The 57,671-nt window shown below is 38.3% G+C and carries 37 protein-coding genes (1 of these 37 running past the window's edge); 31 read left to right on the top strand and 6 right to left on the bottom strand.

Annotated elements, in window-relative coordinates; translation table 11 throughout:
• The 11 genes from ABN763_RS04360 to ABN763_RS04310 all read left to right on the top strand — a co-directional run.
• Window positions 1–80 carry the final stretch of a hypothetical protein gene (locus ABN763_RS04360; RefSeq protein ID WP_410484209.1) on the top strand. Its footprint begins 415 nt before the window's first position, so only the last 80 of its 495 coding nucleotides appear in the window; the start codon falls outside the window, past its left edge; its stop codon occupies window positions 78–80.
• A gap of 199 nt (window positions 81–279) precedes the next feature.
• The gene (locus tag ABN763_RS04355; RefSeq protein WP_410484208.1) at window positions 280–495 is read left to right on the top strand and encodes a hypothetical protein; all 216 of its coding nucleotides are present in this window, start codon (window positions 280–282) and stop codon (window positions 493–495) included.
• The gene (locus ABN763_RS04350) at window positions 495–752 is read left to right on the top strand and encodes a hypothetical protein (protein WP_410484207.1); all 258 of its coding nucleotides are present in this window, start codon (window positions 495–497) and stop codon (window positions 750–752) included. Before ABN763_RS04355 ends, ABN763_RS04350 begins: the two co-directional genes overlap by 1 nt.
• 157 nt (window positions 753–909) lie before the next feature.
• Complete coding sequence (locus ABN763_RS04345) at window positions 910–2,757, top strand: hypothetical protein (RefSeq protein ID WP_410484206.1); 1,848 nt, start codon at window positions 910–912, stop codon at window positions 2,755–2,757.
• A gap of 217 nt (window positions 2,758–2,974) precedes the next feature.
• Window positions 2,975–3,295, top strand: coding sequence for a hypothetical protein (locus tag ABN763_RS04340; protein WP_410484205.1), 321 nt, complete (start codon window positions 2,975–2,977; stop codon window positions 3,293–3,295).
• A gap of 10 nt (window positions 3,296–3,305) precedes the next feature.
• Window positions 3,306–4,448 carry a hypothetical protein gene (locus tag ABN763_RS04335; RefSeq protein ID WP_410484204.1) on the top strand — a complete coding sequence of 381 codons (1,143 nt, stop codon included), beginning with the start codon at window positions 3,306–3,308 and terminating at the stop codon, window positions 4,446–4,448.
• Between the two features lie 106 nt (window positions 4,449–4,554).
• A complete protein-coding gene (locus ABN763_RS04330; RefSeq protein ID WP_410484203.1) occupies window positions 4,555–5,373 on the top strand; it encodes a hypothetical protein in 819 nt (272 codons plus the stop codon).
• Window positions 5,374–5,548: 175 nt separating this feature from the next.
• A complete protein-coding gene (locus tag ABN763_RS04325) occupies window positions 5,549–7,036 on the top strand; it encodes an ArnT family glycosyltransferase (RefSeq protein ID WP_410484202.1) in 1,488 nt (495 codons plus the stop codon).
• Between the two features lie 98 nt (window positions 7,037–7,134).
• A complete protein-coding gene (locus ABN763_RS04320) occupies window positions 7,135–7,620 on the top strand; it encodes a GyrI-like domain-containing protein (protein ID WP_410484201.1) in 486 nt (161 codons plus the stop codon).
• 20 nt (window positions 7,621–7,640) lie between these two features.
• A complete protein-coding gene (locus tag ABN763_RS04315) occupies window positions 7,641–8,105 on the top strand; it encodes a hypothetical protein (protein WP_410484200.1) in 465 nt (154 codons plus the stop codon).
• 127 nt (window positions 8,106–8,232) lie between these two features.
• Window positions 8,233–8,673 carry a hypothetical protein gene (locus ABN763_RS04310; protein WP_410484199.1) on the top strand — a complete coding sequence of 147 codons (441 nt, stop codon included), beginning with the start codon at window positions 8,233–8,235 and terminating at the stop codon, window positions 8,671–8,673.
• An 87-nt stretch (window positions 8,674–8,760) separates the two neighbouring features.
• Here the strand turns inward: ABN763_RS04310 and ABN763_RS04305 are convergent, their stop codons facing one another.
• Window positions 8,761–9,498 (bottom strand): slipin family protein, encoded by a 738-nt coding sequence (locus ABN763_RS04305; protein WP_410484198.1) that lies wholly within the window; start codon window positions 9,496–9,498, stop codon window positions 8,761–8,763.
• 146 nt (window positions 9,499–9,644) lie between these two features.
• A complete protein-coding gene (locus tag ABN763_RS04300; RefSeq protein WP_410484197.1) occupies window positions 9,645–10,676 on the bottom strand; it encodes an alpha/beta fold hydrolase in 1,032 nt (343 codons plus the stop codon).
• A gap of 208 nt (window positions 10,677–10,884) precedes the next feature.
• On the opposite strand from ABN763_RS04300, the gene ABN763_RS04295 reads away from it, so the two are divergent.
• Both ABN763_RS04295 and ABN763_RS04290 read left to right on the top strand, forming a co-directional pair.
• Window positions 10,885–12,003, top strand: coding sequence for a sensor histidine kinase (locus tag ABN763_RS04295; protein WP_410484196.1), 1,119 nt, complete (start codon window positions 10,885–10,887; stop codon window positions 12,001–12,003).
• Complete coding sequence (locus ABN763_RS04290; RefSeq protein ID WP_410484195.1) at window positions 12,000–12,692, top strand: LytR/AlgR family response regulator transcription factor; 693 nt, start codon at window positions 12,000–12,002, stop codon at window positions 12,690–12,692. Before ABN763_RS04295 ends, ABN763_RS04290 begins: the two co-directional genes overlap by 4 nt.
• An 89-nt stretch (window positions 12,693–12,781) precedes the next feature.
• On the opposite strand, the gene ABN763_RS04285 is transcribed toward ABN763_RS04290, so the two are convergent.
• Together ABN763_RS04285 and ABN763_RS04280 are read right to left on the bottom strand one after the other, a co-directional pair.
• Entirely contained in the window at window positions 12,782–13,501 is a 720-nt protein-coding gene (locus ABN763_RS04285) for a LytR/AlgR family response regulator transcription factor (protein ID WP_410484194.1), read from the bottom strand.
• 3 nt (window positions 13,502–13,504) lie between these two features.
• On the bottom strand, window positions 13,505–14,584 hold the full coding sequence (locus ABN763_RS04280) for a sensor histidine kinase (protein WP_410484193.1): 1,080 nt from the start codon (window positions 14,582–14,584) through the stop codon (window positions 13,505–13,507).
• 221 nt (window positions 14,585–14,805) lie between these two features.
• Here ABN763_RS04280 and ABN763_RS04275 point away from each other — a divergent pair, with 221 nt between their 5' ends.
• Entirely contained in the window at window positions 14,806–15,786 is a 981-nt protein-coding gene (locus ABN763_RS04275) for a hypothetical protein (RefSeq protein WP_410484192.1), read from the top strand.
• Window positions 15,776–17,563, top strand: a complete 1,788-nt coding sequence (locus tag ABN763_RS04270) for a DUF4440 domain-containing protein (RefSeq protein ID WP_410484191.1) — start codon at window positions 15,776–15,778, stop codon at window positions 17,561–17,563. The genes ABN763_RS04275 and ABN763_RS04270 overlap by 11 nt, the downstream gene beginning before the upstream one ends.
• Window positions 17,564–17,690: 127 nt before the next feature.
• Here ABN763_RS04270 and ABN763_RS04265 read toward each other — a convergent pair whose 3' ends face one another.
• Window positions 17,691–18,572, bottom strand: coding sequence for a winged helix-turn-helix domain-containing protein (locus ABN763_RS04265; protein WP_410484190.1), 882 nt, complete (start codon window positions 18,570–18,572; stop codon window positions 17,691–17,693).
• Between the two features lie 222 nt (window positions 18,573–18,794).
• Here ABN763_RS04265 and ABN763_RS04260 point away from each other — a divergent pair, with 222 nt between their 5' ends.
• From ABN763_RS04260 to ABN763_RS04210, 11 genes are all read left to right on the top strand, one after another.
• Window positions 18,795–19,355 carry a YceI family protein gene (locus ABN763_RS04260; RefSeq protein ID WP_410484189.1) on the top strand — a complete coding sequence of 187 codons (561 nt, stop codon included), beginning with the start codon at window positions 18,795–18,797 and terminating at the stop codon, window positions 19,353–19,355.
• A 181-nt stretch (window positions 19,356–19,536) separates the two neighbouring features.
• Window positions 19,537–20,370, top strand: coding sequence for a VOC family protein (locus ABN763_RS04255; protein ID WP_410484188.1), 834 nt, complete (start codon window positions 19,537–19,539; stop codon window positions 20,368–20,370).
• A 91-nt stretch (window positions 20,371–20,461) separates the two neighbouring features.
• On the top strand, window positions 20,462–21,001 hold the full coding sequence (locus tag ABN763_RS04250) for an RNA polymerase sigma factor (RefSeq protein ID WP_410484187.1): 540 nt from the start codon (window positions 20,462–20,464) through the stop codon (window positions 20,999–21,001).
• Window positions 21,002–21,012: 11 nt separating this feature from the next.
• Window positions 21,013–22,824: an energy transducer TonB gene (locus tag ABN763_RS04245; RefSeq protein ID WP_410484186.1), complete on the top strand. Its 1,812-nt coding sequence runs from the start codon at window positions 21,013–21,015 to the stop codon at window positions 22,822–22,824.
• 25 nt (window positions 22,825–22,849) lie between these two features.
• Complete coding sequence (locus ABN763_RS04240) at window positions 22,850–23,446, top strand: hypothetical protein (protein WP_410484185.1); 597 nt, start codon at window positions 22,850–22,852, stop codon at window positions 23,444–23,446.
• 119 nt (window positions 23,447–23,565) lie between these two features.
• Complete coding sequence (locus ABN763_RS04235; protein WP_410484184.1) at window positions 23,566–24,123, top strand: hypothetical protein; 558 nt, start codon at window positions 23,566–23,568, stop codon at window positions 24,121–24,123.
• A gap of 207 nt (window positions 24,124–24,330) precedes the next feature.
• Window positions 24,331–24,936, top strand: a complete 606-nt coding sequence (locus tag ABN763_RS04230; protein WP_410484183.1) for a DinB family protein — start codon at window positions 24,331–24,333, stop codon at window positions 24,934–24,936.
• A gap of 261 nt (window positions 24,937–25,197) precedes the next feature.
• Window positions 25,198–26,712 (top strand): glutamate--tRNA ligase, encoded by a 1,515-nt coding sequence (gltX, locus tag ABN763_RS04225; protein WP_410484182.1) that lies wholly within the window; start codon window positions 25,198–25,200, stop codon window positions 26,710–26,712.
• Window positions 26,713–26,725: 13 nt separating this feature from the next.
• Window positions 26,726–27,298: a cysteine hydrolase family protein gene (locus ABN763_RS04220; RefSeq protein WP_410484181.1), complete on the top strand. Its 573-nt coding sequence runs from the start codon at window positions 26,726–26,728 to the stop codon at window positions 27,296–27,298.
• 82 nt (window positions 27,299–27,380) lie between these two features.
• Complete coding sequence (locus ABN763_RS04215) at window positions 27,381–28,316, top strand: SPFH domain-containing protein (RefSeq protein ID WP_410484180.1); 936 nt, start codon at window positions 27,381–27,383, stop codon at window positions 28,314–28,316.
• Between the two features lie 125 nt (window positions 28,317–28,441).
• On the top strand, window positions 28,442–28,960 hold the full coding sequence (locus tag ABN763_RS04210; RefSeq protein WP_410484179.1) for a hypothetical protein: 519 nt from the start codon (window positions 28,442–28,444) through the stop codon (window positions 28,958–28,960).
• A 302-nt stretch (window positions 28,961–29,262) separates the two neighbouring features.
• Here ABN763_RS04210 and ABN763_RS04205 read toward each other — a convergent pair whose 3' ends face one another.
• Window positions 29,263–30,939: a glutamine--tRNA ligase/YqeY domain fusion protein gene (locus tag ABN763_RS04205; RefSeq protein WP_410484178.1), complete on the bottom strand. Its 1,677-nt coding sequence runs from the start codon at window positions 30,937–30,939 to the stop codon at window positions 29,263–29,265.
• A gap of 231 nt (window positions 30,940–31,170) precedes the next feature.
• Between ABN763_RS04205 and ABN763_RS04200 the strand changes: the two genes are divergently transcribed.
• The 5 genes from ABN763_RS04200 to ABN763_RS04180 all read left to right on the top strand — a co-directional run.
• A complete protein-coding gene (locus ABN763_RS04200) occupies window positions 31,171–33,417 on the top strand; it encodes a gliding motility-associated C-terminal domain-containing protein (RefSeq protein ID WP_410484177.1) in 2,247 nt (748 codons plus the stop codon).
• 601 nt (window positions 33,418–34,018) lie between these two features.
• A complete protein-coding gene (locus ABN763_RS04195) occupies window positions 34,019–36,268 on the top strand; it encodes a gliding motility-associated C-terminal domain-containing protein (RefSeq protein WP_410484176.1) in 2,250 nt (749 codons plus the stop codon).
• A 47-nt stretch (window positions 36,269–36,315) separates the two neighbouring features.
• The gene (locus tag ABN763_RS04190) at window positions 36,316–38,421 is read left to right on the top strand and encodes a PorP/SprF family type IX secretion system membrane protein (protein ID WP_410484175.1); all 2,106 of its coding nucleotides are present in this window, start codon (window positions 36,316–36,318) and stop codon (window positions 38,419–38,421) included.
• 113 nt (window positions 38,422–38,534) lie between these two features.
• A complete protein-coding gene (locus ABN763_RS04185; protein WP_410484174.1) occupies window positions 38,535–56,828 on the top strand; it encodes a T9SS type B sorting domain-containing protein in 18,294 nt (6,097 codons plus the stop codon).
• Between the two features lie 20 nt (window positions 56,829–56,848).
• Window positions 56,849–57,671 (top strand): type IX secretion system membrane protein PorP/SprF (locus ABN763_RS04180; RefSeq protein ID WP_410484173.1); only part of this gene is annotated, 823 nt, incomplete at its 3' end.

The following is a 57,671-nucleotide window of genomic DNA, read 5'->3' as shown; positions in this document are numbered from 1 at the left end:
TAAGCTCTTTGGTAGCTTCATTAATATTTATTTGGATAGGTAGAAAGAGGAAAGTAAAGAATGAAAAAGATTCTGAATAAAATGAAAAAAAATAACAGTGCACAACAATGGCTATAAGTAATTGCTTGTTCTCGCCTTCAACTGAAAATCCGTGAGGATTTTCAGTTTGGTGTGTACTTGCAAGGTTTAGTGCTAAACCACGCAACTACTTATAGCCGAGATCACTTGCATGCACTTAAGCAAAACATAAACCAAATAAAAAACAGAATAAAATAGTAAATGGAAGGAACTTGGACTTTAATAACAATAATCGCTTCTACTGTAGTTGCAACCGGTACAGTTCTTGGAATTTACTACACGCACAAACGTAAAGCTGAAGAAAGAATTAAAGACCTTGAAACAAAAATCAGTCATCACGAAAAGTTTATTGAAATTTTAGAAAAGAAAGCTCTGAAAGCACTTGATGACGAATTTAGTAAGGAAAATAAAGCGTAATGGAACAGAATACTCTACAGACGGACAGAAGAATTAAGTTCTTGCTTTACAAAATCAAGAATGATACAGCGACTAAAGAGGAACGAAATGAATATTTGGATTTACTTTTTCAAGGTGGGTATATTAACAAATTGGAATTTGATAAATATAAAAAGGAACTGAACGGAGAAAAGTCTGCCATTGGAGAAGCATTAGTTGGAATTGGACTTGCAGTATTGGTAGGAACTCTAATCGCAAAATTATTTGAAAAGGAATAAAAACGACACGCCAACAATGTATAACCGCAATTACGGCAGATTCGAATACGTCCGAATCCACTCGGAATTGCTAATGTCAGTATTAAACCGAAAATTAAAGCATGTAAATCCGTAACTGGACTTTAGCCGCAAGCAAAACTAACGAAACGAAAACAATATGAAGTTAGAAAAGATATTAGACAAATTAGGCTCACTTGAAAAGAACTCATTCATAAAAGTTATTGATAATATCATTTCCAAAAATCCTGAAAACAACAAGGAAATTGAGAAAATTTTAAGTTCAGCAGATAAAGGACTAAAATCTGTAGACAGCCAAAATATATCAAAGATTTTTTCGCTAACTCAAAACGAATTTTACAATTACTTAAAATCTGAATTTCAAGATACTTCTTCTCAATTAGACATTCTAATTGACATTATTATTCGTGATGGAAACTGCATAATGAAACAGGACTGGTTTTCGAGATTGTACGACAATGAAATCAAGCATTTAGAAAGTAGATTAAAACAGCTAAAATCTGATTTAGACAATGACAAATCGGAACTTTCGGAATCGAGAAAACGAGATTACAAAATCTATAATTATTGTTTAAAAACTGCTTATAACAACGACTTAGTAAACAATAGAGAAGCCAAAATAACTTTTGACGAATTATCAATACTTCTAACACTTTCAAAATCGTTAGGACTTTCTCAGGAAGAGGTCAAATTGATTAATTACACAATTGTTCCAATCAAAAAAGGTGAAATACTCGAAATAATAAATAGTCTTAAAAACATTGGTGTAATCTTCTATTCTAAAAAAGAAAACATTGTTTATGTGGCAGACGAAATGGTTAGACTTTTAAGAAAGCTAAGAGAAAAAGAAGTTGGCGACAAGTTCCTAAGAAGAACTTTAAAAATAATGCGTCAACCAACCATAAACCAAATTTCTAAAATTCACAACATTGACAGAAAATTAAGTCAAGCAGATAAAATTAAGGAAATAATAAAAGAGGGCGTTAGAATTAGAGGGATTTTAGAAAATGACATATACAAAGAGGGAACAACTCTAACAGAAAAGAAAAAACAACTTTCAGAACTTTGCGAAAACGGTCTAGGTATAAAACCTTTAAAAGGCAGTACGTTAGACGACAAAATTGATAGTCTGATTTCTCATTTTGAGAATATCGAAAAAGACGAAAAAGTTGGTATTTCAATTGACGGTTACGAAAAAATGCTAATCGAATTAAATAACTCTTTACCAAAATTAAACAAGCAACTTAAAGACCAATTTGAGTTGCAAGACGAGTTTGTTTTGAAGGCTAATTTTCTCTTAGACTACAACATTAAACCAAGAGATATTTTGGACTTAATTGTTAAAGAAGACTTAACTAAATTCATAAAAGAAAACGGAATTAAGCAACGTGGAGACGATATTTTAAACGTTTTAGAAAACTACAAAGATGCTGAAAATCTTTACCTTGAAAATTATGAAAATGTTGCTTATCGAAACTTAAACGAATTAAAAGAAAATGGAATTTCAATAAAGGAAAGTGAATTAGGGCTAAAATTTGAGGAATTAACTAAAACGATTTTCTCAAAATTAGGATTTAACGTGAACGAAAAGCTAAAAAAGTCTACTAACACAAGTAAAGACCAAATTGATATTTTGCTCAACATTGACAATAACGAAGTTATAATTGTTGAATGTAAGACAAGTAAAGAAAGAGGATATAACAAGTTTAGTTCTGTATCAAGACAAATTAAATCGTACAGGAAATTAGCCGAAAGTAGTAACCTTAGAGTAATTAAAACACTTCTGGTCGCACCTGAATTTAGTGATGATTTTATAACCGATTGTGAAATGGATATGGAAATGAACTTATCATTAATTACAGCTTCTTCTCTAATGAAAATATTTGAGGAGTTTAAAATATCAAAACACACAAGTTTACCTCACGTACTGTTTAGAGATATTGTAATTAACGAACAAAGAATAATTAAAGCCTTGAAGAAAAAATAGCCAGTGGCTAACAAGGTGTATGATTAATAGCGGTTTAAGTAATAAAACGAGAGTATAAACGTAAAGCAAAGGTAAGTGGAAAACCGAAAGGTTCGTGAGTAGAAACCTGCTACTACTCATACACAAGCCCGTTAACTATCATAAAAGAATTCAAAAACACATTTTTTGGTATTTCTGATATTAAATAAGTGTATAATTAAAAACCATATAATAAACCATGGACAAAATAAAGATATATGTAGAAGCTGAAGAAAGCGAGGATATAAAAGCTGCGCTACCACTACCAAATTTTAAGAAAAAAATTGGTAGAATGCTGGAATTAGAGAATGATTTGATAGGGAAGCAAATGGAATCACAAATTTCTAGTCTGGCAAAAACGATTTCAGACGTGAAAATAAGTTCCAACAAAATAAAAATCAAAGATGTCAAGCTTTCCCTCGGGATTACGGCTTCTGGTGAGGTAGGCTTATATACGATAGCAAAGGGAGGGCTTTCTGGGACTTCAAAAGTCGAAATAACGCTTGAGTTCAAGGAGTAAGCGCTATTAAATGAGCAAGGAAAAAGCAATAGAAATACTTGAAAGCCTTCAGTATAATTACAAACAAAATGAATCCTTCGATGGAGACGGAGGGTATATCCATAAGGACATATCTTACAACCTATTTAACTCCTTAAAACAAAAAGGAATCATTCCTACAGCTGTATCATTTGAAGTATTTCAATCTCAAATTATAGATACCCTACCTATAACCCACCCATTAATAGCAAAGAGTAAATACCTGAATCCTTTTTGGGCAAAGGTTTTAGAGTCAAGAATTCTTGATATTGAAAAATCAATTAATTATCGATATAGGACGCAACTTTCTGGAAACTATTTGCTCGGGTCTTTGCCTTTTGGACAAGTCAATGGGTTTGCATATAATATTCCCAATAATGATTATATTCTAATACTGTTATCAGATGGGACTTTTGGCTTTTTAAATCAAATATCCAAGGCAATTGCGCAATGCTTTCCGCTGAGTAAAGAAGGTGATTCCATTATAATTTCTAAAGATGAGGTGTTAGCCTATGTCACTGAAACACCGGAAATAATTAATAGATTTTTTGATCTTATTTGGAACTATCTGTTACACCAAAGCCCATTTAATTCAGAACAGTATTCACCTAAATCAGAGACCTATTTTATATATGATAATTTAAGAACGGCACTTGAGACGTTTATTTTAGGTCATGAATTCGGCCACATTATTAGAGGGCATTTTGATACTTCTAAGTATAAAAATAATGAAAGAACTAAACTCGTTTTGAATAACCTAAAAGAATTAGAGGCCGATAATGTAGGGCTAAATATCTGTCTAGATGTTTTGATTGATAAGAATGTTGGCACCGCAATTGGTTTTGCAGGAGCCGATTTTTTCTTTACTTCTATGATGTTAGTTGAACGATCACTTTCTTTACTAAAAAATGGTTACGTCGACAACACCTTAAATATTGGTGAAACGCACCCTCCTTTTTTATTAAGAAGACAACATTTACGAAACCTATTTCGTATTGCAGATTTAAATGAAATAGAAGAAAGCCTTGATTTCTCCTATACCCTAGAAGCAATAATAGAAATTGTTTGGGATAAAATTCAACCTTCATTGTTGAAAGCTTATAACGAAGGAGTAAGGCCGAGCTCACATTGGTAAAAAAGCAATGGCTAACAGCGTCATCAGTAATAAAGGGTTGAACTTAAAAACTACCTAATACTGATTAGCAGGACAATTAGCCGTAATTTTAACCAAAACAGCACCTATGAAATTAGCATTCATCCTTTTTTGTTTAGCATTTACCCTAGTAGGGTTTTCCCAACAGTATGATTCCGTTATCACCGAAGAAGAACATATTGATGCCAACAACGCGATTTACAAAACAGGGAATGTTTTTGTGTACGATTATGAAATCATCCTAAAAGGCAAAAAATATAAACTGAAAACAAACAATGGGATGTTCGCCAGTACTGATTTTGAGCTTACCGCAAAAGAATCAGATAGTATTGCTGTCAATCGCATTCATTTAATTGTAACGCCTGTTGCTGATAATGAACGAAGCAATGAAAACCAAACACAAATTTCCTATTTACAAGAACCGGTGTATGCATCACTATCGTCTACCGGAGCTGTTGAAAATGACAAGAATGTTTGGATCCACCCGATTAGAAAAGGCTTTTTCAACGCTTTAGAAACAGCACCTTTTCCTTTTGTTAAAAAACCTTTGATGATAGGTTCCAAATGGACAGACCAAATGAAAATTGGACAAGGCTGGGCAAATGACATGTGGGGAACATGGGAAGGGCAACTACTGTTAGACTACACTTACGAAATAGTGGACAAAAAAAAGATGAAGACAGCTATTGGAGCCATTGATTGTTATGTCGTGGAGAGTACTGCTACATCCAATATTGGTACAACCAAACTCACCAGTTATTTTTCTAAACAATACGGATTTGTGCGATTGGAGTATGAATTATTAAATGACCTAACAATAAACATGTGGCTGATTGATTTTCAAACGGAAAAACAATTCAACGATCCCTTGACTTTTTTTAAGACGAAAAAATACATCAAGCAATAAAAACAGCATAGATGTATGCTTGTTGCTAACCAGCTCAGTTACATTTTCTAAAAGTTATCTTGTTCTTACTACGTATTCGGTATCCTAGGCGAATATCGTTGAATGGATTCATTTTTGAAGTTGCATTTAATAACTATCTTTCCCATAGGGATTACTCAAAACAACCAAAAAACGGATGAAAAAATACTGGCCAATTATTGTTATTCTGTCCATTGTTAAACTGTCTATTCAATGGCTGGGAAATAGGAATTATGGCTTTCATCGTGATGAGTTATTGCATTTATCAGCCAGTGAACATTTGGATTGGGGCTTTATGGAATTTCCACCACTTATTGCCTTTTTCGGGAAACTGTCGTACTGGCTTTTTGACTATTCGTTGTTAGGCGTACGCCTTTTCCCAACCCTGGCGGGTGTTGCCATTTTAATACTCTGTTGTTTAATGGCTAAAGAATTGAAAGGCTCATGGCCCGCAATACTGCTTTCCGGACTGTGTATTCTGGCATTCTTACCGTTTTACAGAAACCATACCTTGTTTCAGCCGGTAGCATTCGACCAATTATTCTGGACCCTTGGGTTTTATTTCCTCATTAAATACATGAACTCCAAGCACACAAAATTCCTGCTGCTGCTGGGAGTCACTCTTGGTTTAGGGGTACTCAATAAATACACTATGTTGGTGTGGGCCTTTGGCGTATTGGTAAGTCTGTTTTTTTATGAAAAAGGCCGTCTTTTTAAAAATAAGTGGCTGTATATTTCAGGACTAATTGCGTTACTCATTTTCTTGCCCAATATTATTTGGCAACTACAACACGATATTCCCTTGCTGAGGCATTTAGCAGCCTTAAATGACAATCAGCTTGACGAAATAGGATATGCACCATTTATCTTGGATCAGCTGGAAATGATACCAACCTTTATCATGTTTTGCTGCGGCTTCATTGGCTTGTTATTTAGTAAGTATTTAAAGGCCTACAAAAGTGTAGGAATTGCAGCAATCGTTATATTTTTAACTATGTGGATACTCAAGGCAAAAACCTATTATGTATTTGCGTTGTATCCGGTTGTATTTGCTGCAGGCGCTGTTTTTGTGAGCAATCTTTTCAAGAAAAGACCGGTTTTTACCTATCTAACGGCAGCCTCTGTTTTTATTCCAATGGCATTTTTTATACCGGACCTTACACCCATTTTGCCCATTGAAAAATATGTGGCCTATGCAGGCATCGAAGAAAAAGATGGCCGATTTGAATTAACAGGGGACTATGCCGATATGTTTGGTTGGGAAGAACAAGTTCGGCTCGTAGACAGTGTGTACAACTCGTTAAGTCCGACGGAGCAAAAAAACTGTGTTTTATGGGCAGAGAATTATGGGGAGGCGGGTGCCCTTAAAATATTGGGTAAAAAATATAATTTACCGAACCCAATAAGCAGACACGGCAGTTTCTGGACCTGGGGGTATGGAAATAAAGATGCTGAGGTTTGGATAAGCCTAGGAAATGAAACACCTTCGGTAGCATACGTTTTTGAAGAGGTTGAGCTGGTAAAAATAATCACCCATCAATATGCCATTGGAGAAGAAAATGGCATTCCGCTATATATATGCCGAAAACCTAAAATAGATATCGAGAAGTGGTGGGATGATTATGAAGCTCATATTTTTGATTAGTCCATACCCATTTATCCCACTTGACCAAGATCATTGCCTCTTGACACGAACTGTCATTTCTTTAAGGGAAATTCATAAAACTTTTAAAGAAAGAAATCATGGCAGTACTCACATCAAACATTATACAAACAACACTCCCAAAACGCACAGTAGCCTACATAAGTCATACGGGTCCTTATAAAGGCGATACCGAGCTTTTTGAAAGCCTATTTAATAAGGTTATGGCCTGGGCTATCCCTATGGGTGTATTAAACGATCCGCATACTCAATCAGTCAGCATATATCAGGATGAAGATGTCCCTGAAGATCAGCAAACTATAAAAGTTGGTTTTACGGTACCTGAGGATACGGAGGTAGAAGGGCCCATCGAAAAAATGGAGCTTCCGGCTGGGAACTATGTGGTAGGTGCTTTCAAGCTGCTCCCCACCGAATATGGCGATGCCTGGAACGAAGTATACGAATTTGTATACAAAAATAACCTCAAGCCGCTATCGGGAATCATGTATGAGTCGTACAAAAATGACCCAAGTACCCACCCAGAAGGCAAGCATCTGGTTGATATCTGTATCGGGCTTCAGGGATAATTCTTTAAAAAATAAATACAATGAAAACATTAATTAAATCAGTCGGTTTTGTGCTACTCGTGCTATCGACTACAATAGTTTTTGCGCAAAAAAGCGTTGGAGAAAAACAAGGAATGTGCAAACAAGGGACCAACCCAGAAATTATTGAATTGAAAGGGGTTGTAACCGAATTAAAAAAGGGTCCTTGCGAATACACCACCGGGCGATCACTTTCAGGAACGCATCTCTTTTTGACTACTGCAGACAACAAAACACTAAACATTCACTTAGGTCCGACCAGTGAGGTTTCAAAGTTTGTAACCGATATCAAAGGCAAAAATATTGTGGTAAAAGGCTTTCGTACTGAAATGCTTCCAGAGGAGCACTATATCGCAAAGCAATTAGTGATCGACGATCAGGTTACGATCCTAAGAAATGAAAAGCTAAAACCGTTTTGGGCCGGTAGAACTGGACGCGAACGCTGGTGTTGCAAACAAAGCCGATAAAGCGGCTTAGAAGGTAAAACATGATTAGCCGGGAGTAAATTATTCTTGATGAACGATTCACTTGTGGAATGCACTTCTGGCTATTATGCTTATTGCCTGTGAAGCGTATGAACTAAAAACTAACAAAATGAAATTATTAATTAAAGCCATTGGTTTTATGGTATTAATGCTGCTTGGTACAATTACCATAGTACAAAAAGAAGAGAAAGAACGAATGGCAATAAACAAGGAAAAAACAATACCAGAAGTGATTGAGCTAAAAGGAACCGTAACCAGTTTGGAACAAGGCCCCTGCAAATTTACAAATGGGGATTCTATTTCTGGAACCCACATTTTTCTAACAACAGCCGATAAGAAAACAATGAAGATTCACTTAGGTCCAACTAGTGAAGTTTTAAAATTTGTGGAAAACACCAATGGTAAGAACATGGTCATAAAGGCCTTTCATACTAATAAGCTACCATCGGGGCATTACGTTGCTAAAGAACTAGTGATTAACAACAATATAACGGTACTAAGAAATGATGTACTACTACCATTTTGGACAAAAAGTAAGGATAGGTCCTGAATAATCCAGAGTGCTATAGATGAAATAGAGGGCAGCTAAGCCAAAGGTTTCTGGGGTTTAGTCTGCCTGTTTAGATGGTAAGAATTTTCATTTCTTTTTATTTCTTGGCAATACTTCTTCAGGGAACGGGAACAAGATAGTCGAGTTTTTCTCTGCCGCAATATTCGACAAGGTTTGATATAAACGGAGTTTGATGGCCGAAGGCGATTGATCTATTTTCTTACCAGCTTCCAGTAACATATCAGCAGCCTGTTCTTCTGCAGTCGCCAGAATAATTCGCGCTCTTCGAGATCGTTCGGCCTCAGCTTGATTGGCCATCATACGGCGCATATTTTCAGGTAGCTGGATATCTTTAATTTTCACATCGATGATTTCAATACCCCATTCCTGGGTTTCTTGTACCACGATCGATTTGATATTTTTACCCATTTCTTCCCGTTTCGATAAAATAGTATCGAGCTCCACCTTACCGCATACATCACGTAATGCGGCCTGTGCCAGTTGAGTGATGGCAAACTTATATTCTTCAACTTCCAACACGGCTCGTTCGGGATCGTTAATCTTAAAAAAGACCACCCCGTCAATGCTACATGGCACATTGTCTTCGGTCATCACTTCTTGTGATACAACATTGATGGTAATTACACGAACATCAACAATTTGTACCGTTTCTACAATAGGAATAATCCATCGAAAGCCCGGTTTTAGCGTTTTGATGTACTTACCAAATCGGAATTTTAAAGCTCTTTTATACTCAAAAATAATGCGCACCCCGGCCAGTAAAAAGATACCGAACAGAATGGCGGTTAACAACAGTGGGTTCATAAAGCAAGATTTTATTGTTAGAATTATTGACACTAAACAAAACACCAAAAGACGAACCTTGGCCCGTGTTTATGGTGTTAGGGTTCTTTATAAATATCTGCTAGAAACACCTTATATGAAATGATAAATGTCAACCCTGCAATGGGTTAAGGCATTACAATCTCATCCTTCGATACCTTTAAAAGCCTTGTGACTTCATTGCAGATAATCATCGCATTTTCCTTCTTGGTATATATACTGTTATGATTGCCTTTGATAAAAATGAGCTTACTGTTGGATGAAAGATCAGCAAAATCTTGGTACATCTGCAATGTTTTAGTAAGTCGCTCTTCTGGATTGATACCTCGCTTTATTAAAAACTCAGGATTATGATTATCCGTTGCAAACACAACAATTGGCAACGCACCGAAATCACTTACTTGTCCTGATCGTTTTAACCCTGAAAAATAGTGTTTCATTTCTTTAATAAAACCACGAACATATTTTCCGTTCATGGAAAAGTCTAGCATCCGGGTATTGATGTTTTCGGGTAAGCCTTCTCCAGCTAGTAAAGGCCCGTTAATGCGGTCATACAACCCCAGCACGCCTAAGTCCCCTAAATACCCTTGTGCGTGTAATGATCGTATATACCACTTAAATTTTGAGGATGTTTCGGTTGGTAAACCCAATCGTTCTACCCGTTCAGGGTGGGTCGCATCAATAAAAACTAATCCCATAACCTCATCGGGGTAGAGTTCGGTAAAAACCTTTATAAATGGTCCGCCAAATGAATGTCCTGCTAAAATATAGGGTGGCGATTCACCGGCCTTTTTCAACAGAGTATGTAGTTCGCGTGCAACGGTTTCAGGGTCTCTAGAAGTATCGCTTAAGTCGCTATATCCGATTCCGGCTCGGTCATAGCGAACCACGCGTATACTATCTTTAAGTACCTCGCTTAGCCAATGATAGTGCTCGGTAGGTAGGCCCATACCACTTTCAATCACCAAGGTTGGTTTGTTGTTTTGTACTCCTTCACTATGTATGTGAAGTTTGAAGCCACCAACATCGACCATTTTTCCCAGAGGTTCATGCTGCTCAGAACCAACCAATCTATAGGTGAGTCCAGCAATAATAATGAGGACTAGAATGATACCGATTACCTGAGCGATACGTTTTAAAATACTAAGAATTGTTTTCATTTAGATTGTTTTTGAGGAATTCAATTCAAACATAAAACCCAGGATTATGCCCGGATAATTAGTTTGATGAGTCCTGAAAAAAACGTACTACAAAAGGTGCAATTTCACATGAACATGATTCATCTAAAAAACAATAGTGTTTGACTCGGAAACCATAGTGTTGGTCAAAAAGGTTGTTAGCTGCTTTGTAGCGCCATATTTTTGTTACATGCGACGTTTTCTTCTAAATAATTACACCTCATTAATCAAGGCGGGAGTAATCACCCTTGGGTTAGCGATATTGCTTAATAAGGCTGGCTTAATTATTGTTAATCCTGATGTCGTTTCTAGACCGGTTGCTACCGTAATTAATATCTTAAGTGTTGTTTCATGCCTACTATTACTTTCTTTTTTAATTAATAAGTTTTCAATTTATAAAGTCTTAGGGGTATTAAGCTTATTGTTTGCTGCAACTTTTGCAGAACTATACATACCAATCGAGAAGAACCCCTTTACCATCCCACTACTAATTCTATTTTGGCTAGGTGCTGTCCATCTCCTTATACCGGAGTTTTTTAATAAGTACAAGCTAGCCATTTTTGCTGTGTACACTTTGATTATTCTGTATTATTACTATTTCTTTTTTAACCAAGCACCAGATGTTAAAGGAAACTATCGGATTAATTTTTCCTATATTCTGCTCATTCCTATTCCGGTTTTTGTTTCTTTATGGATATATGAGCAATGGCGTTGGCTAAAAACGTTAAGAGCCGACAAAGCAAAAGCCGAGCTAGCACTGCTTAAAAGTCAAATTAATCCGCATTTCTTCTTTAATACCTTGAATAATCTTTATGGTTTAGTTGTAGAACAATCTGATGACGCTCCCGAAGTGGTTCTTAAATTATCGGATATGATGCGCTATACGATTTATGATGGCAGAGAAGATAGGGTGTTGTTGAAAGATGAAATAAGGTATTTGGAAAACTATATTGACTTGCATAAAATTCGATATCAAAAAAAAGTAGAAATTACATTTACTCACGAGGTGGAACCCGACATAGAAGTAGTGCCTTTATTGTTTATAATTTTATTAGAAAATGCATTTAAACACGGAGTCGAAAAAATGAAAGATGATGCGTTTATTCGAATGCGAATGGCATCTCGCGAAAAGAAACTTCTTTTCAAAATTGAAAACAGTTTCGACAAATCGGCTGTAAAAAAGGCCGGGGGCATCGGTTTAGAAAACTTAAAACAAAGATTGGACTATTTATACCCGAATCGTCACGAATTGCTGCTTGAAGAAACAGAAGCTACCTATATCGCTCAGTTAAATCTTGAAATATCATGAAGTATTGTATTATAGACGATGAACCTATTGCACACAGAATTATAGAAGGGTACTGTAAAAACCTTTCTTATGTTGAGAAAATGGGAAACTGTTATAATGCTTTGGAAGCGATGCAGTTTATGAACCAGAACAAGGTTGACCTTATTTTTCTGGATATCAATATGCCACAATTATCCGGTTTTGACTTATTAAAAACGATGCAGCACCATCCAAAGGTTATTGTCACTACCGCGCATAAAGAGTTTGCTTTAGAGGGATACGAACTCAATGTTTCTGATTACTTACTAAAACCTTTTTCATTCGAGCGTTTTCTAAAAGCAATGAATAAGGTAATGGACCATAAGAATGAAATACTGGTTTCGGATTCTGAAAAGAAGAAGCACAGTTTTTTTCTAAAGGGCGATAAAAAACTACATCAAATACATATTGATGATATTTTATTTATTGAAGCATATGGAAATTACACCAAAGTGTTTTTAACTGATGAAATGATCGTTTGCCACGAGAAAATATCATCTTTCGACGCCTTGCTGCCAGCTTCTGATTTTTTAAGGGTGCACAAATCATTTATTGTGGCAACCAATAAAATAAAGATCATAGAAGGAAACCGAATAACAATTGAGGAGCACCTTGTGCCTATTGGTCAAACATATAAGCATGGGCTAAAACGACTTTTTGGAAGTGATTAATTCGGTTTGTTTTCAGCGGTGTATTTCGTTCAAAAAAGTTCATTAGAGCAGTTACCATTAATGAAATTAATTACGATAAAACGAACATATTAAAATATATGTATTTGTAAACGACGTAACGCTTCTTGCTTATATAAACGACCAATTGGAAGTGCTTTTTTACCAATAGTAACCTGCGTTTGTGTAAAGCTGGTTACTTTATGCAAAGCCACAATATAAGAGCGGTGAATTCGAATGAAGCGTTGGGGTGGCAAACGATCCTCCATAGCACTTATTGGTTTTAAGGTAGTCACTGTAGCATTTTCGGTATGAATACGAATATGGTTTTTTAAACTTTCTATATAGCAAATGGTATCGAGATTTACTTTTACATTCTCCTTATCCGATTTCACAAAAATAAAATGATCAGCTTTCTCAATAGCTATTGGTTGCGAAGGTATGGTATGCTGTAAATGGGCATTCGAAATGCGAAATACCTTATCAACAGACTGTAAGAAGCGCTCAAAAGCGATCGGTTTTAATAGATAATCAACCACATCAAGTTCAAAACCTTCTAAAGCATATTCTCTATATGCAGTACATAATATTACATGTGGCCGCTTTTTAAGGGATTTTAAAAAAGACAGTCCGTTAATTTTAGGCATCTGTATATCTAAAAAGATGAGATCTACCACATTTGATTGTAGAAAGCTAAAAGCATCCATAGCATGTTCAAACCGACCTATCAATTCAAGGTTTTCGATCTGCTTTAGGTGATTTTCAATTACCCTAGCCGCTAACGGTTCATCATCTATTATGATACAGTTCATTATTTAATCTAAATAGAGTTTTAAATTAACTAAAAAACTATCGTCTTCCGCGATGTGAAGCGTATATCGGTCTTTATACAATAGTTCTAATCGTTTTTTTACATTGATTAAGCCAACCCCTTGGGAAGTTCGGTCCTCTTCTCCTATGATCTGTTCATTTACCGCTTGGGTTGGGTCGATGCTATTTTCTATTTGCAAATGAAATTGTTTTCCATCAACCAAAAGGTTGCAGCGTATCCAAGGTGCTTGCGTATGCTGACTAGCACCATGTTTAAAAGCATTCTCAATAAAAGGCAATATTATAAGCGGAGCAATACGATGTGCCGTAAAATCTCCGGAAGTTTCATACGATAGACTAAGCTTATTCCCATAGCGCAACTGTTCTAAAAGAATGTAATCGTTTATATAAGTAAGTTCTTTTTCTAATGGAACAAGAGGTTTATTGCAATCGTACAACATATAGTTTAGCAATGACGACAGTTTAAGAACGACATCTGGTGTTTTTTTTGATTGTTCTAAGGTTAGGGCATATAAGCTGTTTAAGGTATTGAATAGAAAATGTGGATGTAACTGTGATTTTAATAACTTCAGTTCGGCTGCTGTTTTTTCTTGTGCCAATTGTTGCCGAGACCCTTCAGTTTTATACCAGTGCTGTACCAATTTTATAGCGGCGACTAATGTGGTAATATTAAAATTGATAGTAATGTCGTAAAATACTTTTACCGTCCAAAAACCTGTGCTCAACCCTTCTGGGTAATTGATAGGATATATTACGTAGTAGGTAACCGCCCTATTAATAAGCCCCGTAACTATTAACCCTATGGCAAACCAAATCAATGAAGCAGCATATTTTTTTGGAAGTAGTAATTTGGGAATGATGTAATACAGGGTGAAATAGCTCATCAATAATTTGGCGGGTAAGTAGTAAAGCTCAAACAGGATGGTTTGCACTACATCTTCATTATAAGCCCCCCAGGTAGCCACATTATAGAAAACAAAAAATCCCCAAAACAATAGGTGTCTGATAATACGTTGCGTCGTATTACGATAACCAAATAAGGAAAGGAGTTTTTCTGATTTCATACATCAATAAACGTCTAAAATAGACAATGGATGTGAAAACGGTAATCACTATTGACGAACAACCCGTTAGCTGATACAAACAACCTGTTGTTATATGCTGACACCTTTTAAAAAAGATGATTGGTTGTCGATATGATCATATCATGATTAGGGCATTTTTTATGAAATGATACAGCGTATTGTACTAGGTTTGAGTGAGTTTAAAATCAAACGACGAATAGATGAAGTATGTTGCAAGCCTAGTTGCGCTACTATACTGCTGTATTAGCATTTCGCAAACAACCACTATCCCATTTGAACTAAATGGAAAAATATCCGATGCCGATATTGTTTCGGGCACGGCGTCTGAAAACCCTTTTAAGCAATTCATTGGGGAATGGACACTTAAAAATGATACATGGATTCAAAACTGGGGATCAACCACTGATACCTTAATCATTGCGAAACATCACACAATTGCGAGTCAGATTAATACCGAAAACAGCCTCTTGCAGATTATTGATGGCCCGGCCCCAAACGGACATATTTACTGGGTTTATAATCCCAACACCAAAGTAGTAAGTCATGTATCAAGCTTTGGCTCAATTCGCATTGGGAATGGCAGTGGAGGTTTTGACAAAGATGGAAACCTGCACTTAAAAGTTCATTTTGAAGGGGAGGTAGCAGGCACTTATCGAATGTATACCTATACCTGGATTAGCCGGAACGAGTATGTTTTGAATTCCATTCAATATGATAAAAACGATACCCGCACAGGAAAGTTTTACAAAGGCACTTTTATACGTATTGACCCTGCTTCATCCCTTAAAAAAGAAATAGAAGGCTTGCTAGCCGTGCTTGATGACAATAGTATTACTAAGGAAAAGCAGCTTACTGTTTATGATGAGCATATCATCCACATGGCTCCTAATCATAGTGCTATAGCCAATAAAAGAGATCTTTTGACTTATTTAAAACAACAAGCAACTTATGGACATGCTGATATGAAACATGAGATCATAGATTTTGCAAAACACGGCGCTGTGATTATCATGAGAGGAAAGGTAAGAGGAAAGTTCTACCCAAAACACAAGGAGGAAGCAACTGTTTTTGAAACCAAAAACCAATTTATACTGAAACGCGTTAATGGCGAGCTCAAAATATCAAGTGTTATTTATAATAATACCCCAATTGGAATAAACAGATTCAAATATGAAAAGTAATATCTCAAAGCGATTACTATTGAGTTTCATTGTACTCTTTTTAATGGGCGAAACCTATGGTCAACTATCTATTAAAAAGAAAGAAAAATTAATAGAAAAGCTTACGCAAGCACATCAAGATGTCATCGCTAGCGCCACGAATAAAGACTTCACTAATATGTCTAAATATTATACTGATGAAACGCTGTTTATAGCAGAATTTCATCCTCTTATTATAGGCAAAAACCGCATAGCAAGTTACTATGACAGTATATACAATCGTCAAACGATTAAAAAATATAACCGCATAACTAAAGACATTTATGCATTTGAAGACCGCGTTGTAGAGTGGGGTGTTTTTGACAAAACGTTCGAGCAAAATGACGGCGAAGCATATACGCTAAACGGAAAGTTTATAAACGTTTGGAAGCTATTAAAAAATGGTGCGCTGCAATTACTATCGCAACAATGGAATTATGACCATAAAATAGATGAAGCCATAAATTTACGGGTGGCAGTAAATGGGCTGCCTTTGCGATATAAAACATTGGCCGCACAAAATGTAGAGAGGAGTCTACAGCATGAACTTAATGCCTACTATGCGTTGGGCGCGGAAGCTGTTAAAAAAAGAGATCCGCTTGGTCGATTACATTCATACCGTAAAGATGGGGTGTTTCTTGCCCCGCACGGAGAAAAGGCTAAAATAGGATATAACGCAATCAAAGAATATCTCATTGGATACAATGCAGGCAAGGTTACTATCGATAGCATAGCCGTAGGGCTTAACCATATAGAGGATTATGGTAAACACCTTATTAAATATAGTTACTATTATGTTGAAGCCTCTGGAGATGACTGGACCTATAAAGGACAAGGAATGGGTACAGACTTTTTAGTACGTAATGCCAGTGGAAGATTGCAACGTATGTGGCAAATTGGTGGTGAACAACCTGTGCCGATAGAACCCATACCTGCAGAAATTGAAGCGTATCATAAAATGAGCGTAACGAGTTTGGTTTCTAATGATGCTTCTTTGAGGACTGACTATTATGCCGATACTAGCTTCTTAATGGGTGAGTACCAAAAAGTATTACAAGGAAAATCGATGATTGAAAAGTATTACAACAAGTTTTTACAGCGCTTCACCATAAATACATACAAAAAAGAACGCCTTGAACTCCTTAATCTGGGAGATTGGAAAGTAGAAACCGGAACTTTTGAAATGGAGCTTACCCAAAAGGACACTAAAGAACGAAAAAACTACAAGGGGAAGTATCAAAACATATGGAAGCGTCAAGAAGGATCGTGGAAAATTTTTGCAGAAGCCTGGAACTATAACCACCCCATAGATAATTGGGCAAAATTCAATTTTCAAGATATTCCAGCCTATAACCAACTCAATACTACACTAGCAAAACTCCCCTTACAAGTCTTAGCATTGAATGAATTGGCTGAAGATTTTATAAGTGCTCATGATCATGTAAAATGGGAACAGCTGTACGACAAAAAAGCGATGCTTTTGTACAGTCACTCGCCTTTGTATAATGGAAAAAAGGCCATTTCTGAGCATCTAAAAACACATGTACAAACCTTACCCACCTTCAATAAACTAGATATCGGTAGCTTCTACCTTACAGAGCTTGACAATTATATAATTGAATTGGGAAATCACTATGCTGATTGGAGCCATGGCGAAAACAGTGGTATTTCAACCGGTAAAAACATTAGAATTTGGAAAAAGTGTACTGATGGACGTTTAAAAATCTTTAGACAAACCGCTATGTATGATGCAGATTAAGAGCGGGGTTTTATCTACAATATATCCATCTCCTCCCAATAGTGATCTTTAAGTTGCTTCAGTCTAAATCTCCCCTCGAGGGGAGAAACAGAGGGGTATCCTCATAGCACAGAAAACAACATGATCACTATTCAACCTCCAGCTTGTACCCAACCCCATGAACGTTGGTTATTTTAATAGTGGGGTCTTCTTTTAATTTTTTACGAAGTTTTGAGATATAGGTGTCCAAGCTTCGACCAACAATAACTCCGTGATCTTCCCAAACGGTTTTGGTTAATTCTTCTCGCTTAATAATCTCATTAGGACGGTTCGCGAAAATGACCAACAGCTCACATTCTTTTTTTGAAAGCGCAATGGTATCTTTTTCTTTCGCCAGTTTGTTTTGCTTCGGGTAAAAATGAAAACTTCCTACGGTATACACATCAATATCGGTAGCTTCGCTTTCTTCTGATGAAGTACGCAGTCTTGTAGTATTATTTTTACGAAACCCAACAATTAAAAACACCAATAAACCAGCTGCGAGTCCTGCAATAGCCAATTTGCTTTCTGACACGGCATCTGCTTCCTCAATAAATTGCACCTCTATTTGGTGGCAGGCGTTCGCTACTTTCCTGCCGGAACATGGCACAATGGTTTTATTTTGATTAAAGTTCATTTCAAAACTATAGCTCACCTCTTGATCTTGGCACCTAATGACTTCAACAATATAGTTTTTAGATAACCCCGCTTTTTCAAAATTCTTATCGACAATAGCCACCAGTGAATCTGGCAAAAAAGCCAGTTTCCCTTCAAAAGAAAGTTGGTATTGTAGTGCATTAAGTTGAACGACGGGTCTAATGATTGAGCTACTGTCTTTATTAGACAATAATAGTTCGTTCCCAACCTGTCGTAATGCGATTTTTACACGTTCTGCTTTCGGATTACTTTTTTCCTGTTCAAAAGGAATAGCCCATGAAATGGTAAACAAGCAAATAATCGCAGGAATGATATAGCGTAGTTTCTGACTCATTGTAGTTGCAAATAACCGATTTCTAACTGAAATTTTACAACTGTTGACACTTCTTTTACACTCTTTTGACATTTGCTAGGCCAGTACCATTTTAGTTTTACTCGATAATCGAGATTTAATGCTCAGTCCCAATAGCTATCGGGATGCCTCGAAACACAAATTATTATTTAAACGAATGCCTTATAGGCTTGCCTGTAGGGAGTTATTAAAAATCAAAAAACTATGCGAACAGTATTTTTTATTCTTACCCTAAGTATCTATTCATGTATTAATGCGCAATCAAAACCTGCTTATGAGTTAGACACCACAAAAAGTGTCATTTATTGGAAAGGCTCTTATTCATTTCAATTTTCAGAACACAACGGTACGGTACAATTTAGTGAAGGAACATTACAAACCATGTTAGGTAATGTCGTGGGCGGTGAATTTGTTATTGACATGACCACCATAGATAATGAGGATTATCGTAACGGAGACGGTCCTGTAAAACATTTAAAGGAACCTGATTTTTTTGATGTTAAAAAATTCCCAACAGCTAGATTAAAGATCACAAAAGTGGAATACCTACCCGAAGAAAACCAACACCGAATGCTCGCCGATCTTACCATTAAAGGAGTGACCAAAGAACAGAAGTTTTATGCTCAGCTTGATGGCGCTAAAAACACCTTTAATACCAGATTTAAAATAGATCGCACCCGTTGGGGAATCACCTATAATAATAAACTAAAAGATCACGCAATCTCTGATGCTATTGAGTTTGATGTACAATTAGTTTTTAAATAATTATGATACAGCGTAAATAGTGAACTGGACAATTATTCATGCTTTTTAGAAGTCTTTATCATTTTTCTGATAGCTTTCGGGACAGCTATTTGGAAACTAATTGTACGAAGATCTTATGTTCGCTTTCTATTGATTAAATTCGTTTTTGAATATCACGACTAACCATAATTCAATAGTATCGATGAAGATTGCCCAATATCTGTTTATTGTGTTTCTAGCACTTAGTTTTTTGTCTTGTAAAAATGGAAAAGAAGAAAAGAAAGACGCTCAAATAACGGAAACAGCCCCCTCTAATGTACAGCTTGACCATGTAAACATCTGGGTTAAAAACGCGACGAAAGCAAAAGAGCGATTGGTTGAACTCGGGTTTACCGGAATTCCGGATTCACTTTCGAATGTTCATAAAGGACAAGGAACCACAGGGAGATATTTCTATTTTCTGAATGGTTATTTGGAATTGATTTTTGTTTGTGATCAAGCTGAATTTGAAGCAAATAATGAGAAAAATACTGCACTGGATTTTGCTGAAAGAGTAAACTTTGAAGCCAACGGAGCGTCACCTTTTAGTATTGCGTTAAACCTAAAAGAATATGCGGCAGAAAAAATACCATTTAAAACAGTGCGCTATCATCAAGAATGGATGGATGAAAATTCAAGTATTTATGCTGCTCAAAGTTCAAAAAAACATTTGAAGGAACCCTCGATTTTTGTTGTTTTTCCTGAAATACAATACGATGTATTCGAATCGATTTCGGATTTGAACAAGATTCCTGAAGAATACGCTCTGTGGCGAGAATTTTACAAACACCCGAACGGAGCAAAAAAGATTACTGCTGTAAAAATTACATCACCTGAGGTAGATGTAACAACCGAAACAATCAAAGCAGTAAACGAGATAGAAGGCATTTCAGTTTCTTCAGGAGCTGCGCATTTAATGGAGCTGTATTTTGATAATAATGTTCAGGGAAAATCATATGATTTAAGGCCTGATTTGCCATTAATTATTCATTTGTGATTGGCAATTGCTTCTTGCTGACACTTTTTTCAATTTTAATTATTTTGGGAGACCTTTTCAAAAAACCACCATTAAGAGGTAAACAACCTTTATGAGTGATCAGGAAATTTTGTTGCTATTCAAGTCCGGTAAGCGAGACAAAGCTTTTAGGCAGCTCTATAAACTTTTCCCGAAAATTGAAAAGCTAGTCCGTTCAAAAGGCGGTAGTAAAACCGATGCGCAAGATGTGTTTCAAGAAACATTGATCATTCTGCATCGCAATCTTCAAAAATCAGACTTTAATCTAACATCATCTTTTTATACTTATCTCTATTCAGTATCGAGATTTGTGTGGAAAGACATGCAAAAACAATTTTCTAAACAAGAACTACATGATCTAAAACAAGATGAGGTTTCGGTTTTTCATACCATCTTAGAAGAAAAGAAATTTCAACAAGCCGAACATGCTTTCCGAGAATTAGGAGCGCGATGTCAACAGCTTTTGCAGCTTTTTTACCACAAGAAACATTCGTTTAAAGTGATTGCTGAGTTAATGCAATTTAAATCGGAAAAAATTGCAAAAAACCAGAAGTACAAATGCCTGCAAAAAGCAAAAGACATTTTTAGAACCAATCAAACCGTTCAATCTTAATTCAGCATATCATGGAAGCATATATCAAACATATAACTCTCATTAATGAGTGCCTAAACAACGATTTATCAGAATCTGAAAAATCCGATTTTGAAAATAAACTTTTATCCGATTCAGATTTTAAAGAAGCCTACGATGCACACCTTATTTTCCTAGGTGGTATGGAACGCATTCGGTTAAAAAATGAGATTGTTACTGCTAGAAAAGGCTACCTAAGAGCAAAATGGATCAAGGGCATTTTTATTGCGGGATTGGCCATCGTTTTAGGCATCGTAGCATTTCTGTTTAGCCAAAAAGAGGAAGCGGTGATTAGTCCGCATGTGCAGGAAGAAGAATCGGTTCAAGTAGAGGACACTATAAAAGTAGAAGAGGAAAAACTAGAAACGCTATACACCGAAGTTGACAGCACAGCTAATGAAAATGAGATAATTTCAGTTGAAAAGCCAACCGTTGTTGAGGAAGTTTCCAAAGAGAAAGAAGTTGTCTATGAAACTGATAATGTTACAGAAAAAGTCGATGTTTTTCTTGAAAAACAGGTAGTTACCACGACAGAAAAACCCGATTTTGACCCAATTAGAAAATCACCTGAAACATTTGTTGTTGATAATGAGAAAGGAATGAGTATTACTTGTAAAGAGGGCACAAAATTAAGCTTTCAAAAACATGCCTTTATCAATAAGAAAACAGGAAAACTGGTTCGTGGAAAAATTAACCTAAAGGTTGAAGAGTACTATAAGATGAATGATATCGTATTGGCAGATTTGACCACAACATCAAATGGCGATATGTTGGAAACCGGAGGAATGCTTCATATTGCTGCTGAGAAAAATGGACAAGAATTAGCATTAGACCCTATGAAATCAATGCGCGTTGAATTTCCTATTAAGGAAAAGAAAGAAGCGATGCAGTTGTTTTTGGGTGAGGAAAATGAAGATGGGATTAATTGGGTGATAAAGGAAGTTGAAAAGGAGGAGGAATTAGAAGATGTAGATGTGCCACTTGCTTTAGTGGAAGAGGTGCCTGTTTTTCCAAGTTGTGAAGACGTGGTAAGGGCACAGCAGCGGGCATGTTTTAATTCAAAAATAAGATCATTTATAGTAAACAACTTAAACACGAAGCTTGCTGAGTCTATGGGCATTGCTGACAGACAACGAGTATATCTAAATTTTGTTATTGATACGACCGGAAGCATACAAAGAATACGATCTAGGGGTGATTACACTATTTTAAATCAAGAAGCGGAGCGGGTTATTAGTTTACTGCCAAAAATAAACCCAGGTGTGCAACGCGGACGTAAGGTTAATGTACCTTTTTCCATTCCGATTGATTTTAACCTGAATAGTTCAAATGTCATTTCGGGACCAGACAGGCTCTTTCGTAGAAGAAAATCAGACTCGGTTAGCAGGTCAAAATTTCAAGCATCTATTGAAAGCAAAGACCCTTCAAGATTGTCAAACCCCGAGATCAACGCTTATATTTTTAGCGGCACGAAGTTGGGCTGGATAAATTGTGACCGATTCCGAAGAACAAACCAGAAGATGATGGTCAAAATTAAGGATGCTGAAGGTTCTAAAATAAAACTGATCTTTAAAAATATACGATCCGTTTTACCAGGGAACGTACTATCGAATGCGGTTGATTTTGGATCGGTTCCTTCTAATACACCGGCACTACTATTTGCCTTGAAAAAGATAGATGGTAAATTCTATATGGCCACAAAAGAGATCACCACAGCAAAAGGCCTGGAACTCGACCTCGACTTTAAAGAAATGAGTTTAAAGCAACTACGGCAGGCTGTTGAAAAAGCAGTAGCAACCAAATAACGATCACACAAACATAAATCGTATTATGAAAAAAGGAATAAGCATCATTGTATGCCTCTTTGCCTATGCCATGTTGTATGGGCAAGATGTAAAAATGACAACGACATACTCTACTGAAAATCAAGAATTATCAGACTTATTGTATTTCGAAAGAATCGACTTGTATAAAGTAAAGTTTATCGGTAAAGAAATCACTAAAAAGGACTATATACTTGTATGTAAAGAACTATGGGATGGTAAGGTAAAACGAATAGATACCATAGCCAATACGGCACAGTTTAGGAAAAGATCAAAAGCGTTATTAGACACCTTAGACCTTAAAGTCTATGCAAAACGAACGAACGAGCCCAAACTAAAGTTATGGTTTCGCTTTCCAACATTCGGATTTGAAAGGAAGTATGAAGCAACGTCATCACACGACTATAGCTTAAGAGATATTGGAGTAAGCGAGACGATAACATATGGGAAAAAATTTTATGCTTTCGCCTACATTTTACCTTACGAAAAAGGTGATTTTAAATATTGGTGTGCTGTAGACACAAGTGGAAAAGATGTTATAAACTGGGGAAAAGAATTTGGAATAAAGCATTATCTGATATTTGAAATGCTGTTTCTACAATAATAGTATTTAATGGTTTTTTGAGACTTCCATTGGTGTAACAACTTGGTAAATAATAAGACAAGTAGAAAAAGATTATCTATCTTTTGTGCTAGTAAATAGCGAAACCAACTGGCATTAAAATGAATTTCAAAAAAATCAAAACGGATAGATTATTAGGGCTTTCTGCAATGATCATTAGTTTATTGACCCTGATCATTTTTATTTATCAAACGAGTATCATCCGTGAACAAAGCAAGCTTTCAGTAAAACCACGAATAGATTTTACCATTAATCAAGGGGGTAATGATTCTTTAGTTGTTTTTCAACAAGTGGTAGAAAATAAAGGATTGGGCCCTGCAATTATTGACTCCATTTATTTCGTATACCAAGGAAAGGCTTTTAATCTCGACACGAAAAAACTGTTTGAAGACCAGTTCCCTAAACTGCTAGAGTACGGTTATTTTACCCAACATGCAACTTTGGGTAAAGGTTCTACCTTAATGCCCGCGGAGGAACGTTCGCTTTCAACCTACAACATTCCTATTGCCAAACTTAAAGATGTTTTTAGTTATTTGAAAGTAGGGCCGGACGATGATCCGCCATTTCATATAGAGGTAACATATACCTCTATTTATGAAGACGAATATTGGAAAGTAGCCAGTAATTCGAGCCAGCCGGAAAAAGTAGATGGGCGGTGACTTCGTTTTTGCATTTAAAAACCTATATCTTTACACCTAACAAGAGAGTACCAACCAATATATTTCATTATGAAATGATAATAAATAAATTTGATTTTTAGTCTTCCAAGCGAAATAATCAAATTTTTTATTTGAAAGCGCAGCGGTTGATCTAATCGAAAATTTTTTATTTGTTTGATTTAGAGAAAATAAAAAAATTTTAAATAGATGAAAAAATACATCTTACCGATCTTAGCTGTGGTATTGCTCAGTTTTACCAATGCCGATAGCAAATTGACTCAAGCTGAACGAACTAAGGCCGTTGAGCATTTAACCAAAACACACGACCATTTGTTGAAAGCCGTTGAGGGACTTTCAAAAGAACAACTAAACTATAAACCATCGAATAATGTTTGGTCGGTTGCCGAGTGTGTTGAGCACATTACTATTTCAGAAAATTCGTTATTTAATTTAATGCAAGGGTTGCTAAAATCTAAAGATAAAGCGGCCACTACAAAACCGGAAAAAACAACGCCAGACGATGAGGTAATTGCCATGATGGTCGATCGAAGCAATAAGGTGAAGACCAGCGAGCCTTTTGAACCTAGTGGCCGATTCGGATCATATGAAGAAACCTTAACTGCTTTCAAAAAGAAAAGAGCATCAAATATTGAGTTTATAAAAAATACAGAAGCTGACCTGAGAGGTCGCTTTCAGCAGATGCCATTTGGCACGTTAGACGCTTATCAGCTAATGTTGTTTTTGTCAGCACACGCTGAGCGCCATGTTCTTCAAATAGAAGAGCTGCTTGCAGACGATGAATTCCCAGATTAATAGGGAAGACCAACCAAAATTTAACTGCCAAACCGATGATATTATCATCGGTTTTTTCTTTTTGAAGATGTCTCCCCTTGAGGGGAGATTTAGAGGGGTGTTCTCCGTTGCTTAATGTAAAGCAAGGGGGTGTATTATTTCTACTTAATCAGAACCAAGCCCTAGATAATCACTCATGATTCGTTTAGAAATTTAATTCTAAAACCCCACTTCGTAAATCGTAACTCTTAAGCTATCTTTGCGCCTTAGAAAACAAGAAAAATGAGTCAGAAAGTCCGCGTGCGGTTCGCGCCTAGTCCAACAGGACCTTTACATATTGGTGGTGTGCGCACTGCATTGTTCAACTATTTATTTGCTAAAAAGCATGGCGGTGATTTTATATTGCGTATTGAAGATACCGATCAAAAGAGATACGTAGAAGGGGCAGAGCAGTATATTATCGATGCGCTTAATTGGTGTGGCATTCCTTTTGACGAAGGTATAGGTAAGGACAGAGGCGTTGGTCCATATCGTCAAAGTGAGCGAAAACATTTATATAGGCAGTATGCTGATGAACTGCTGGAAAAAGGACATGCTTATTACGCCTTTGATACTGCCTCATCATTAGATTTTCATCGAAAAGATCACGAAGTTAAAGGGAAGACCTTCATCTACAACTGGCATAATCGTTTAAAATTAACCAATTCCTTATCGCTGTCTGCCGATGAGGTGCAAAAACGAATTGATTCAGGTGAAGACTATGTCATTCGGTTTAAGTCACCCGAAGGAGAAACAATCAAACTAGAAGATGAAATTCGAGGCTCGATCGAGATCGATAGTAATACATTAGATGACAAGGTGCTTTTCAAAAGTGATGGTATGCCTACTTATCACTTGGCGAATATTGTGGACGATCACTTGATGCAAATAACACATGTGATACGTGGTGAAGAGTGGTTGCCTTCCTTAGCACTACATCAATTGTTATATGATGCTTTTGAATGGGCCACACCTAAGTTTGCACATTTGCCATTGATTATGAAACCTGTTGGAAAAGGGAAATTGAGTAAAAGAGATGGTGATAAAATGGGATTTCCGGTGTTTCCTATGGAATGGACAGACCCAAAAACCGGGGATGTTTCTAGAGGATATAAAGAAGATGGATATTTACCCGAAGCGGTAGTGAACTTTTTGGCATTTTTGGGATGGAATCCGGGTACCGAACAAGAACTTTTTTCGTTAGGCGAATTAGTGCAAGCTTTTGACCTTTCAAAAGTGAGTAAAGGCGGGGCTAAATTTGACCCTGATAAGACCAAATGGTATCAACATCAATATTTGCAAAAACTCGACAATTCGGTCATTTCTGATGAATTTTCATCTATTTTGGATGAGAAAGGCGTAAAAACAGACCAAAATGTAGAAAAAATCGTGGTAATGCTTAAAGAGAGAGCGACTTTTATCAGCGATTTTTGGGAACTGTCGTATTTCTTCTTTCAAGCACCTGAAAGCTATGATGAGAAAGCATCAAAAAAGGCCTGGAAAGAAGGGACGAATGAGTTGATGCAAGAATTAGCAGAAGTTATTAAAGGGACCAATGATTTTTCAGCTGAAAACGTCACCGGAGTGATAAAAGGATGGATCACTTCTAAAGAAATTGGCTTCGGTAAAGTGATGATGCCATTGCGATTATCGTTAGTCGGATCACTTCAAGGACCGGATGTATTTGAAATCGTTGCGATGCTTGGCAAAGACGAAGCAGTTTCCCGAATTCAAAATGCGGTTGAGAAGCTAGGATAATAACTGGAGAACAATGCTTCCTTTAGAAGAACAAAAAATTGCTTTAATCCTCATCGATATCCAAAAAGGCTTGGATGAATGGGATTTTTACGGAGGCAACCGGAATAATCTAAGTGCTGAAGTAAATGCAGGAATGATTTTAGCAGCTTTTAGAAAAAATCAGCTTCCTGTCTTTCATATTCAGCACAGTTCAATAAATGAAAAGTCACCACTTTTTGCTACAAAACCAGGATTTTTGATTAAAAACGAGGTAAAACCACTTGAAAACGAACCCGTTTTTGTAAAAAGTGTTAACAGCGCATTTATTGGTACACCTTTGGAAAATGAACTAAAAAAGCGGGGTATACAGACTATTGTTATTGTTGGTTTAACAACAAATCACTGCATCTCAACCTCGGTAAGAATGGGGGCAAATCTGGGGTTTAATATTATTTTGGTGGAGGATGCTTGTGCCGCATTTGATATGGTGGGGGTAAATAACCAAAAATTTGATGCAGAGCTTATGCATCAAACAGCGCTGGCAAGTTTAAAAGATGAGTTTGCAAGTGTGGTGACTTCTAAAAAGTTTTTGGATAACTCCCTATAAGCATTTGTAACAAATAGGGAGAAATTACTACAAATAGTCGTACCTTTCATAAGGTTAATGTTAACACTAACTATTTTTACACATGCTAGGATCATATTTTTTACCCGTTATTATCTTTTTTGGAGTTATTGTACTCCTTGCGGCTTTTTTCATTGTAAAACAGCAAACCGCAGTCATTGTTGAACGCTTTGGTAAATTTCAAAGTATTCGTCACTCAGGACTTCAATTAAAAATTCCATTGGTAGATAGAATTGCAGGACGCTTAAGTCTTAAAATTCAACAATTAGATGTTATTGTGGAGACCAAAACCTTGGACGATGTGTTTGTAAAATTAAAGGTGTCTGTGCAATACAAAGTAATTCGCGATAAGGTGTATGAGGCATTTTATAAGTTGGACTATCCGCATGATCAAATTACAAGCTATGTATTTGATGTGGTACGTGCCGAAGTACCGAAGATGAAGTTAGATGACGTTTTCGTTAAGAAAGATGACATCGCGATTGCTGTAAAATCAGAATTAAATGATGCAATGATGACCTATGGTTATGATATTATTAAAACCCTAGTAACTGATATTGACCCGGATGCTCAAGTGAAGGAAGCAATGAATCGTATTAATGCATCCGAACGTGAAAAAATTGCGGCGCAATTTGAGGGAGATGCCGCACGTATTTTGATTGTAGAAAAAGCAAAGGCGGAAGCTGAAAGTAAGCGTTTACAAGGTCAGGGTATTGCAGATCAGCGTAGGGAAATTGCGCGAGGTTTAGAAGAGTCAGTGGAGGTTTTGAATAAGGTAGGGATTAACTCGCAGGAAGCATCAGCTCTTATAGTAGTAACTCAGCATTACGACACCTTACAGTCAATAGGTCAAGAGACCAATAGCAATTTGATTTTACTACCAAATTCGCCACAAGCAGGTAGTCAGATGTTGAATGATATGGTCGCTAGTTTTACTGCTAGCAATCAGATTGGTGAAGCCATGAAAAAAAATAAGAACAAGAACAATAATGACCTATAAATTAGGTTAAATAGTAACTGTTGGAAGCAAGGGTTTTTACCCTTGTTTCTTTTTTTAGGACAGTAATTATGAAATGAGTATTTATATATTTGTTTCGTTTCGAGAAAAATAAAAATATAAAATAGATGAAAAAGATAGTTTTATTTGTGAGCGCGGTTTTATTGTCAGCAAACGCGATTTTTGCACAATCAGAAGATGATTTAAAAGCCCAAGCGTTAAAAGATGCGCAGGCTTCGGGCGAAGCGACCATGGCCTGGGATGTTGATGGTATGATGAAGTTTGTGCACCCCAATGTGTTTCAACTAGGTGGTGGTGTAGAAAATATAAAGCAGCAAATGCAGGGGCTTAAAGATATGATGAAGACCAACGGTGTTTCCATTGATGGATATAAAGTAGAAAATGTAAAAGAGTTCGTAAAAGAACAGGGTGAGTTTCGTTGCTTAGTGGCAACCACTGTAAATATGTCAATATCAGGTCAAAAAATGAAAAACGCTAGTCATTTGCTTGGTATTTATTTAGAAGATAAAAAGCATTGGTCGTTTATTGAAGCTAGTCAGTTAAAAGGCCCTTTAAAAGCTCAAATATTTCCAGATTTTGAAACGAAGATGACTATTCCAGAAGACGTAATGACCCCAATTGAGTAGGTTTTTTAGTCTTCAGTCCGCAGTAGCAGTTAGCAGTTTTCAGTACTTGTTTATTATATTATAGCAGATCGATTTCTTTATGAATATTGGTTTTGCTTTGTGAAACAACTACAAAGTGATGTTTCGCCCTGAATTCATGAATCATATGTATGATTTCTCCTTGTACCTAGGCGAGACTTAGTGTTTCTCTGTGAAATAACTCTATGAAGAAAAGAAAGTAAAAGTGCTCTCTATACACCCCTATTTTCTCCCTGAATTTATCTAATCAAATAGGTACATTCAAACTGCCAACTGAATACTGCTTACTTTTTTTTAGCCCAATTATCCCGTAATCCCACTGTTCTATTAAAAACCAAACTGTTTTTAGACGAGTCTAAATCCACATTAAAATAACCTTTACGTTGAAATTGTACACGATCTCCAGGCTCAAGATCATGCAAGCTAGGTTCTACTTGTGCAGTAATTACTTGTAACGATTCCGGATTTAAAAACTCAGTATATTCCTTGTCTTTATGACTGTCAGGAGCTTCATCTAAAAACAAGCGATCATACAATCGTACTTCAGCAGGGATCGCGTGTTTTATGGAAACCCAGTGTAAGGTACCTTTAACCTTTCGCAAACTAGCCTCCGTACCACTACCGCTTCTGCTGTCTTCATCATAAGTACAATGAATTTCAGTTATTTCACCATTTTCATCTTTTACAACAGACACTGCTTTAATGATATAAGCATTTTTCAGCCTAACTTCTCCTCCAAGCTTGAGCCTAAAAAACTTGCGATTAGCTTCTTCTCTAAAATCCTCTTTTTCAATATAAATCTCTCTAGAAAAAGGTACTTTTCTGTTACCAGCTGATGCATCTTCAGGATTGTTTTCTGCTTCTAGCCACTCTTCTTCGCCCTCCGGATAGTTGGTAATAACAACTTTTATAGGATTAAGCACAGCCATAACACGAGGTGATGTTTTATTCAAGTCTTCTCGAATACAAAACTCTAATAATGAAACATCAATTACATTATCTCTTTTAGCAACACCAGCGGTATCAACAAACTTTCTTAGAGCAGTAGGAGTATACCCTCTTCGACGTAATCCTGAAATAGTAGGCATCCTCGGGTCGTCCCAACCAGTAACAACACCATTGTCTATCAATGTTGCGAGTTTTCGCTTACTGGTAACCGTATAGCTCATATTTAGACGAGCGAACTCACGCTGTTTCGGTTTTAAATCATTTCCCGAGTACACTTCATCAACAAACCATTCATAAAGATCGCGATGCGGTTTGAATTCTAATGAACACAAACTATGTGAAATTTGCTCTATATAGTCCGATTCACCATGGGTCCAATCATACATAGGGTAAATACACCAGTCGTTACCAGTGCGATGGTGGGATTTTTTAAGAATACGATACATTGCTGGATCTCGAAGTAGCATATTCGGTGCAGCCATGTCAATTTTTGCTCGAAGTATATGCTCACCTTCGGCAAAATCGCCATTTTTCATACCCTCAAATAAAGCGAGATTTTCTTCAACTGACCGATCTCTATAGGGACTGTTGGTGCCCGGACTTGTAGGCGTTCCCTTTTGTTCTGCTATTTCTTCAGAAGTTTGAGAATCAACATAAGCTTTTCCTTCTTTTATAAGTTGAACAGCCCATTCGTATAATTGCTGGAAGTAATCTGAGGCATAACACTCTTTATCCCATTCAAAACCCAACCAGGCGATATCACGTTTAATGCCATCGACAAATTCTTGCTCTTCCTTTGTTGGGTTGGTATCATCAAAACGGAGATTTACAGGAGCATTGTACCGTTCGCCTAAACCAAAGTTGATGCAAATTGCCTTTACATGACCAATATGTAAATAGCCATTAGGTTCAGGAGGAAAACGAAAACGCAACTTCCCCTCATAACTACCTGTTTTTAGGTCTTCTTCTACTATTTGCTCTAAAAAATTAAGCGATTCGTATTCTTCTGACATTGCAATTGAATTTGAAGCGCCAAAGGTAGGATTTTATACCCGAACCCCAAGACATGAAAGTTGTTAACGATAGCAATTAACTAAAAGACTAAAAAGGTGACTGAGATGCATTATTGCGAAGAGAAATAAATGCTAATTATTTGATTTGCTGTTAGGGTAAAATATAAACAAGTTGTTATATAAGTATAAGACGTCAAAAGCGTTGTATTTGATTGCCCCAATAATCAAGACATGTATAATCTACAAAACAACAAAGTATTATTAATTCTGCTGGCACTTATTATCAGTGCTACTAGCTATGCGCAAAGGATTGTGCAAACAAACATGCTAGTTAGTTTTGCCTGCCCCAATAACAACGGAGGTGGTTTCAATGATTTTGGAGTGTATGTAGAATACGGTGCGCCTGGCTTTGGAAGTTCAAATGAGTTTAGCGTAGAGATTTCTGATGAAAACGGGAATTTCGATGATAGCAATCCCATTTTTATAACCACTGGAATTTCTGGTGAGAATAAAACAATCCCAAATGGCGGTGCTAACGAAGCATTTACTACAAATGTACAGTTGCCAACCGATGTTTATGGTGAAAACTATAAAATAAGAGTGCATGCTTCTGAAACTGGAGAAATTGGACCCGCTTCAGTAGCTTTTTCTGCATTTTTTACGGCTAGACCAACAGACGTTAACTTACAAATTGAGGGACCGACAAGTTATACTATTTGTGGGGGTAATAGCGTAACATTAAAACTTAATAATGACTCATTTCCTTTATACCAGTGGTATAAAGACTTTGTGCCTTATAATCCTAACGGCGGTCAGGATCCTACAGGAAATACCATTACCATCACAGAGGCTGGAAATTATTACGCGGCGGTATATTACGGCCCATGTACTGATAGTGCTGGTGTGAATAGTCGACTAGTTTCCGTAACGATGTCAGCTGATGACGTCACTGCATCGATTATGGAGTCTGACGCATCGATATGTATTGGAGATGTATACAGTTTGAGTGCGAGTCCATCTGATTCGACTTATGAATACGTATGGTTTAAGGATGGTACTGAGGTAGCACGCGGTACAGGGCTAGACAATTATACAGTTTCTACTGCCACTCCTTTTGGAGCTTACACGGTAAGTATTACTAATACAAGCGGCTGCGAGGATACCTCTTCGGCAGTTAATGTAAGCAATGCAGGTACGGAGATTACGGTATCGACTTCCACAAGCGAGAATCAAATATTATTGCCCACAAAAAGTACGACATTAAGCGTGAGTAGTTCGGATAGCTCCAGCACTGTTGAATGGTTTTTCAATGGGGGAAGCACCTCGATTGGCAACAGTTTTGATCTAGTGGTAAACACTCCTGGGTCGTATCAGGCCACGGTAACAGGCTCTGGTGCTTGTGGTGATGTAAAGCAATCGCCTGTATTCAACATATATGCTCCTGAAGCCTATGAAGTAACTATTGCAGCAGACGCAAACTATGAAGACTGCGGGAACCCACCAACAACCTTAGGGATCACAAAGTTAGAGGCAACTGCTAAGGGCGGAGTGATAAACACAACTATTGATAGCGGTGATTATTCATTATTTACATATGAATGGTTTAGAGACACAAGCAGTATCAGTGGTGCTACTGATAAGGAGATTACGATTAATGATCGCACAGAAAACGGGAATTATGAGCTAGAGGTGAGTGATGGAAGTTTGACCAGTATGAGTAACAGCTTGACCATAAGTCTTGGATTAGAGGCTATTTCGATATCAAGTACTCAAAGTAAATTATGTCCAGGGTCTAGTGATACGATCACGTTGTCAAGTGAAGAAGCCTTGAATGCTGCATACACATACCAATGGTTTAAAGATGGTAATCCTATTGCTGGTGCAACCGGAGCAACAACGGATATCTCAGAGATTGGCAGTTATCAATTTATTGCTTCGGCCTTTGGTTGTAGCTCCAGCTCGAATGAGATAGTGATCACGAATTTTGATGTGGACACAGTGGTGATTTCCCCATCAGAGTTTGTAACAATAGCCGAGGGGTCAACCCAAGAAGTGGTAGCTAGTGGAGCGGATAGCTATAGTTGGACCAATGATACAACGGGAGCAATTACCACCGGTGATCGCATCGTGGTATCAGAAGAAGGCACCTATACCTTAACGGCATCTGTGGGCACTTGTACAGTAACAAAGACCATCACTGTGGAGTTCAATTTAAGCGGACTTATTCCTAATGTGGTGAGTCCGAATGGCGATAACAAGAATGACACATGGATACTACCTGGAGGCTTTAATAGTGAAAAAGTTGAGGTGGTTATTTATGACAGTAGTGGCCGTAATGTATTAAAAACTACCCGTTATAGCAATGATTGGCCGCGTTCTGCATCGATGCAAGCGGTTAAAGACGGATCATTGTTCTATTATGCAATTTCTAAAGATAATGTCCTATTCAAAAAAGGAACAATCACGGTACTACAATAAAAATTTAGAGAAGGCTAAAAAAATATTCTTGTTTATTTAAACCCAATCATTCTTAATCAATGCTTTTCTTGCTTTTATAAGTAGGATCTTTTTAGTAATATGCTGTTAAACCTTCCCTACTTAAATACTAGGAGTTAAAAACATCTTTTTTAGCATTTTCAACCTATACTATTGATCAATTTCTCATGTTCATATTGAAGTGAACCCAGGGCTAATTAGGCATTTCAAACAGTTGTTTTAAACACAGATTATCGTCTTTTCCTGACCTGTTGTCCGATTAGCAACTTTTTTTCGAATTTTTCTTTAACATGAGCGTTTTTAACGTTCACTGACCACCTTAGGTTAAACAAAGTGGAAAGGCTTATAAATATTTTTTTATTAAAAATCTGATAATCAGAATTTTATATTAAATATTAACTTATTAACACTCATTATGTTTTTTAAGCTTTCTCTCTTGAATATTTACTATAGAAAAACAATAATAAACACCTCATTACCAATAGATTAAAACGAAAAGACTGTTTGCAACAATGATTGTACTATTTGTTGAAAACATATTCTTTCATTACATTTGTTTTGATTAGCCCTAAATCAACATCTTATGCTTAACCTAAAACGACATAGGCCGTTACTTACGGCGATGATGTTTTTTGCATGTGCTGTATGTTATGGTCAGACAATTCTACCACCACAATTTACAGTAAGTTTTGCATGTCCTAACGATATAGGCTCAGGCTTTAATTCGTTTGGGGTATTGGTGCAATATACCGCACCTGGTTTTGCCGATCCTAATGAGTTTAGTATTGAAATTTCCGATGAAAACGGTAATTTCGATGATAACAATCCCATTTTTATAGCTACTGGAATTTCTGGTGAGAATAAAACCATACCAACAGGTGCGCCAAACGAAGGTTTTACCACGGCTGTGCAGTTGCCAAGTGATGTATATGGTGATAACTACAAGATTCGGGTCCACGCTTCTAATCCGGAAATTGTAAGTGCCGAATCAAATCCGGGGATTCCTGCATATTTTACTCCTGATCCAAGTACGGTCAACTTACAAATTGAAGGACCAACAAGTTATACCATTTGTGGTGGAGATCCAATTACACTCCAATTAAACAATAGCGATTACCCATTATACCAGTGGTTTAAAGATTTTGTGCCGTGGAATCCCGATGGAAGTCAAGATCCTACGGGAAATTCTGTTTCGGTTTCCGATTCAGGCAATTATTTTGCATCTGTTTATTTTGGTCCTTGTACACAGAGCGCAGGAGTCAATTCACGTTTGGTATCGGTTAGTTTAAGTAGCAGTAGTGTCACTGCATCGATTATGGAGTCTGACGCATCGATATGTATTGGAGATGTATACAGTTTGAGTGCGAGTCCATCTGATTCGACTTATGAATACGTATGGTTTAAGGATGGTACTGAGGTAGCACGCGGTACAGGGCTAGACAATTATACAGTTTCTACTGCCACTCCTTTTGGAGCTTACACGGTAAGTATTACTAATACAAGCGGCTGCGAGGATACCTCTTCGGCAGTTAATGTAAGCAATGCAGGTACGGAGATTACGGTATCGACTTCCACAAGCGAGAATCAAATATTATTGCCCACAAAAAGTACGACATTAAGCGTGAGTAGTTCGGATAGCTCCAGCACTGTTGAATGGTTTTTCAATGGGGGAAGCACCTCGATTGGCAACAGTTTTGATCTAGTGGTAAACACTCCTGGGTCGTATCAGGCCACGGTAACAGGCTCTGGTGCTTGTGGTGATGTAAAGCAATCGCCTGTATTCAACATATATGCTCCTGAAGCCTATGAAGTAACTATTGCAGCAGACGCAAACTATGAAGACTGCGGGAACCCACCAACAACCTTAGGGATCACAAAGTTAGAGGCAACTGCTAAGGGCGGAGTGATAAACACAACTATTGATAGCGGTGATTATTCATTATTTACATATGAATGGTTTAGAGACACAAGCAGTATCAGTGGTGCTACTGATAAGGAGATTACGATTAATGATCGCACAGAAAACGGGAATTATGAGCTAGAGGTGAGTGATGGAAGTTTGACCAGTATGAGTAACAGCTTGACCATAAGTCTTGGATTAGAGGCTATTTCGATATCAAGTACTCAAAGTAAATTATGTCCAGGGTCTAGTGATACGATCACGTTGTCAAGTGAAGAAGCCTTGAATGCTGCATACACATACCAATGGTTTAAAGATGGTAATCCTATTGCTGGTGCAACCGGAGCAACAACGGATATCTCAGAGATTGGCAGTTATCAATTTATTGCTTCGGCCTTTGGTTGTAGCTCCAGCTCGAATGAGATAGTGATCACGAATTTTGATGTGGACACAGTGGTGATTTCCCCATCAGAGTTTGTAACAATAGCCGAGGGGTCAACCCAAGAAGTGGTAGCTAGTGGAGCGGATAGCTATAGTTGGACCAATGATACAACGGGAGCAATTACCACCGGTGATCGCATCGTGGTATCAGAAGAAGGCACCTATACCTTAACGGCATCTGTGGGCTCTTGTACAGTAACAAAGATCATCACTGTAGAGTTCAATTTAAGCGGACTTATTCCTAATGTGGTGAGTCCGAATGGCGATAACAAGAATGACACATGGATACTACCTGGAGGCTTTAATAGTGAAAAAGTAAAAGTACTGGTATACGATAGAAACGGAAAAACGGTGCTAGAAACAACTCGTTATAATAACGATTGGCCAAATGCTTCGATGATTAACAATGTTAAAGACGGCACATTATATTATTATGCTATATCAAAAGATAATATACTGTTTAAAAAAGGAACCATAACCATATTAAAATAAAAACCCGAACCTCGTTGGTTTGATAGAACCATCAAAAACCTGCAAAAATGTTGAAACGATTTATTTACATAACGGTACTGCTACTAAGCTGGCAGGGAGTTTTCGCTCAGGGCACCGACCCAAGTGAAAATAGACTGTTGCCTTTTACCTTAGAGTCTCAAAACTTTTTGAAATACAATCGAAATTTTTTGAACCCCACTTTTTCCCTGGTAAGAGAAAGCAGCACATTTATTAGTCCGCTTACTAGAAATGAGTCATTAGACTTTAGTGATAATACAAACACTTTATTGGTAAACTATTCTGGTAAATCGGGAGAAAACACAGGTATTGGTATCGGATTGTTTCAGCAAAACAGGGGAGTTCTTAATTTTTATGGGGCAACTGCCAATTATGCATATGGTTTTAACATAGGAGAAAAGGCAAAGTTATCAATAGGAGCCAACCTCTCTTATTACAGATCTGATATAAGAACAAGTGATATTATTGGCGACCCGACCGACCCAAATTTCTTTAATAGGGATCAACAATCAATATTAAGTTTTCAACCAGGAGTTAACTTAACGGTAGGAGCTTTTGATATAGGGGTATATGCTGAGAACTTGGTAGACTATGACTTTAAGAATAGCGAAATGAATACTGATTTTGCTGATAAGACATTCTCTGGTCACATTATGTATACCACGGGTCTTTCAGAAAATGCTGTCGGGATGTTTGAAAATGCTTCCCTAAGATTAATGGCAAGAGGTAGAAGACAACCCTCTTTTGAACAAGATAACAATGAAGTTGATTATCAGCTATCTGGAAATATTATTTTAGACTTACCTAAAATTGGTTGGGTACAAGGTGGTTATGATCAATTTTATGGAGCTCATGCAGGTTTAGGGCTTAATTTGTCTAAAAATATTTCTATCGGTTATAATATAGAAAAAGCATTTAGTGGCGACCGAAGTAATTTGGGGGCAACCCATGAATTTGGCCTTGCCTATCGATTTAATCCGCGTACCGATACTGGTGAACTTGCAGAGGAAGATCAAGAGGATGAGCAGGAACAACCGGTTTTAGCAACGTCAGCCCGTGACATGCAAGAGTTAAAGGACAATATGGCTGTTAACATGCAAATGTTGGAAGACTTCATGGCTCGCCAAGACTCTATAAATAGAGCGAACGATGGTCGTTTTAATAGGTTGATGACTATGTTGGCACAAATGCAAAATAACCAACCTCGGGATGGTAAAGATGGGCGTGATGGTAGAGATGGCAATAATGGCACATCTACAAATGACGATCGTATTGTACAAAACAATAGTGGAACTAATGATCGCGTAATCGATAATACTACAGTGAAAACACCTGTTAGAACCAAAACAAATATAGCTACAACTAAACCAAGCAGAGGTAAAAAGCGCAAAGGTGCTGTAGTAATTAATGGCGTTGACGAAGGATATTACCTTATTGCCAATGTATACAAAGGAAATGATGATCGATATTTCAATAAATTCTATAACGAATTAGAAGAAAAAGGATTAAATCCTGGATATTTCGTGAACCCTAAAAACGGAATGAAATATGTTTATTTACGTAAGCATGACAAGCGTTCTGATGCAATTAGGTCGTATAAGTCAAAGCTTGATAATGCCTATGAAAATGAGCTTTGGGTAATGGACGTGGTAAATGATACCGATGTTCGCATTGCTCAAAAGTCTGGGCCTGTGTATCAGCTGAATAACAAATCGAAAACAACGACGACAAAAAGCAATGGTAGTTTAGCAGCAAATACTAGTAATTCATCGAAGAATGGTAAAGAAAAAGCGGGAAAAAGTGTTATAAATAAAAGTGATGCTTATACTAGTACTGGCAGTACTCGTAAAACCATAACCAAACCAAAGGTTTTGAATGCTGTAGGAGTGGATGGAGGTTTCTATATCGTCGCGAATGTGTATAGTAAAAAATACTATGCAGATAAGTTCATTAAAAAACTGAAAAGCGAAGGAATTGATGCAGGGTATTTTATTAACCCTAAGAACAATTTTAGATATGTATATTTAAAAAAGCACCAATCATGGAATAGTGCGCTAACATCGTATTACTCAAATGTTGATGATACATATTTTGATAATATTTGGATAATGAGAGTTAATACGGTAAGCTTATAATTTGTACATTACGGCCCAAAACCCAAAACTTAAAGTAACTAAACAACGAGCCCCCAAGCTAAACCTGGTTATTTGATCACGCAAATGAGCAAATGACACCTAAAACTTAACTTATGAGAGGACAGCTACGTAACACTATGCTTGGTTCAGCCCTAACCAAACCATTGCTGGCAGTTTTTTTACTTGCTTTATTTTATTCAATACAGTCTAGTGCCCAAGTAGCGAACAATTTCGATGTTCGCTTTACTACTTCTATACAAGGGAATCTTACGAAGATTTCGAATAACTCTCTAAGTGCGAGCGATCCAAGTTTTACAAACATTGTGCGTGATGTTAATGGTAATTTTTTCTTCGCTCCGGCAGGTGGTTTCAATCCTAATGATGATTTTAATTGGGCTTCTGAATGGCGGTTTAACCGTTTTGGGAATCTTCGTTTCGTAGATAGTTTTTTCAATGATGACCTAAACATGCAGTATATTGATGTTGATGGTACAGTGGATGAAGATGGAGATGGTAATGACGATACCTTCAGTTCAAGTTCTGCCGACCTAGTTTTAGACCAATGCCAAACAGTACAGTTTGCAGGCTTATACTGGTCCGGAATTTTAGAATCTGGTGACCGGGCTGCTAACCCTGATTATAATCAGGTTAAAATTAGGCTGCCTGGCGATGCTACTTACAGAGACCTTACCGCAGACGAAATTATTTTTGACACCGTTAATTTTAGCGGAAATGTAGGGGGCTCAACAAGAAGTTTCATTTCTGATCCCTATGCTTGTTTTAAAGACATCACAGCAGAAATGCAGTCTATTAATGGTGCGGCAACCGGAACCTATACCGTAGCTAATATTAATGCTACTTTAGGTGATGCTCCCAGGGGAGGTACTTCTGCCGGATGGACATTAGTAATAGTCTATCAAGATGTTACCCAGACGAATAAAAATATTACCGTTTTTGATGGTTTTGCAGGTATTAACGATGGTTTTGCAACCAATCCGCTTGATTTTCCCATCACAGGATTCCAAACAATCCCTGCCGGGCCTGTAAATGCAAGAATTAGTGTTACCACCTTAGAGGGTGATTTAAACCTTGGTGGGGACCAAATGCTTTTTAAAGCACAGTCTATCAATACCGGTGGGCCTAACAATGATGGTTTTTTTCAGCTTTCTGACGCTGTAAACCCCGCAACTAACTTCTTTAACAGTACCATTTCTGAAGACGGAGTATATAACACTACAAGAAATCCTGCAAGTTTAAATACACTTGGGTTTGATTCTGACCTTTTTGATATTCCAAACCCTGGGAATCTTCAAATTCCTAATGATGAAACGGGAGCAACATTTAGGCTACTTACTGTTCAAGACTCTTATTTTGTATTTCAAACATCCTTCGCCATTGAGATTATTGAGCCAGAAATTCAATTAATTAAGGAATCTCAAGATGCGCTAGGAAACAACATTAATAATACCGATGTTGGATTAGGTCAAAGTATTTTTTACAATTTGGCATTTCAAAATGTAGGTAATGATGATGCAACCAATTATATCATTACCGATAATCTTCCGATCAATACCATTTTTGATCCCAATACAGCAATTATTAGCTCTAATCCTCCTGGATTAGTTGGGCCATCAACTGACGGGAATACTGATTTGATAGAGTGGACTTATGATGCTGTTTCTAGACAAATCATTTTTAACGTTGATGAAAGCTTGGTAACAGCAGGCGGAGCTGAATATGAAATTAACTTTCAGGTGCAAGTTGTTCCTGATTGTTTTACTATTGTTGATGCCTGTAATAATGTAATACAAAACACGGCTTTTTCGACGTATACGGGCGTAATAAGTGGTACAGATATTACTGATGATCCGAGTTTTAACAGCATTGACGCCTGTAATTTTGGAGTATCGGGGTCTACGAACTTCTTAACAGACCTTGATGACTGTAATGATAGTCGTGTAGAGATTTTATGTGACCAAGAACTTACTTTAACAGCGAGTACAGGTTATACAACCTACACCTGGTTTAGAGATGGTGTTCAAGTAGGTACAGGGCCACAGATAACAGTAACACAACCGGGTACCTATACTATTGATAAAACCCTACCAGATCCTTGTATCGATGTTGTTGAGACCATTGTAGTCGATTTTTTTGATGGAGGTGTACCAAACCCAGTACTTGCGGTAGCCGACGATGTACGGGTTTGCCCAAATAATGGAATTCAAACAGCAGAAATATATTTATGTGGGGCAAACGCCTCTCGTTTTATTCCTACAAATCTCAATAATGTAGATAGTATTGAGTGGCAACAACTAAATGAGACTACATGTACAGCACCAGCACCCGATTTTGATTGTCCACAACTGGCTTGCCCAACTGAATGGAATACACTGTCAACTGCAAACCAATTCACAGCGCAAGATGCTGGTCAATATCGACTAATTGTCACATATGATGGGGGTTGTTTCCGTATTTTTTACTTCGATGTATTTAAGAATGAGTTCGACCCAATGGTTACATCGCAAGATATTGAATGTAACAATCCAGGAAACATCACCGTGACTAATGTGTCTAATGATTACGAATTCAGTCTTCAACGTCAAGGAGATGCACAAGGGCCATTTCAACCAAGCAATTCTTTCAGTATTACCCAAGCAGGAAACTATACTGTTTTTGTGCGTCAAATAGATCCAACAGGTACGTTAGATGTAACGAATCTTTGTAATTATACCTTAGATAATATTATTATACAAGACCGTGATATTGATATTGACATCATTACCACAGATGCAGCTTGTAGCGATACCAGAGGATCAATTAGAGTTCAAGTAAATAATGTAAGCCCTCAATACTATTATACTTTATTGAGCGGTGCGAGTGTAGTTGCTTCTACGGGTCCATTAGCAACCAATGATTACACATTTAACAATGTAAATCCAGGTACTTATGATGTTCGAGTTCAAACCGACAGAGGGTGTGATATCACAGAACCAGCAACAATCAATGTAACTTCCGATTTAGCTTTAACCGCCAATGTTACGCAAAATATTGCCTGTGAAGACGGTATCATTAATGTAATTCCATCGGGAGGCGACGCACCTTATAGCTTTGCTATTTGGAGTATTAATGGTGTTGATCAACATGCAGATGTAGCTAGTATTCCTTTAGGTGATTTTCAAACAGATCCTAATTTTGCAATTGCTAATGGAGATGAGGGAGACTACGTTTTCGTCGTAGTCGACAGTAGTGGTTGTAATGCGTTCTCAAACGAAGTAACAATTATCGTTGAACAGCAAATTAGTTTTACTGTAACCCCCACTAATGTTACCTGTGCGACCGATACGGATGGCGTCATAACGGTTACGATTGATAACCCTCCGGGAGATTTAGGATATACAATTGAATACACTTTAGATCCATTGCCTGTACCACCAGTGAATCCAGGTGATCCACCGGCAGGCCCGGATGCAACGTTTCAAAATGTAGGAACCTTTACAGGTCTTGCTCCGGGAACATATCCGTTAACAGTACGCGCAACGAAAGGTGCTATTGTTTGTGATTATACTCAAAATGTTACCATTGCAGCACCAGACCCAATTGCAGCAGCAGCAGAGATTGATGATGATTATACCTGTTTACAACCGGGTTCAATTACCATTACAGGAGGCACTGCAACAGGAGGCACTGCTCCATATCAATATAGTATTGACGGAACTACTTTTCAAACAAGTCCGACCTTTGGAGGTCTTACAGATGGGAACTATACAATAACAGTTAGAGATGCTGTTAATTGTGAATTTACAACCAATCAAGTTACTATAGACCCACTTAACGGGCCTACAGATTTAGAGTTTACTGCATCTACCCCGACCTGTCCTGCAGTCACAGCAGATGTTACCGTTTCGGTACCGGCAACAGGAAATGGAAATCCCCCATTTGCTTATGCTATCGTAGCACCAGCTAGCGCAACAGGAAATACAACAGGGGCTACTTCTGGTATTTTTACTGGACTTGCTCCAGATACGTATACATTTGAAGTAACAGATGATAAGGGATGTACTTATCGCGAAGATTTTATTGTAGATCCAATTACTCCAATTACTGTTGTTGGAGCCTTAGATAGCAATACCACTTGTACCACCGATTCTGATGGAGCGATCACATTTACGGTTAGTGGTTTTACTACAGATTATACATATGAAGTAAGAGACGCAGCAAATAATTTAGAACAAAATAATGCTACAGAGTCTGGGAATACGATTTCAATAACCGGACTTCCTGCTGATACCTATACCATAACAGTAACAGATAATACAACGAATTGTACGGATACTGCTTCGGTTGAAGTTCAAGCAGCTCCACCATTATCCGTGGTTGCAACCTTGGTGCAACCTACATGTTCAGCTCAAGGTACGGTTGATGTTGCTCCTACAGGTGGTTGGGGTGGTTATTCATTTGAATTAACAGGACCAGCAGGCTTTACCCCGGTTACTCAGACAAGCACGATCTTTACAGGACTTACTATAAATGGAAATTACACCGTTACCGTTACTGATGTAAACGGCTGTACCGCTCAAGATACTTTTACGTTGGCAGACCCAGATATACCGACATTAACAATTGTACCAAATAGCCCATGTTATACGGTTGCTAACGGATTAAATATTACTGCAACAGCGTCAGGAGGAGATGGTAATTATAGGTACCGAATTAATGCTGGTCCATGGACAGCGGTTACCAGTTCTAATAACATATTTACAGGTTTAGTGCCAGGAACTTTTGTCATCGATGTAATAGATGGAAACGATTGTACGGCTCAAGAAACCTTAACTGTGAATCCGGAGTTAACGGTTACTGCATCTGCACCTACCATATCGGCTTGTGGTACTACTGCTTTAGTCACATTTAGTGGTGCTGGTGGTGACGGAAACTACGTATTTGCCCTTGTTGGCGACGGTGTTACTCCTACTAATGCAGACTTTAGTGCAACTACCACAGCAACTGCACCGGCTGCAGGAAATTATGACGTATATGTTAGAGATCGCGGTGGTAATTTACCTACCGGAGGATCTGAACCTGATGACTTTTGTGAGGCACAATTTGACCTTGTAATTACTCAGGATCCACCAATTAGTATCGACCCTCTTACTAAAGTAGATGTTACGTGTAACGGGGAGTCTTCAGGCTCAATAACAGTACCGGGAGTTACAGGTGGTGATGCCCCTTATGAATACCAATTAGAAATCATTGATAGCGGAAATGCGGTACTTAGCGTTGAAGTTCCTTATCAAACAGGTACAACATTTAATAATCTTGCTGCTAACAATGCAGGCGAACAATATCAAGTACGGGTTCGTGATAATAACAATTGTGAAGAAGTTGCTAGTATTGCGATTATCGAACCGGATGCGCTTGATGCTTCATTGGCAGTCACTCAAGACTATACATGTGATCAATTAGGCGAGATTACAGTTACTCCAGACTTAACAACAGGTTCTGGTACATTCGAATATAGAATTGACGGAGGTCCTTTCAGAGCAACAACAACATTTACTGGTCTTGACGATGGGACATATACGGTAGATATACGTGATGCGGCGGATACCGATTGTTTCATTACAAGAACAATCACAATTGACCCGTTACCAACACCACCAATATTGACTCCTGCCGTAGCCTATAATTGTGATGGTAGTGGAAATATAACAATTAGTCCAACTGCTACAGCTCCTGATGTATATGAATATCAGTTAGAAGATACGGGAGGAACCATACTAGTAAATTATGCAACCCAGGGAACTAATAATGTGTTCAATAATGTTGTAGTCGGAAATTATATTGTAAGAGTTAATTACGGAGCAGGAAATGCCACTTTAGGTGCAAGTTGTAACTTGACAATTCCAGTTTCGGTTGATGCGGGGAATACATTTACAGCTGCTATTACGGCATTTACAAATATTACATGTAACCCTCCGGGAAATGATGGTAGCATTACCATTCAAGCAGAAAATTTTGGTCCGGGTGGATTTGAATATTCCCTTGACAACTTTACGACAATCTTAGGCAGTTCAACAAGCACAGCGCCAGTTGTTATTGCTACAAACCTAACTGCCCAGAATTATACCGTTAGCGTTCGAGATGCTGATAACGCTGCTTTGGCTACGCCATTAGGAGGATGCGCTGTCGACTTACTTCAAACAATCTCACAACCAGACCCAGTTACAATTACAGCATCGGTTACTGCACCCAATACTTGTTTGACTGATGCTACCATTACTGCTGTTGCAGGTGATGGCACTGGGCCATATACCTTCCAACTGGAAAATGGAGCTGGAGCTGTTTTTGGCGGACTGGATTTTGCTACTAATGGTAATAACGATACCTTTCCTAACCTGGCAGCTGGCACTTACAGAGTGCGCGTACGTGATGCGAATAATTGTGAAGAAATTAGCGCAAATGTCATTGTTGATCCAGAGCCTAGTTTTACAGCTGCTTTGGCCACTCCAAACGACTGCTATACCGCAGCAGGTGGTGGAGTAGTTCTTACGGTAACAACAACTGATGGAGCCATACCCTCTGTACCACCATATACCTATAGTTTAAACGGTGCGCCTGCAGTAGCCAGTAATACTTTTACCGTTAACCCAGGCTCTTATACTGTTGAGGTGACCGATAGCTTTGGCTGTACCGCAACAACAAATACCATTGTGATTGACCCAGAATTATCGGTATCAGCAACAGCACCAGTGGTACCAGTTTGTGCAGTTTTAGGAACCGATACTATTGACTTTACTATAACTGCAGTTGGCGGAGATGGTAATTATGAATATGCCGTAGCACTTGCAACGGACCCTGTTCCAGCCGATGCTGCATTTACAGCAGGAAGTACACAAACGGTAACGACGGAAACTACAGCAGGACCTTGGACATATAGAGTATATGTAAGAGATAATAATGCACCCGATCCTGGTACGATAGGTGTTGACTATTGTCAAGCAACTTTCGATTTAACTGTGAACCAAGATGCCCCATTGGTATTAAATACTGACAGAACAGATGTAGATTGTGCGGGGGATAGTACTGGATCAGTTTTTGTAACCACACCAGCACCTTCAGGAGGCTCTGGACCTTATGTATACCAACTAGAAAGTCCGGCCGGTACCGTATTTGGTGGACTAGATTTTGCAACAAATGGTGCCAACGATACATTTAACAACTTACCTCAAGGCACCTATACTGTTCGCATGCGCGATGTGAATGGTTGTGATGTTACCAGTGTTGAAACTGTAAATGAGCCGGCTGCATTGGCTATTACGGCAAGTGCATCAGCTTACACATGTGCAGCTGAGGCTCAGATAACAATAACAGCTGTTTCAGGTGGATCAGGAACGTATCAATTTAGTGTAGATGGCGTTGCAAATTGGGAACCAGCTGCAGGAGCTGTTGTTGGAGATCTTCCCTACACTTTTACAGATACCTTCACGGATGGTACATACACTGTTCGTGTTCGAGATTTCAATGCGAATGGTTGTGAATTTAGTGTGCCAGTTGTAATAGCACCACTTCCTCCAGAACCTGTATTTACACAGTCAGTTGATTATAATTGCGATGGTTCAGGAAATATTACGGTACTTCCAATTGCAACACTTCCAGATGTATATGAATATCAGTTAGAAGATAATGTGGGAACACCAATAGTTGGATTTACCTACGCTGATCTTGGTACAAACAACGTAATTACAAATGTACCTGTTGGAAACTATCAAATACGAATTAACTACGGTGCGGGAACAGCTGCGTTAGGAACGACCTGTAATACTACCATACCGGTAGTGGTAGAACCTGGTAATGAGTTTAGAGCGTCGGTAATCAATATAACAGACCTTACCTGTAATAGTGCAAATGTACTTCCTCCAAACACGCCAGATGGTGCTATTGCAGTATCAGCTGAAAATTACAGTGCTGGTGGTTTCGAGGTTTCTTTAGATAACGGTACTACCTTCCTAGGACCATTTACCGTTGATACTCCCCCTCCTTTTACAGGGCTAGGTGCCGGTAATTATTCAATTGTGATTCGGGATTTCGATGAATATAATCCAGGACCTGCAACTAGAACATGCGAGATCACTATTCCCGTTGTAATAGAAGAACCTCCAATTTTAGAGGCTTTGACAGTCGATATTAATGCACCTGCGACATGTATCGAAGATGCAGATGTTTCAGCAAACGCAACAGGTGGGACACCACCTTATTTATATCAGCTTGAAGACGCAGCTTTTACTCCAATTACTACCTTCCAATCATCCCCTGATTTTTCTGGTTTAAATAGTGTTGTTAGAGATTACATCATACGGGTGCAAGATGCAGCGGGTTGTGAAGATATTGTTCCAGTCACTATTGCCCCACCAGAAGATGTTATATTTACAGCCAGCGTCGTTGATGGTTGCTATTCAGGAAATAATGATGGGCAAATACAGGTCGATATCACCTCTGGAAATGGCGGGTATCAATATCGAATCAATGCGTCTCCAACAGATCCTTGGCTAACTCCTAGCCCAGCTGACCCTGGTACTGGGGGACCATTTAGCTTTACCTTAGATAATTTCCCATCTGGGTCATTTACTGTTGAAGTGAAAGATCGATATGGTTGTGAAGCATTACCAGCGGCAATAGTCGTAATTAACCCTCAGATTACAGCCTTGGCTACCTTAGTAAAGGCAGAAACCTGTAGTGCGCCACAAGCGGCACAAATTGATTTGGCTGTTAATGGAGGCACGGGTCCATATACCTATCAGATAAGTACAGATGGTGGAACAACATTTAACCCATACGCTGCGGGAACATTCCCTTTTGATGCACCAATAACTGGTGTAGTAACATCGTATATTTTTAGAGTTACTGATAATACCTCTCCAACAGCGTGTACAGTCGATTCAAATCCGATTGTTGTTGTACCAGCACAAAACCCTCAGTTTACAGTTACACCAAATACCGTTTTATGTAACGGCGATAGTACAGGAGTTTTAGATGTTGATATTGACACTAACTTTGGTGTAGGGCCATATAACACAGAGGTTTTTATTGACACCGGCGGGGGTACTCCAGGAGCATCTTTTGGGACGCAAACGACAGGTCTTCTTGCGAATGATTATGTTATTCGTGTAACTGATGCCAATGGGTGTTTTGCTGATGAATTAGCCACTATTGGCCAGCCTGATGCAATTACATTCTCAAATAATGTAATTCCTATAACCTGTAGCCCAGGAGGAGGAGGAGCTGTTACCACAAATGGTGAGGTTCAAATTAGAACAGTCGCTGGAGGTACAGCACCATATACTTATTATATTAATGGAAATAATGGTTTTAGTGATACATTTGTTGCACCAACAGCTGGAGTTGACCATGATTTTGATATATTGAATTTTGGTGTTTACCGAGTTATTATCGAAGATGCAAACGGATGTTTTTCTGATGCAATTGATATTGTAGCGTCCCCACCAGATGACTTAGATATTGATGTTTCAACAGCGACAGTAAATTGTGCGCTTGGTGGTACCGCTATTGTGAGCATAGACCCAACTCCACCGTCTGGTAACCCAGTTAGTGGAGGTCCATTTTTCTTTGCTATTTATGAAAATCCGTTACCTCCGTTTCCAAATGCAATTTACCAAGCAGCCGACAATCCAATTGTTGACCCATATACGTCCACATTCACAGGATTGATTCCTGGCGTAACCTATACTTTTGTTGTTTACGATTCAGTTACGGAGTGTTATTATTTTGAGGAAGCAGCAACACCAATTGATTCTCCTTCAAATATGAACCCTGTAGTCGATGACGTAGCAAATGTAAGTTGTACGGGTGCGGGAGATGGTAATGTTTCATTTACACTTACAAATTACGACGTGGGTGCTACTGATATTGAATATCAAATTTTTACTTCACAATCAAATACTGCTGTTGGGGGTATTACTAGTGTACCAGTGAATCCTCCTGCCCCAGGGACTGGACTTGATATTGATAATGCGGGCACTTTACCTCCAGGTATTTACTATATTTTATTTAGAGAAATCGGGGGAGCTTTTGATCAATGTACAGTAGCTTCGCCTAGTTTTACAATCGTTGAATCTCTTAGAACGGTTGAAGTTATTGCAGACTCACCTGCCAATGCTACCTGTGATCCTGTAGGGATTATTACGGCACAAGGCCGTTTTGGGACACCACCTTATACATATCAGTTCTTATTAGCTACCGATCCAGCCCCTACTGCTACTGATCCGGGCTGGATATCAAATTCCTCAGCTACAGGATTGGCTGGAGGCAACTATATTGTCTATGTTAGGGATGATTTTGGATGTGTAGCTTCTGATCCAATTACTGTTGACACTGACGCACTAGCTACATGGAGCGTGACCTTGGATAATAACTGCGGAATAACGGAAGGTAATTTCGCAGCAACCATTGAATTAACGAATCCTGGAACTGCTATAGGCCCATTTTCAGTAGAATTAAATGGTGGCCCGAGACAAACGTTTGTTTTAAACGGCGCAAATCAATTTAATGTTACAAATCTAACCTCTGGGACATATAATTACATTATTTATGATGGTAATGGATGTCCTACCCCTGGATCCTTAACGATACAACCGCCATTGCAGTTTAATGCATCCTTAACAGATTTATTAACCTGTGTTCCTACCAATGCGGAGATCACAATTAGTGGTTTAGTAGGATCTGGCTTAGCAAATTACACATATGAAGTATTTGATTCTGGAGGAGGTACCGTAATTGGCTCCACCCCAACACCAACCGATCCGTTTACCTTAAACGTTAGCGCGGCCGATACTTATACGGTAACAATTACCGATAATAATGCGTTCCAAGGAGATGGAACAACACCATGTCAACGATCTATTGATGTGGTAGTGCCAGCAGCAGTCGATCCAGTATTGAACATTGCTAACTTTAGTAATGTAACCTGCAATGGTGCTAATGACGGAACCATCATTGTAAATGTTCCAGATAATGGCCAAAGACCATATACTTTTGAAATTATAGCAGATAGCCCAGCTGGTAGCAGTGGTTTAACCTTTCCTTATACAACAGGTACTTTTAACACTATAGGAGGAACTTTCACAGGACTTCCTGGAGCAACAGGAGCTGGTATTACGTATACAATACGAGTTGAAGGACAGAATAGTTGTTTCGATATAGAAACACAGGCGATAACTCAACCTGAAGCCCTAACAGCATTTTCGGCAAATGAAACACAGTTTTTATGTGCTGCTGGAACAGGAAATTCATACACCAATGCATCCATAACAGTTACTGGTCCTACTGGAGGAACACAAATTCCGAGTCCGCCGGCGGCTCAGCCTTACACCTATCAGTTCTATGATGATAACGGAACTGTTGGAGTGCCTGGTGATGATGTTTTGCTACAATCTGGTAGTATGACTACATATATTGAAGCCGATACTGCTGGTAGATCATACAGAATTGTTGCTATTGATAATAATGGTTGCGAAATTGAAACTACAGCAACGATCAATGAGTATATTCAAATAACAAATCCACAAGTAACAATAAACACACCTGTTACTTGTAACAATAATGATGGCGAAGTAACTATTACTTTTGATCAAAATCCGCCATCCCCTCCAGGAACACCTGCTAACGTTAGATATTCGGTTGTACGACGTGGAGGAGGATCTTCATTTATTAATCAAGTTGCTAATAATTTCCCTGGATTAGAACAAGGTGTTTATGATGTAAGTATTGAAGTGTATGATCCAGTTGCGATCACTCCAACAGGTTGTATTATTCAAACTACATTCGAGCTGGTTGACCCCGACAATGTTGAGGTCGCTGCGGATGTCGATGATGTGGTTTGTATTGGAACTGACGGTGCAGTTAGACTTACTGTTAGTGATCCTGTGAATCCATATGCAGGAGGGTTTGACTACGAAATATTCAATACACAAGGAACTCCGGCTACGGGAGACGACGTTTCTGTTTTTGGCCCTGCAAACAACGTTAATGCGGGCCCAACTGCAAATATTCCATTACCAGAAGGTGAATATAGAGTAACCATTACACAAACAGCAAGTCCTTTCTGTTCAACAGAAACATTATTTGCGATTGCAGGACCACCAGCTGCTATTACTGCTAACTTAGATAGAGAAGAAATTACATGTAACCCAACTAATAATGGAATACTTCAGGCAATTAATGTTGCCGGTGGATGGGGAGGTTATGAATACCAATTAGAAGATGGAGTTGGAGGTATTTTAATTGATTATGCCACCAACGGTACAAATCCAAGATTCACCGGCTTAGCTCCAGGGGACTATATCATTAGAATTAGAGATTCTAGAGGTTGTGAAGTTCCATTTGGTCCTGAGAATTTTGCGATTCCAACGCCACTTGCTGCTGATCTTCAAATAAATCAACAGAATTGTACTAATAATGAAGGGATTCTTCAGGTATTTGGTATTTCAGGAGGTCAGCCGGGATTGGGCAATGAAACTTTCCAATTACAGATTGAAACGCCACTAGGCTCAGGAACATTTGTAGATCTTGGAGCACCACAAACCAACGACACCTTTAGTAATTTAGGAAATGGCAATTATCGCGTAGTAGTAACTGACCAATGGGGCTGTACTATCAATACTCCAGAACGAAGGTTATTCGATGAGATTGTACCACAAGCACAAGTTGTAAAACTTATAGATTGCGATGCTGTTGATCCAGGTGGACAAATTACAATAACAGCTGTGGGTGGTACCGGTGCATACACCTATGCAATTACGGCAGGGCCGGTTATTAATACAACAGGAGATGCTACTGGTGTATATACAGGTTTGACCGCTGCAGGTACTTATACCTTTACAATTACTGATGCAGGCGGTACAGGCTGTTCTAAAACAATCGATCAAGAATTATTGCCTCCAATTGTACCATCAGTAACTATTGATGGGACAACTGCTGTTACTTGTAATGGTGATAATGATGGTACTATAACGGTGAGTGCACCTGATAATGGAATTGGACCATACACCTTCGTAATTACTGGAGATGGTGGTGCAGGTAGCGGTTTGGCATTCCCATATGCATCTGATGCTGCACAAGATACTCCACTTTCTGCGACATTTATCAACTTACCAGGTAGTTCGACAGGTATCACTTATACCATTGAGGTTACAGCAGCTAACAGTTGTACGGCAACGAACACTGCTACTATAACAGAGCCAGCCGTAATCAACGGAATCACAACTAATGTTACTCAATTTGCATGTACTTCAGGTAATAATCTAAACAACGCTACAATTGAAGTAACTGGAGCAGCAGGAGGTAGTTCAAACTATGTGAGATATGAATTTATCTACGATAATGGGACACCTGCGCCAGGTGATGATATTACTCAAGACGGTTCAGCTACATTATTTACGGTTTCTAATCCGGCCGGAGGTGACGTGACGATTAATGTATATGATGATAATGGTTGTTTTGGTACAACTACAGAAACCATAGATCCATTTATAGAAATTGTTGATCCAACAAGACTCGTTACGACACCAGTTACTTGCGCAAATGATGACGCAGTTGTCGATATTGGAGTAACAATAAACAATCCAGGTGCGGCAATCCCAGATTTAACGTATACCGTTGTAGGTGATAATAATGGATATAATGTTTCTCAAAATGAAACTACAGGGACAAGTACATTTAATGGTATTGGTTTTAATACAACTACCGGAGTTACCAATTATACGGTAACGGTTACTAATAATGTAACAGGATGTTTTGTTCAAACAACCTTCCAAATTACCGATCCAAATACTTTTGATATTGATGTAGCTACAACACCTGTTGTTTGTTTAGGTGACACAAATGGAAGCGCAACGTTTACATTTACAGACCCTATAGGTGGATATGCCGGGGTGTATAACTGGGCGGTTTTTGATACAAACGGTACTCCAGCTAATTTAGCTGATGATATTGCTGGACCAACAGGAACATCGACTTCACCGACTACAGGAACGGTATTGGCTTCAGGACAATATCGCGTTGTAGTAACTCAGGTCGGCGTACCAACTTGTGAGCAAACGGAATTCTTCAACATTGCTGAACCTCCAGCAGGTATTTCTGGAGATAGAGACGTTACTCAACTTACCTGTAACGGGAATGATGGTATTATCGAAATAAGAGACGTTACGGGAGGCTATGGAGGCTACTTATATTATATAAGTACTACTCCTAATCCTGACCCAACAAATCCGGCAAATTATACCTCGAATATCAGAGAAACAGGATTAGCTGTTGGTACTTATGAGATATGGGTTATTGATAGTATGGGTTGTTCAGAGCAATTGGCGAATGCAGTACTTACAGATCCAACACCTTTAGCGGCGGATCTTGTTCTTACCCAGCCTAACTGTACTGGTCAAGAGGGAGAAATTCAAGTAACAAATATTATCGGTGGGCAACCAGGAGTAGGAAATGAGACTTTTCAGCTTCAAATTGAAAATCCGGTAGGTTCGGGTACTTTTGTCGATTTCAGAGCGGCCCAAACATCTGATACATTTAGCAACCTTGGTGGTGGAACGTATCAAGTTGTCGTAACGGATCAATGGGATTGTACAATTACTACAAGCACAATGATTATTTATGATGAGATTGTGCCCGCTGTAACTGTGGTCAAACCTATAACGTGTACGGCTCCTGTAGGAGGTGAAATCACCGTTACACAAACTGGTGGCTCAGGAACATTTGATTACTCGGTATTACTGCCTGATTTATCAACACAAACAAATACAACGGGAGTGTTTACAAACTTGACTCTTCCTGGTACATATACCTTTACAATTACTGATACTGATGCTCAGGTTACAGCGGCTGGTTTAACACAATGTAGTAAAACAATTTCCCAGAACTTGGCAGCACCTATTAACCCTGCATTAGACGCTGCATTAGTTGTTGATGTTACCTGTAATGGACTAACCGATGGAACTATAACCGCAGTATTACAAGCTTCGACTGCAAATGATGGGCCTTATACATACGAACTCTACCAATTAGATCCATTTAATGCACCTATTTTACCTGCTTTGCGTCCAGCTCAGGGTGATCCGAGATTCACAGGCTTAGCAGCAGGAAACTATCAAGTGCGTGCAATATCTGCCAAAGGTTGTGATACTACAAGAAATGAAACAGTCGGAGAGCCATCTCCATTAATTATAAGTGCAGCGGCACCAGCCTTTACCTGTACTCCAGATAACGTGTTTGGATCAACAATTCTTACTGTTTCCGTATTGAATGATCCTATTTTAGGAACACCTTCAGGCACAGGGCCATACTTATATAGTATCGATAATGTTAACTATCAAACCAGTAATACATTTACCATTGTTGATACGGAGGTAGATCAAACCATCACTGCTTATGTACGAGATGCGAATAGTTGTCCACAGCAGTTTGATGTGAACCTCGATCCTATTAATAAGTTTACAGTTGCAATTGCCCAAACACAAGAAATTAACTGTGCTCGTCCTGAGCAAATACAAATTTCGGTAACAGAAACAATTGCTGATGCGGTATCTCCGGTTGGGGGTTATACTTATGAATTATTACCAATAGGAAATCCGAATGGAACTCAAACAAGTGCAGTTGGTTTAACCGCTGAATATGATTTGACGGCTGTAGGTACGTATAACTTCAGAGTGACTGATAATGATACCGGTTGTTTTGTTGATACGCCTTATACAATTGCTGAATATGACTTTATAGAAGCAAGAGCCTTTGACCCAACTCAAGTTTGTTTTGGTGACACAAATGGAACAGTACAACTTGAAGTTACAGGTTATACAGGTGATTATCGCTATGAGTTGTTAGATCAAACTAATGCCGTAATTGTAAATGGAACTGGAAATACTGCCACGAACCCACTTACGGTAACAGGATTACCTGGTGGTGTATACAGTATTCGAGTAGTTGAAACCTTACCTCCGCTTCCTCCTGGAACTGATAATTGTGATGCCTTAACAGGAACATTCAGAATTATTGAGCCTTCATCACTTACTGAAGTAGATTTAACCGTCACAAGAAACCTTACATGCGATCCAGGAAGCGATGCACTAATAACAGCAGTTGGTTCAGGTGGCTATGGAGGATATGAGTACCAATTTGAAGAAATTACCGCACTGGGTGGTACTGTGGTCGGAGCACCTATTCAAGCATTCGATCCTAATGGAACAGTAGGACCTCTTGACGTTGGATTCTATCGAGTAACTACAAGAGATGACGGCAATTGTATTGCAATTGACGAAGTAGAAATTTCTGCTCCAATACCATTAGCGGTCACAGCTACAGGTAGCACATTGTTATGTTATGGTGATGTAAACGGAACAGTATCTGCTAACCCTGTTGCACCAGTGAATGAAGATCCTAACAATCCAGGAAATTTCTTCCCGGTTAATTATGTGTTGAATGTATATGAAAGTGCTACAAGTACCAATATACTTTCAACCTCGACCACACAAACCTCACCAGATTTCACTAATCTACCAGCTGGTTTCTATACAGTGACGGTGAACGATGCTTTGAATTGTGGTACAGAATCAAATAGGGTAGAAGTTATAGAACCAGATGAAGTTGTGATACAAGCATTTATTACAAGACCATTAACATGTACGCAAGATGCTGAGGTAACCGTTTCGGCTACAGGTGGCTCAGGAACTGGATACCAATATCGTATTTCTGCTCCTGCGGCCTTTGTAACGCCTTTTACAACAACTACAACCTATGATCTTCCTGTAGGGGAGTATCAATTTGAAGCAATCGATAGTAATACTTGCTTATCAGTTCCTTCTGCTGTAGTAAGTATCACTCCGATTCCTGACCTTATTCTTGATGTTGATCGAAGTGCTGCATTCGTGAATTGTTTCAATGACAATTCAGCCATTATTTCGGCTACTGCAACAGGATCATTGGGCAACTATATGTACACGCTTGTAAGTGTTGGTACTGATGCTGTTGGAACTAATGTGAACATCGGCCCACAGCCAGAAAGCATTTTTAGAGATTTATACGCAGGTATTTATGATCTAACTGTAATGAGCGAGGACTGCCCTCCAGTGACTGAACGTATTACCATTATTAATCCACCAGAATTACTGGCGCAAGCAGTCGCAACCCCAATTAGCTGTCCGGGAGAAGATGATGGTACCATTACCATTACTTACCAAGGAGGTACTGAACGTGTACTGTTCTCTATCTCACCGAACTTAGATCGATTTGATGATCAAGCTACATTTACCGATCTAGAACCAGGTATTTACGATATCATTGTTTCAGATGGTTTCGGATGTCCGATAACGTTGCAGGCAGAAGTAGTTGAACCAGCGTTTATTGATGTTGATGTAATAGACGTACAACAAGAAATTTGTGGCGGGGATGATGACGGACTTATTGAAGTGGGAATCACAGGAGGCACAAGGCCCTACAGGGTTAGTATCGATGGCCCGGCAGGTCCGTTCGTGGCTGTAGATGATACAGGTATTCCTGCTACTGATCCGGTACCTTATACATTCCAGGATTTAAGCGGAGATAGAACATATACTATTTTGGTTTTAGATGCTAATGATTGTGAAGCAACAATTAGCGAAACATTACTACCACCAACAGATATTTCTGCTGTGGCAACACCTGCTTATAATTGTGATGACAACACTTATAATATTGGAGTTAACTTGAATAATCCAAGGTTTAGACCAACAACGAATTATACATTGACAGGAAACGGACTTAATATAACTGTTGCAGATGGCAACTTTACCAATATTCCTCCTGGTGATGACTATCAAATTGAAGTGGTAGAAGGTAATTCAGGTTGTGATTATATTATAGCTGACATCGACTTGCTCTCATACGAACCATTAAGTGTACGAGCAGAACGAAGTGGTATTGATCAATTCGTTGTGCAAGGTGAAGGTGGCCGAGAAAGTTATGAATACAGCTTAAACGGAGGTAGTTTTACAAGAGACAATGTATTTACGGTACTTGATTCAGGCATTTATACTGTGACTATTCGCGATGCAAATGGTTGTGAGGCAGAAACGATGATCGAATTCGAATATGTTGACATTTTTGTACCAAATTACTTTAGTCCAAATGGAGATGGAATAGCTGATTTCTGGTATCCTGAACGATTGGAATTCTTCCCAAATGCTGTTGTTGAAATATATGACCGTTACGCACGTTTATTAATCAGATATGAAGGCAATCAGCTAGGATGGGATGGTTTATATGAAAACAAACCACTACCTTCTGGAGACTACTGGTATGTAGTAAAACCAAATGACGGAAAGACAAGTGACATTAAAGGACACTTTACCCTATATAGATGATGAAGCCTTAAAACAACCCAATGAAAGCCCAACATAGAACCTACTTGTTTAACATTGCTCAAACTGATACACCTAATATTGGTAAGAGCTTACTGATCACATTATGGTTATCAGGAAGAAAGTTTTTTATGGAAGCTTCCATAAAAAGAAGCTTTAATTTGCTAGTATTGATGGCATTTTGGTTTTTCCCGAATGCCGCTAAAGCCCAAGAATTCAATTTACCATTGAACAATCAGTACTTGGCAGATAATCCCTATTTGATTTCAGCAGCTTTTGCTGGTATTGGTGATTGTTTTCAGGTACGCCTCAATGGAGTTAGCCAATGGGTAGGTGTAAAAAATTCACCTGACACCCAATCCCTCTCTTTCGATGGACGTATCTCTGATCGATCAGGAGTGGGTGCTATCTTGTTTAATGACAAAAACGGATTCACCAATCAACGAGGTGGTCAGGCATCATTTGCACATCATCTTACCTTTTCTGATAAAGATGAACACTACCTTTCTTTAGGACTATCCTATAAGTTCACCTCTTTTAGTATCGATACCGATGAGTTTATCAATGCAGGAGGAGATCCTGTAGTAGGTCGTCGTGCCTCTACCTTCAATTCTAATTTTGATGTGAGTGCCCTTTGGCGATTCAAGAAGTTCTGGCTGAGTCTGAATGCTGCTAATATTCTGGATAAGAATCTAACGATATTTGATGATACCGAACCGGAGAAAATTAGAAACTACTATGCGTACTTCGGATACATATACAAAAAACACGATGCCGCAGATTGGGAATGGGAACCCAGTGGAGTGGTGCAATACTTTGAGAGTGATAACCGGAGTATTACCGATC

The organism is Spongiivirga sp. MCCC 1A20706 (assembly GCF_046524175.1).
Lineage (GTDB): Bacteria > Bacteroidota > Bacteroidia > Flavobacteriales > Flavobacteriaceae > Spongiivirga.
Note: the sequence above shows the minus strand (reverse complement) of the source record. Positions and strands in the feature narration are given on the sequence as shown.

Excerpts from the sequence above, each read along its gene's own strand:
- ABN763_RS04195 (WP_410484176.1), top strand. The coding sequence starts at position 34,019 with ATGCTTAACCTAAAACGACATAGGCCGTTACTTACGGCGATGATGTTT.
- ABN763_RS04350 (WP_410484207.1), top strand. The coding sequence starts at position 495 with ATGGAACAGAATACTCTACAGACGGACAGAAGAATTAAGTTCTTGCTT.
- ABN763_RS04300 (WP_410484197.1), bottom strand. The coding sequence starts at position 10,676 with ATGAAAACAATTCTTAGTATTTTAAAACGTATCGCTCAGGTAATCGGT.
- ABN763_RS04255 (WP_410484188.1), top strand. The coding sequence starts at position 19,537 with ATGAAGATTGCCCAATATCTGTTTATTGTGTTTCTAGCACTTAGTTTT.
- ABN763_RS04215 (WP_410484180.1), top strand. The coding sequence starts at position 27,381 with ATGCTAGGATCATATTTTTTACCCGTTATTATCTTTTTTGGAGTTATT.
- ABN763_RS04325 (WP_410484202.1), top strand. The coding sequence starts at position 5,549 with ATGAAAAAATACTGGCCAATTATTGTTATTCTGTCCATTGTTAAACTG.
- ABN763_RS04250 (WP_410484187.1), top strand. The coding sequence starts at position 20,462 with ATGAGTGATCAGGAAATTTTGTTGCTATTCAAGTCCGGTAAGCGAGAC.
- ABN763_RS04190 (WP_410484175.1), top strand. The coding sequence starts at position 36,316 with ATGTTGAAACGATTTATTTACATAACGGTACTGCTACTAAGCTGGCAG.
- ABN763_RS04235 (WP_410484184.1), top strand. The coding sequence starts at position 23,566 with ATGAATTTCAAAAAAATCAAAACGGATAGATTATTAGGGCTTTCTGCA.
- ABN763_RS04200 (WP_410484177.1), top strand. The coding sequence starts at position 31,171 with ATGTATAATCTACAAAACAACAAAGTATTATTAATTCTGCTGGCACTT.
- ABN763_RS04285 (WP_410484194.1), bottom strand. The coding sequence starts at position 13,501 with ATGAACTGTATCATAATAGATGATGAACCGTTAGCGGCTAGGGTAATT.
- ABN763_RS04340 (WP_410484205.1), top strand. The coding sequence starts at position 2,975 with ATGGACAAAATAAAGATATATGTAGAAGCTGAAGAAAGCGAGGATATA.
- ABN763_RS04265 (WP_410484190.1), bottom strand. The coding sequence starts at position 18,572 with ATGAGTCAGAAACTACGCTATATCATTCCTGCGATTATTTGCTTGTTT.
- ABN763_RS04335 (WP_410484204.1), top strand. The coding sequence starts at position 3,306 with ATGAGCAAGGAAAAAGCAATAGAAATACTTGAAAGCCTTCAGTATAAT.
- ABN763_RS04185 (WP_410484174.1), top strand. The coding sequence starts at position 38,535 with ATGAGAGGACAGCTACGTAACACTATGCTTGGTTCAGCCCTAACCAAA.
- ABN763_RS04270 (WP_410484191.1), top strand. The coding sequence starts at position 15,776 with ATGAAAAGTAATATCTCAAAGCGATTACTATTGAGTTTCATTGTACTC.
- ABN763_RS04305 (WP_410484198.1), bottom strand. The coding sequence starts at position 9,498 with ATGAACCCACTGTTGTTAACCGCCATTCTGTTCGGTATCTTTTTACTG.
- ABN763_RS04230 (WP_410484183.1), top strand. The coding sequence starts at position 24,331 with ATGAAAAAATACATCTTACCGATCTTAGCTGTGGTATTGCTCAGTTTT.
- ABN763_RS04220 (WP_410484181.1), top strand. The coding sequence starts at position 26,726 with ATGCTTCCTTTAGAAGAACAAAAAATTGCTTTAATCCTCATCGATATC.
- ABN763_RS04315 (WP_410484200.1), top strand. The coding sequence starts at position 7,641 with ATGAAAACATTAATTAAATCAGTCGGTTTTGTGCTACTCGTGCTATCG.
- ABN763_RS04310 (WP_410484199.1), top strand. The coding sequence starts at position 8,233 with ATGAAATTATTAATTAAAGCCATTGGTTTTATGGTATTAATGCTGCTT.
- ABN763_RS04330 (WP_410484203.1), top strand. The coding sequence starts at position 4,555 with ATGAAATTAGCATTCATCCTTTTTTGTTTAGCATTTACCCTAGTAGGG.
- ABN763_RS04260 (WP_410484189.1), top strand. The coding sequence starts at position 18,795 with ATGCGAACAGTATTTTTTATTCTTACCCTAAGTATCTATTCATGTATT.
- ABN763_RS04210 (WP_410484179.1), top strand. The coding sequence starts at position 28,442 with ATGAAAAAGATAGTTTTATTTGTGAGCGCGGTTTTATTGTCAGCAAAC.
- ABN763_RS04295 (WP_410484196.1), top strand. The coding sequence starts at position 10,885 with ATGCGACGTTTTCTTCTAAATAATTACACCTCATTAATCAAGGCGGGA.
- ABN763_RS04345 (WP_410484206.1), top strand. The coding sequence starts at position 910 with ATGAAGTTAGAAAAGATATTAGACAAATTAGGCTCACTTGAAAAGAAC.
- ABN763_RS04240 (WP_410484185.1), top strand. The coding sequence starts at position 22,850 with ATGAAAAAAGGAATAAGCATCATTGTATGCCTCTTTGCCTATGCCATG.
- ABN763_RS04205 (WP_410484178.1), bottom strand. The coding sequence starts at position 30,939 with ATGTCAGAAGAATACGAATCGCTTAATTTTTTAGAGCAAATAGTAGAA.
- ABN763_RS04280 (WP_410484193.1), bottom strand. The coding sequence starts at position 14,584 with ATGAAATCAGAAAAACTCCTTTCCTTATTTGGTTATCGTAATACGACG.
- gltX (WP_410484182.1), top strand. The coding sequence starts at position 25,198 with ATGAGTCAGAAAGTCCGCGTGCGGTTCGCGCCTAGTCCAACAGGACCT.
- ABN763_RS04290 (WP_410484195.1), top strand. The coding sequence starts at position 12,000 with ATGAAGTATTGTATTATAGACGATGAACCTATTGCACACAGAATTATA.
- ABN763_RS04320 (WP_410484201.1), top strand. The coding sequence starts at position 7,135 with ATGGCAGTACTCACATCAAACATTATACAAACAACACTCCCAAAACGC.
- ABN763_RS04245 (WP_410484186.1), top strand. The coding sequence starts at position 21,013 with ATGGAAGCATATATCAAACATATAACTCTCATTAATGAGTGCCTAAAC.
- ABN763_RS04355 (WP_410484208.1), top strand. The coding sequence starts at position 280 with ATGGAAGGAACTTGGACTTTAATAACAATAATCGCTTCTACTGTAGTT.
- ABN763_RS04275 (WP_410484192.1), top strand. The coding sequence starts at position 14,806 with ATGAAGTATGTTGCAAGCCTAGTTGCGCTACTATACTGCTGTATTAGC.